This window comes from Mycobacterium sp. NGS35 (genome assembly GCF_059812855.1).
Map to the genome: position 1 here is coordinate 112030 of NZ_JCALDL010000009.1, position 55993 is coordinate 168022.

Genomic DNA, 55993 nt, shown 5'->3' on the forward strand with positions numbered 1-55993 from the left:
CTGCGGATCGATCATCTCGTGGACGCCGATGAAGTTGGGCCCCACCACATTCCAGTGGATGTGCTTGAGCGTCAGGTGCAGGTCGTTGTACCGGCTGAGCTGCTTTTGGAGCAGTTCGGCGACCTCCGCCCCCTGCTTTTCCGACATGCCCGGAACAGTGAACTGACCCATTGCCACTCCTCGTCCTGCGTTTCTTGACTCGGTCCAGCAAGGGCTACCCATGACGCCCCTGGGGAAAACGAACCATTACAGCTTCGAAAGATTCTTGATCGCCTGCCGCGGGCCGAAACGTTCGTAGCGGGCGAACCCGCTGACCTCCAGCAGCCGGACCACGCGATACCGGTGCGGCCGTAGCGGCTCCAGCAGCGTCACCATCTGCGCGTCGTCGATCGGATATCCGAGCAGCGTGCGACCGATCACCCGGGCCAGGTGGTAATCGCCCACCGACAGTGCGTCGGCGTCTCCGAAGGCGCGTTGCGCGGTCTCGGCGGCCGTCCACACTCCCACCCCAGGCAGCGAGGTCAGCGCCTCGCGGGCCGCGTGCGCGCCGCGCCGGGTCAACCGCTCCAGCGCCGGGGCGCGCTGCGCGCACCCGACGATCGTGCGGGCCCGGCCGGGATCGACGTTGGCGCGGTGGAATTCCCACGACGGGATGCGCCGCCAGACCTCAGCCGACGGCGGCACCCGCATGCGCGCGGGTGCCGGACCCGGCGCCGGTGCGCCGTACTTGGTCACCAGCACCCGCCACGACCGGAACGCGTCCGCGCCGGCGACCCGCTGCTCCACCACCGCAGGAATCAGCGCCTCGAGCACGCGGCCGGTACGGCCCAGGCGCAGATGCGGCGCCTTGCGCCAGGCCGCGGTGATGGTCGGGTGCTGCGGCGCGAATCCGGCCGCGTCGTCGTCGAGGCCCAGCATCGCCGGCAGCGCGTCGGCGAATTCGGCAGCGCCCGCACCCCACGCTTCGCAGTCCACTACGCACGGCGCCGACTTCGTGATCCGGGCCGTCACCGGGCCGCTCGGCATCAGGCTGGTCCGCCAGATCGCTCCGTCGGGCGCCACCACGAAGCACGGATCGCCCCGGCCGCGTCGCAACGGGTCCAGTGTGGCCCGCGGTCGCGCCGGAGCGGGGAACGTGACGCTGCATTCGGATTTGATGAACCAATCGTGACATCCGTTGCGCGGGCTGAGCGATCGGTGCGCCGCTCCGATGTAATGAAGCCTGGTTGTCCGCCAAGGTGACGGGGTAGAAAAGGTCGATGGGGTTCCGGGGTCCGAGCGCGCGGCGGCTCGAGCTGCTCGACGCGCCCGCCGGCGGCGGCTCGGGCGCCGTCTCCGATACCGAGTCTTTCGACGCGTGGTGGGACCGCATCCGCCGCACGGTGCGCACGCACGTCGAGGACTTCGTCGACATGCGATGCGCAGCCGACTTGGCCGGCGCCGGTGTCGACGTGGCCGTCGATGTGTTGGCGCAGTTCGTGTCGGGCGGCAAGTGCCTGCGCTCGACGTTCGCGTATCTGGGCTGGCGATGCGGCGCCGCCGAGGACAACCGCGCGCTGCGCGCTGCGGCCAGCTTCGAGCTGCTGCACGCGTTCGCGTTGCTGCAAGACGACGTGATGGACGGCTCGGCGCTGCGCCGCGGCCGACCCGCGGCCCATGTGCAATTCGGCCACTGGCACCGCGACCGCAAGCTGTCCGGCTCAGCCCGCCGGTTCGGCGAGTCGGCCGCCATCCTGCTCGGCGACTTGTGCCTGGTCTGGGCCGCGCAGATGCTGCGCGAAAGCGGCCTGCCCGGCGAGGCGCTGAACCGCGCCTGGCCGCGGTACGACGCGATGCGCACCGAATTGGCGGTCGGCCAATTCGCGGATCTGGTGAACGACGCGCGGGGACTGCCCACACTGGACGACGTGCTCGACGTGGCGCGCCGCAAGTCCGGCAACTACACCGTGCGCCGCCCCCTGGAAATCGGCGCCACGCTGGCCGGCTGCGACAACCGGACACTGCTGCTGCTCGGCGGCTACGGCGCCGCGGTGGGCGAGGCCTTCCAGTTGCGCGACGACCTGCTGGGGATCTTCGGTTCGACCGCGGTCACCGGCAAGCCCAGCGACGGCGACCTGTCCGAACACAAGGCCACCAGCGTCGTCGTCGCAGCGCACCGGATGGCCGACCCGACGATCCGCCGCCAGCTCACCGAACTGATGCACAGCGACGAGATCGACGACGACGACATCGCCCGCTGGCGGACGCTGATCGTGGCCACCGGCGCGGTGCAGTGGATCGAGGAGATGATCGACGAGCGGGTCGCCGCGGCGCGTCAGCAGATCGGCGACACCCGGATCGACGAGTCGGTGCGTGCAGCGCTGGCCAACATGGCGACCGTCTGCACCGCGCGGACCGCATGATGATCCGCACCGTCGGAGGGCACGCAGACCACGTCGTCGTGGTCGGCGCGGGCCTGGCCGGTCTCTCGGCCGCGCTGCACCTGGCTGGGCGCGGCCGCCAGGTGACCGTCGTCGAACGGGAGCCGGTTGCAGGTGGCCGGGTCGGTCGCGTCGACGCGCGCGGTTATCTGCTGGACACCGGCCCGACAGTGCTGACGATGCCCGACATCATCGACGACACATTCGCGGCGGTGGGTGAAAGTTGTTCTGCCCGATTGGATTTGGTTCCAGTTCAGCCGGCCTATCACGCCGCGTTCGCCGACGGCAGCGAGCTCGACGTGCACACAGAGGCGGGCGCTATGACCGCCGAAGTCGAAGCATTCGCCGGCCCGGACGCGGCCGCCGGCTATCTGCGGCTGCGCGAATGGCTGACTCGGCTGTACCGCACCGAATTCGACGGCTTCATCGCCGCCAACTTCGACTCACCGCTGGGCTTGCTCACGCCGCAACTCGCGCGACTGGCAGCGCTCGGCGGCTTTCGTCGGTGGGCACGGGTGGTGCAGCGGTTCATCGACGACGAGCGGCTGCGGCGGGTGTTCACGTTCCAGTCGCTGTATGCCGGCGTGCCGCCGCACCGGGCGCTGGCCGTGTATGCGGTGATCGCCTACATGGATACCGTTGCCGGCGTTTACTTCCCGCGGGGTGGAATGCGGGCGCTGCCCGACGCGCTCGCCGCGGCGGGCGCTGCCGCCGGCGTACGGTTCGAGTACTCGTCGGCCGTCACCGCGCTGGAGATGTCCGGCGACCGGGTCAGCGCCGTCCACACCGAGCGCGGTAGCCGCATCACCTGCGACGCCGTGGTGCTGACCACCGAACTGCCGCAGACGTACCGGCTCCTCGGTCGCACACCGCGCCGGCCGTTGCGGCTGCGTCCGGCGCCGTCGGCCGTGGTCGCCCACGTCGGCTGCGTCGCAGTGCAATCCGGTGCACACCACACCATCCTGTTCGGGCACGCGTGGGAACAGACCTTCGACGACATCATCCGCACCGGCCGACCGATGACCGATCCGTCACTGCTGGTGACCCGGCCCACCGCCACCGACGCATCTTTGGCGCCGCCGGGTCGGGATCTGCTGTACATCCTGGCTCCGGCGCCGAATCTTGCTCGCGGACAAGTGGATTGGGACACCATGGCTGACGGTTACGCCGCACGCCTGCTCGACACCGTGCGGGGCAGACTTCCCGGTGTCGGCGACGACGCCGAACTGCTGCATCTGGTGACTCCGGCCGATTGGGCCCGGCAGGGCATGCTGGCGGGCACGCCGTTCGCCTTGGCGCACACGTTCGCCCAAACCGGGCCGTTCCGGCCTGCCAACACCGTTCGCGGAGTGGCCAACGCGGTGCTCGCGGGTTCGTCGACGGTGCCGGGTGTCGGGGTGCCCACCGCGTTGCTGTCAGGGCGGCTCGCGGCCGACCGGATCACCGGACCGCTGCAGCAGCCCGCACGAAGGATCATCGCTACCGAAGGCAGCAACGCATGATCCGGTCCGAGCTCGACGCAGCAGGGGTGACGCAGCCGCGGCTGCGAATGGCCTATTGCCGCTGCCGCGACCTGAACGCCCGCCACGGCCGCACATTCTTCTTGGCCACCCGGCTGCTGACACCGGCGCAGCGGCCCGCCGTGCATGCGTTGTACGGGTTCGCCAGGCTGGCCGACGACATCCTCGACGACCTGAATTCGCCGCTCGACACCGAGGCGAAAGAGGCGGGGTTGCAACGCCTTTCGGATCTCTTCTTCGAAGGCGGCACCGCCGACGACGAGGAGACCGACCTGGTGCTCACGGCGGTGCGCCACACCGCGGCGTTCTACGGCATCGCCCCGGAACTGTTTCGCGACTTCTTGGCTTCGATGCGGATGGACCTGACGGTCACCGATTATCCCGACCGCGCGGCGCTCGAGCGCTACATGCACGGCTCGGCGGAAGTCATCGGCTTGCAGCTGCTGCCGGTCCTCGGCACGGTCGGCCCCGCCGACGAGGCGGCTCCCTACGCCGCGGCGCTGGGTCAAGCGTTTCAGCTCACCAACTTCCTGCGTGACGTCGACGAAGACTTGGCCAGAGAGCGGGTCTACCTGCCGGCCGACGAGCTCGCCGCGTTCGACGTCGACCGCGAGTTGTTGACGTGGTGTCACCAACACCGGCGCACTGATCCACGGGTGCGCCGGGCGCTGTCGGCACAGCACGACATCACCCGCGGCATCTACCGGTTCGCCGCCGACGGCGTGCAGATGCTGGCGCCGTGGTCGCGGCCGTGCGTGGCCACCGCACTGACCCTGTACTCGGAGATCCTCGACTGCATCGAGGCGAGTGACTTCGCGGTGTTCAGCCATCGCGCCCGGGTGGGCACCGCGCGTCGGCTGCAGGTGGCCGGTGGTGGGCTGATCCAGGCGTGGCGGGCGAGGCGCGGGCAGGCCGCGTAGCCGTGGACCGATGGCAGTACCTGCTGGTGCTGGGCGCCTGCCTGCTCGTCACCGCGCCGCTCGAGTTCTTCGGTCCCGGCGTATATCGCCAGCCGTTGCGCACCGTTCGGTCGGTGCTGCCGGTGGCGTTGCTGTTCGTCGTCTGGGATGCGCTGGCGGTCGCGGCGCACGTGTGGACGTACAACCCGCGCTACATCACCGGAGTTCACGTCGGCTTCGGCATTCCGCTGGAGGAATTACTGTTCTTCATCGTGATCCCGTTGTGCGGCTTGCTCACCTACAACGCGGTGACGGCGATGCTCGGCCGGCTCAGGCGCCGCTCGTGAGCGGGCTGGGCTACACGCTGCCCGCGGTGGTCGCGGTCGCCGCCGTCGTCGCGCTCGAGGTGGTGGTGTGGCGCACCGGGCTGTTCCGCAAGGGCGCGTACTGGCTGTCCATGTCGATCGTGCTCGGCTTCCAGATTCTCGTCGACGGTTGGCTCACCAAATTGAGCGCACCGATCGTCGTCTACGACGACGCGCACACCGTCGGCGTCCGGTTTCCGTTCGACATTCCCGTCGAGGACTTCCTGTTCGGGTTCGCGTTGGTGACGGCGGTGCTGTTGCTCTGGGAGCGGCAACGTGACAGTCGGTGACGCCGGCCTGCCGCGCGACGCGGTGCCTTCGGCGTTCGACGTCGGCGCACAGGCCTATGACCGCATGGTGGGTGCCAATCCCGGCTACCACGAGCATCTGCGAATCTCGGTGCAGCGCATGCGCATTCCGAACCGCGGGCGCGGATTGCGGCTGCTCGACGCCGGGTGCGGCACCGGCGCGTCGACGGCCGCGCTGGTCGCCGCGGCACCGGAAGCTCAGATCGTCGCGGTCGACGCGTCGGCGGGGATGCTGCGTGAGGCGCAAGCCAAGACGTGGCCATCGTCGGTGCGGTTCGTCCACGGCCGCATCGAAGACCTCGCCGACCTCGGCGTCACCGGCCCGTTCGACGGCATCCTGGCGGCCTACCTGGTGCGCAACCTGGCCGACCCCGACGCGCAGCTGAAGCGCTTTCTGACGTTGCTGCGGCCGGGCGGAACTCTTGCGGTGCACGAATATTCGGTACGCGATTCGCGTGCGGCGACGCTGACGTGGAGCGCGGTGTGCTGGGGCATCATCATCCCGTCGGGTTTCCGGCACACCCGCGACACTGCGCTGTACCGGCACTTGTGGCGCAGCGTGCTGGCGTTCGACGGCGCCACCCAGTTCCGCCGCCGGCTGGCCGACGCGGGGTTCGTGGCCGTGCACAGCGAGACGATGACGGGCTGGCAGCGCAACATCGTCCACACCTTCCTGGCCGACGCTCCTCATGACTAGCAACGGTTTTCGTGATTCGCGCCGGGTGACGCATGCCGCCGCGCCGGGCTTGCCGAACGCGGATTCACTGACGTCGAGACCGCACGCGGTGGTGGTGGGTGCGGGAATTGCGGGTTTGGCCGCAGCGACGGGACTTGCCGAGCGCGGCGTGAGCGTCGAGGTGCTGGAGCGACAACGGTATCTCGGCGGCCGGGTCGGCGGGTGGTCCGAGGCGCTGCCCGACGGCACTTCCGTCGCGATGAACCGTGGCTTCCATGCGTTCTTCCGCCAGTACTACAACTTGCGAAACCTGTTGCGGCGCACCGATCCGGCGCTGAGCCAACTGACCGCCGTCGACGACTACCCGCTCGTCGATGCCCAGGGCCGCCGCGACACTTTCCGTGGACTGCCGCGCACCCCGCCGTGGAATGCGCTGTTGTTTGCCCTTCGCAGCCCCACGTTTCGGCTACGGGACCTCGTCGCGCTCGACGCCCGCGCCGCCGCACCGCTGGCTGCGGTGTCGGTGCCGGACATCTACCACCGCCTCGACGACGTCGACGCCGAAACGTTTCTGCACCAGATCAACTTTCCCGACGCAGCGCGGCACCTGGCGTTCGAGGTGTTCTCCCGCAGCTTCTTCGCCGAGCCCGCGCAGCTGTCAGCAGCCGAGCTGGCGACGATGTTCCACATCTATTTCCTCGGCTCGAGCGAGGGCTTGGTGTTCGACGTCGCCGGCGCCAACTTCGACACCTGCCTATGGGAGCCGTTGCGGAAATATCTGTCCGACCGGGGTGTGCAGTTCCGCACCGGAGTGTCGGTGTCGTCGATCGGCACCGACGGCCCCAAAGCGTTTCGCGTGCATGCTGATTCGATCGACCCGGTCGACGCCGACGCTGTCGTCCTTGCCCCCGACGTCAGCGGGCTGCGCGCGATCGTAGGTGCGTCACCGGATCTCGGCGACGAAGTGTGGCGCGAGACGGTGGCGGCCCTGGGGACGGCGCCGCCGTTCGTCGTACAGCGGCTGTGGCTCGACCGCCCGGTGAAGCCGCAACGGCCGGCGTTCCTCGGCACCGGGGGGCTGCCGCCGCTGGACAACATCAGCGTGCTGAACCGCTATGAGCGCCAAGCAATCGACTGGTCACACCGCCACGGCGGCGCCGTCGTCGAGCTGCACTCGTATGCCGTGCGCGACCGCGACGGGCTGACGGAGCGGTTGCTCACTCGGCTGCACGAGTTGTACCCGGAGACCTGCGACGCCAGGGTGGTCGCCGAACGCACCTTGTGGCGCGACGATTGCCCCCGGTTCGCTCCGGGCGATTTCGCCCGCCGGCCGCAGGTCACCACGCCACATCCTCGGCTGATGCTCGCCGGCGACGGCATCCGCATCGACCTGCCGGTGGCGCTGATGGAACGCGCGGCCACCACCGGGTTCACCGCGGCCAACAAGCTGCTGGCCGGCTGGGGGCTGGCCGGGCACCCCCTGCACACCGTGCCGACGCAGGGCCGCATTCCGCTGCTGCGCCGCCTGGCGGGTGGTAGGCAACAAATGGTCGTGAGAGGGCAGAGCTCGCCGTGAAGTGGCCGAAAAACCTTCCTATTCAACTACTCCCGCGAACGCAGTGGGCGCAGCAGGAACCCACCTACCGCGACGCCGAACCGGCGATCATCGACGCGGCGCTGCGGCGCACACATCAGCGGCCGGCGGGCAACTGGTACGCGTTTGCCGCCAGCACCGGCGTGCACAGCCGGCGCCCGTTCGGCACGACGGTCGCCGGGGTGGAGATCGTCGCGTGGCGCGACAGCAACGGCGGGCTGCACGTCGGCCCCGCCACATGCCCGCATCTCGGCGCCGATCTGGCCACGGGAACGGTGGACTGCGGCGCGCTCGTCTGCCCGTGGCACGGGCTGCGCCTCACCGGCAACCGGGAGTTCGGATGGAAGCCGCTGCCGAGTCACGACGACGGCGTGCTGGTGTGGGTTCGACTGGACCGCATCGGCGGCGAGGAGCCCACCCCGCAGCCGGTAATTCCGTTGCGCCCCAATGGGATTCGGCTCGACGCGGTGACGCGGCTGGTCGGTATCTGCGAGCCGGACGACGTCATCGCCAACCGGCTCGACCCGTGGCACGGCGCGTGGTTCCATCCATACTCGTTCACGCGCCTCGAAGTTCTCAGCGCGCCACCGCCGGACGCCGACGACGACACCGACCGCTTCCTCGTCGCCGTAACGTTCAAGATGGGCCGGTTCGGCGTACCGGTGATTGCGGAGTTCACCAGCCCGGAGCGGCGCACGATCGTGATGCGGATCGTCGACGGCGAAGGCGCCGGCAGCGTGGTCGAGACGCACGCGACACCGCTGGGCGCAGGGCCCGACGGGCGCCCGCGCACCGCGGTGATCGAGGCAGTGATCGCCCACTCGGACCGGTCAGGTTTCGCCCGGACCCGCCACGTCGCCCCGATCATCACGCCGCTGATGCGGTACGCCGCCACGCGGCTGTGGCGCGATGACATCGCCTACGCCGAGCGCCGCTACCACGTGCGCACCCGAGCGCGCGATCTCCACCGCCGAATGTGAGCTGACGGCGAAAATCTTCGCGATTTTTCGCAACCCACGCACGCTCGGCGCACCGGTGGCTAGCCGACGGTGATCTCGGCCTTGTCGGGATAGAACGCCACGTGGCCGGCGATCGCGGCCACCGCCTCATACGGGTGCTCGTACGTCCAGATCGCATCTTCGACGGTGCCCGCAGAGGTCACCACGCTGTAGTAGCTCGCGTCGCCCTTGAAGGGGCAGTACGTCGCGGTGTCAGTGCGCCGCAGCAGGTCACGGTTGACGTCGCTGCGCGGGATGTACTGGACGGGCGGATACGTCGACTCCTGCAGCGTCAGCGCATTGTCCGTCTCGGCCACCACCTCCCCGTTGACGCGGACGGTGACGTGTCCGACGGTCGGGGTGACCGTGATCGGGTGGCGGGCGCTCGGTTGCAGACGCGGCTTGCTCATAGGACAGTCAACGCCGGACCGGGCGTAAGATTCCCGGGCAAGCCCAGCTGGAGAACGGCTAACCCGCCCTCGATTTCCTGGCCGCCGCCCGCAACTCGACCCAGAACCGCGCCGCGGCGCGAATCGAATCCTCGACCGGCTGCGGCTGCCAGCCCAGCTCCCGTACCGCCTTGCTGTGGTCGAGTGGTGCTTCGGCCCGCATCAGCCTCAGCGACCGCAGGGTCAGCATCTCGCGGCTGCCGCGGCGCGACTTGAGGCTGCCCATCGTCGCCATGCCGTAGAGCACCGGCAGCGGCACGGATCGGCGGGGCACCGGCGCACCGGACGCCTCGGCCGCAATCCGCACGATCTCCGCGTTGGTCATCATCTTCTCGGAGACGATGTAGCGCTCGCCGTTGCGGCCGCGTTCGGCAGCCAGAATCATGGCCCGCGCCGCATCGTCGACGCCGACGACCTCCAGCGCGATGCCGTTCATCACGAACGGCACCTTCCCGAATGCGGCGCCGGCGATCATCGCGCCGTGCGGCGTCATCGCCCAGTCGCCGGGGCCGTAGGTGGTGGACACGCACATCGCGACCGCGGGAAGCCCGTCGTCGGCGGCATAGCGCAGCACCAACTGCTCGGCCTGCAGCCGCGACAACACGTACGGGCCCAACGACCGCCGCCAGTGCAGCTGGTCCTCCTCGGTGGCGACGTGCCCTCGGCGGCGGCCGATCGTCACGTAGCTGCTGGTGAACACGAACCGCCGCAGCGGCATCGTGCGAGCCACCTCGAGCACGTTGCGGGTGCCCTCGACGTTCGTCCGGAACAGCGGCGCGGGATCCCGCAGCCACGCGCGGGTGTCCACCACGCAGTAGTAGACGACGTCGCAGCCGCTCATCGCCTCGCGCAGTACCTCGGTGTCGAACACGTCGCCGTAAAACCGTTGCACCGCAAGGTCGTCGATGCCTTTGGTGTTCGCGCCGCTGCGCACCATCGCGCGCACGTCGGCGCCGCTAGCCACCAGCTGGCGGGTGACGTGGCTGCCCAGGAATCCGTTCGCGCCGATCACCAGAGCCGTCGTCATCGGTATTGCTCCATCCAGCGGGCCGCCTCGTCGGGCAGCGTGCCGAGCTCTTGTGCCTTGCGGCACCACTTCATCGTCGCCTTGACGAACCGCAGCGGGTTGTAGACGTCCTCTTGGCGGCGCCACAGCCCGTCGCCGGCGTAGGTGATGATCGAAATGTTCGTGGCGCTGATGATCGTGCCGTCACCGGGATCGGCCATCGGGTTGTCGAGCTCCATGATGATCCGTCCCGTCGGCTCGTCGACCACCGACCACAGCGTCGGAAACGCAGTCATGTAGCTGCCCGGGAACGTCGTCATCGTCTTCCAGATCCACTCCCGCACTTCGTCGCGGCCGCGCATCGTGCCGGCGGCATGCTCCACGTATTCGACGTCTGCGGTGTACTGCTGCACCCACGGGTCCCAGTCGCGGGTCTCGGCGGCCCGCGCCACGGTCTGCTCGAAGTGCTCGAACGCCGCCGTCAACTCGGCGCGGCCAAAACCGGTCACAGCTCAAAACTAGAACACGTTCTACCAGCGTTGTCGAGGGGCGACCCATCGGTGTAAGGAGGAGCCATGACCTACAAGAAGGCGATACTGGCCGGCGGGTGCTTCTGGGGCATGCAGGAGCTGATCCGCAAGCAGCCCGGGGTGGTCAGCACGCGCGTCGGCTACACCGGCGGCGAGAACGCGAACGCCACCTACCGCAACCACCCCGGTCATGCCGAGGCCGTCGAGATCACCTACGACCCAGAGCAGACCGATTTCCGCACGCTGCTGGAATTCTTCTTCCAGATACACGACCCGACCACGAAAAACCGGCAGGGCAACGACGTCGGCACCAGCTACCGCTCGGCGATCTTCTACCTCGACGACGAGCAGAAGCAGATCGCCCTGGACACCATCGCCGACGTCGAGGCGTCTGGTTTGTGGCCCGGCAAGGTCGTCACCGAGGTGACCCCGGCGAGCGCCTTCTGGGAAGCCGAGCCGGAACACCAGGACTATCTGCAGCGCTATCCCAGCGGGTACACCTGCCACTACGTCCGGCCGGGCTGGAAGCTGCCCAGGCGGGCCAGCAGCACTAAGTAGTCATCAGCTGCACTGCGGCAGCGAGCGCAGCGCATCCGCCTCGAAATCCACGCGCTCACCGGAGTCGTCGAGCACCAGTTGCAGCTCGCCCGATTCGACGAACCGCCGACCGTCGTCGGCCGACAGCAGCCACTGCGCGCCGTCTCCGGGCCAACGGCCGCCGACCACGCGGATCTTGCCGTCGTCGTCCGCTTTGACGCAGCTGACCGGCAACTGGGGTGGCACCTGCCGGAAATACACCGCGAGCCGTTGCCGATTCAGGTTGGTGCCCACCGGGATTCCGATCACCGGAAGTTCGGTTCCGCTCGGCCGATCGCTGAGTGCCTTGCGTACCTCGCGTGAGCCCATCCCGGCCCCGAACCAGTTGAGCGTGAACACCGTGGAGAGGTAGTCGACGATCGCGAACGCCAGCAACCCACCCGCCCCGGCCGCACCCACCCCCGCAGCGCCGACGGCGGCCGTCACCGGCAGCGCCAGCAGCCCGACCACCGCGGCCACTCCCACCGCGGTCGCGGCGTGGCCCGCAGCGGTGAGGCTGAAGTTCGGCTGCACAACGGGTTTCGCAGTCTGGGTGGGTCGCACACCCACGGTGCGCGGTAGTTCGGCGATCCGGTCGTTGGCCCGCTTGACCTCCGCCTCGTACTCCTCTTCGCTCAATTCACCGGCGCTTCGGCGTTCGCCGGCCTGCTGCAGTGCGCGCTGCAATTCCTCCATCGTCTCGCCGGTGAAGGTTCTGGTCTCGTTGCCCACCGCGTCACGGGGGATGTCGTCGAGCACCATGTCGTAGGTGATCGTGAACGCGGCGTCGAAGTCGTAGAACTTGCTGTGCGCGGTGACTTTTCCGTCGATCACCAAGCGCCCGTCCCCGGTGCGGGGCGTGATGTCGGCGTCCAGTGATTCGAGCACACGCTCGTCGCCGCCGATCATCACGGTCTTCGGGCCGTCGAGCAGACACGGCGCGTCGGGGTCGAAGTCGGACTCGTCGAGATTGAACGTCGACTTCACGGTGTCACGCACCTCACGCAGGATGCTCCACCCGGTGACGGCCAAAGCCGTGTGCTCGCCAGGGTTTTCGGCGAGTACCGACGCGGGCAGCTCTTCGCCGGCTGGCAGTTCGCGCAGCGTCTTCAGTTGCACGACGATCGATTCGTGCGGGCGGCCGCCGACCTCGTAGCGTTGCACCACCGCGTCGAGCTCCTTGACGGTGCTGTCGTCGTCCGCGGCCGGGTCGACGTCCATGGTGGTGGGCAGCACGCCCACGATGCCGTCCTCGCCGAGTGCTGCCACCTCGGGGCCGACCGCCTCGGCGATCTGTGCGGCAATGAAGTCCAGCACCGCGGTGCGGGCGTCGTCGTCGGAGATCGCCGGGTGGCGCAGCTTCTGCAGATTCACCAGCAGCTCACCGGCGACGCAGTGGGTGATCCAGTACGCCTCGGCGTCGTCGAGGTCCCAGGTGACGCGCGGGTCCTTCCCACTGAACATGGTGTCGCCGTTGGGTTTTCGCTCGACACCGGGGCCGTAGAGACGTGCGCCGTCGTCGGCTGCAGCCGCCACGAGAACCGGCGCATCCTGCGATTTGAAATTCAGCGCAATGGTCTGCTTGCCGGGCTCGGGCTCACGGCATTCCAGTTGTTCGTGAATGGTGAGCCGGCCCATCAGCGGGATCTCGTTGTACGGGATCTGCCGCGACTCCCCGGCGCGCGGACCGTCGGGCACTGTGACTGTGCGCGGCGGTAGCGGCACCAGCGGGATGCAGGTGACGGATTCGATCGCGAGCTTGGAGTCGAAGATCGCCAGGTCGATCGCAAAGTGCCGCAGCGGATCCCGTTCTTGGCCGTCGACGTGCTCTCGCCACAGCCGCCCGCGGGCGTCTTCGACGAACCACACCCGGTCCAGGGTGAGGTCGAGCGTGGCGGTCGCGGTGAAGCCGGGGCCGTTGGCCGGCTGTGAATACTTCTCGCCGCCGAAGAACTCGAGCGTGAGGTCCTGCACCCGCTGTCGATGGATCTCGACCATGGTGTCGGGGCGATCCATGGCTGAACAGTTAGCCAGCCTGGCCGCGGCTCAAACGTCAGCGGTGACGCATGACGATCCGGCCGCCCTGCTTCGGCGTGTACGCCACGCCGCGAGAGTGCACCTTCTCGCCGGGGTCGGTGGTCGAGTCGAGCTCGAAATGACGCAAGACCGTCCGCAGCACCACATCCATCTCGGTGTTCGCGAACGCCGCGCCCAGGCAGCGCCGTGTCCCTCCCCCGAACGGCACCCAGGCGAACGTGGGCGGCCGGTTGCCGACAAACCGGTACGGGTCGAACCGCTCCGGCTCGGGGAACGCGGTCTCGTGCAGCTGCGCGATGCTGACGACGATCGAGTAGCCCTGTGGGATGCGCCAGTCACCGAGCTCGAACACGGGCGCCGCGACGTGGCGGCCGGCGAAGTCGATGACGGTCCGCGCCCGCTGCACCTCGAGGATGGTCGCTTGACGCAACTCGTTGCCGTCGCCGTCGGCCTCCTCGGTGAGTGCGGCGACGATGTCGGGGTGTCGGCGCAGCCGCTCGAACGCCCAGGCCAGCGTCGATGCCGTGGTCTCGTGGCCCGCGGCGACCAGCGTCAGCAGCTCGTCGGAGATGTCCCGGTGCGACATCGGCGAGCCGTCGTCGTAGCGGCTGCGCAGCATCAGCGCGAGGATGTCCGTGCGCTCGTCGAAGTACGGGTCGGCTTCGGCCTTCGCGATCAGGGTCTCGACGATCGTGTCGAACCGCTGGTGCGACGCCGCCAGCCGGCCCCACGGGCTGAACCGGCCGTACGTCCGTGACGGCTGGGGCAGTGTAGCCAGCCGCGAGCCGAGCTTCACCCAGCCGGGTATCAGCCGGCGCAGGTCCTCGAGCTCGGCGCCCTCCGCGCCGAACACCGCACGCAGGATCACATTCAGCGTGATCCGCATCATCGGCTCCAACGTCCGAAACTCCTGTCCCACAGGCCAATTCGTAGCCTCGCGGAGAGTCTCTTCTTCGATGATCCGTTCGTAGTTCTTGATGCTCTTGCCGTGAAACGGCGGGTGCAGCAGCTTGCGACGGTTGCGGTGCTCGGTGCGGTCGAGCGCGAAAATCGAGCCCGGCCCCAGTACTCGGCTGAGGTTGGGCTTGATGTTGAGCAGGTCGTCGGTGCTGGCCATGAACACCTGCTTGACCAATGCCGGCTCGGCGACCACGACGGTGTGGCCGAACACCGGAATGTTGAGCGTGAACACGTTGCCGTAGCGGCGGGCGGCTTGCCGAATGGTCCAGCGACGGGACACCACGAAACCCATGCCCTGAACCGGCCTGGGCAGCGGCACTTGCGGCGGGAGTTTGGCAGGGGGCGGCGCGCTGCCGCTTTCGACGAGGTTCAGGGCCGCTTCGCTCATCGCTCACTCCCAACCGCAGTCGTGGTACCACGCAGTACCACAGTGTCGTGTTGTACGGTACCGGTTAGTACCGTGCCGATCAAGACTCGACCGTGGACAGGAGGCGCGATGACGGTGGCCGACATCGCCGTCACGGCTTCCGAGCAAGACCTCGAGCACCCGTTTCGACGCCGACTGCTCGACGGTCTGGCCGAGTCGATCGCCGAGCGGGGGTACCGCGACACCACGATCGCCGACATCGTCCGGCACGCCCGCACCTCGAAGCGCACCTTCTACCAAGAGTTCGACGGCAAGGAACAGTGTTTCGTCGAGTTGCTGCGCACGGCGATCGAGGACATGGTCGTCCAGATCAAGGCGGCCGTCGACCCAGAAGCCAACTGGCAGAAGCAGATTCACCAGGCCATCGACGCCTACGTCGGCGTCATCGAGTCACGTCCGGCCGTCGCGCTGAGCTGGATCCGTGAGCTGCCTGCGCTGGGCGCCGCAGTGCGGTCGGTGCAGCGGCACAACATCGAGGTGCTGACGCAGATGCTGGCCGAGGTGACCAGCAATCCCGGGTTCCGGCGCGCAGGCCTGCGGCCGGCGTCCCCGCAGATGTCGGTGATTCTTCTCGGCGGCCTCCGTGAGTTGACCGCGTTGACAGTCGAGGACCGCAAGGATGTCCGCGCGATCGTCGACACCGCCGTGGCTGCCTCGATCGCTCTGGTGTCGGCCGAAGCTCAGGCGTCCTGACGCGCGTCGCGTCGGTACCGGCTGACGAATCTGCGTCCGTTCACCAGGAATTCGAGATTTTCGGCCACATCCCGCAGCGGCTGAGGGCTGCGCAGCGACCGGCACAGGATCACCGCGCCCTCGATCGCGGCAAGCATGGTGGTGGCCAGCGTCGCCGCGTCGTCGTCGGGAAAGCCGTCGGCCACGAACGAGCGGGTGAGCGCATCGCGCCACTGTCCGAATATGCGTGCCGCATCGGCGGCCAGCGGCGGATCCTCGTCGGTGCTGCTGATCGCCGCGGCGGCCACGGGACAGCCGGCCATGAAGTCGCTTTCACGCAGCACGGCTTCCCACATCTCGACGAATTCGTGGACCAGAGCCATCGGGCCTCTGGCGGCCGCCTCGCCGATCGCGGTCGTCATCGATTCGCCGGCGAACTGCAGCGCTTCGGCCAGCAACTGATGCCGGCCGCCCGGAAAGTGGTGATACACCGAGCCACGTGGCGCACCGCTGCGGGCAAGCACCTCGTCGATGGTGACGCCGGCCGCGCCGCGTTCCCGCAGCACTTCGGCGGCGCTGGTGAGCATCCGGCGCTTGGTGGCGCCTCGCTTAGCGCGTTGCCGCAGCATGTCCATGCTCGACGGCGCGCGTCACGCCGCGGAGTCGGCCGCCTGCACGGGACGGCCGGACCCGCGGACTTCTTTGCGGCGCCACGTCCGGCAGCTGTGGTACCAGGACTTCTTCCCGCCGTCGTCGTGTGCCGAACGCGTGAAGTGCAGTCCGGCGATGTTCAGCTCAATGGTCGTCATGGCGGTTTACCTTTCGCGGAGCGGTTGCATCTCCGCAGCCCCGACTATGCCGCTAGCCATACTAACGGTCAAGAAGGCCGTGATCTGGCCGTTATCTTTGCGGGCACTTCCCTGCGCTGATTGCCAGAACTATGCGCCAAGTCATACTTTCTACGGGGTCATCACGACCTTGATCATGCCGTCCTGCTTCTTCTGGAACGTCTCGTAGGCCGCCGGCGCCTCGTCGAGGGACAACCGGTGGGTGGCGAAGGACTCGACGCCCAGCGGGTCGTCGGACGTCAGCAGCGGCATGATGTCGGGAACCCAGCGCTTGACGTTGGCTTGCCCCATACGCAGCTGCACCTGCTTGTCGAACAGCGTCATCATGTTGATCGGGTCGGCGGCGCCGCCGTAGACGCCGGACAACGAAATCGTGCCGCCGCGGCGCACCATGCCGATCGCGGCATTCAACGCGGCGAGCCGGTCGACGCCCGCGTTGCGCATCACCACGCGACCGACCGGCGACGGCAGGAAACCAGCCGCGGTCTGGGCGGCCTCGGCGATCGGCGAGCCGTGCGCCTCCATCCCGACAGCGTCGATCACCGAATCGGCGCCACGACCGTCGGTGGCGTCGACCACCACGGGTTCGGCGTCGTGCTCGTTGAGGTCGATCACCTCGGCGCCGAAGTCGCGGGCCCGGCTGAGCCGCTCCGGCACCAGGTCCACACCGATCACGCGGCAGTTGCCACGATGCAATGCGATCCGGCACGCCATCGACCCGATCGGTCCGAGCCCGAGTACCACCAGCGTGCCGCCGTCGGGAACGGCGGCGTATTCCACCGCCTGCCATGCCGTCGGCAACACATCCGACAAATAGACGTACCGTTCGTCGGGCCCGTCGTCGGGCACCTTGATGTGCGTGTACTGGGCCTGCGGCACGCGCAGGTACTCGGCTTGGCCGCCGGCGACTTCGCCGTAGAGCTTGGAGTAGCCGAACAGCGCGGCACCGGTGCCCTGGTCCCGGTTCTGCGTGGTTTCGCACTGGCTTTGCAGCCCGTGGTCGCACATGAAGCAGTGCCCGCAGGAGATGTTGAACGGGATCACCACACGATCGCCGACCTTGAGGTCGCCGACCTCACGACCGACGTCTTCGACTACGCCCATCGCCTCGTGGCCGAGGATGTCTCCCGGTGTCATGAATGCGCCGAGCACTTCGTACAGGTGCAGGTCCGAGCCACAGAGGTTGGTCTTCGTCACCCGGATGATGGCGTCGGTGGGTTCCTTGATCAACGGGTCGGGCACGTTCTCGACCGACACCTTGCGCTTGCCCTGCCACGTCACTGCTCGCATCAGACCTCCCGGAGTTGCTTGGACAGCCATGCCCGTTCGCGGTGGTGTCAAACATTCAGTGCGCCAAGGCGACAAGTGTCGACGCGCAGGTAAGCGGGTATAGGTTGCGCCAACACTCGACGGCGGAGGTGACACGTGAGCGTGACTTCGAAGGTGGCGTACAAGGCCCTGTCGATTGCGGCGAGCGTCGCCGGCGGGCTTCTGGCGGGCGCCGTGTTCAACCAGATCTGGAAACGCGTCGGCGAGTCCGAGGAGACACCGGACCCGAAGGACCTCGGGCAGTCGTCGCGTGAGGTGCTGACGGCCGCCGCGCTGCAGGGTCTGGTATTCGGCGTCGTGCGGGCTGTCGTGGATCGGGCGGCGGCGCGCGGCTACCAGGCCGTCACCCATGAGAACCCCGTCTAGCGAACCGGCCGCAATGTCACCCGACCCGGAAGATCCGCGCAAGCCCGATTCGCCGACGGACCTCACCAAGCCCTCGCTGATCTATTCGGTGCGCATGGCGGTGCGCGAGTTCTCCCGCGACCAGTGCCTGGACCTGGCGGCGGCGTTGACGTACTACGCGGTGCTGTCCCTGTTCCCGGCACTGGTCGTGATGGTGTCGCTGCTCGGCGTGTTCGGCCAGGGCAAGCGCACCGTCGACACCGTGCTACAGGTGGTGGCCGACGTGGCGCCGGCGTCGGCGGTCGACACCCTTCGCGGTCCGGTTCAGCAGTTGGTCGACACGCCGTCGGCCGGTTTCGCGTTGGTTGTCGGTCTGCTGGGTGCGCTGTGGTCGGCGTCGGGATACGTCGGCGCGTTCAGCCGCGCGATGAACCGGATCTACGAGATCGAAGAGGGCCGACCCATCTGGAAGCTGCGCCCGCTGCAGTTGGCGTTGACGTTGGCGGGGCTGGTGCTGGCGGCGGCCGTCGCGTTCATGTTGACGGTGAGCGGGCCGCTGGCGTCGGCGATCGGGGATGCGATCGGCCTGGGTGATGTGGCGATGGGCGTCTGGCGGATCGGGCGGTGGCCGCTGATCTTGGTGTGCGTCGTGGTCGCGGTCGCGGTGCTCTATTACGCCACTCCGAATGTGCGGCAGCCGAAGTTCCGCTGGATCAGCGTCGGCGCGATGGTCGCGATCGTGGTGTGGGTGGTCGCGTCGATCGGGTTCGGCGTGTACGTCGCCAACTTCGCCAGTTACAACAAGACCTACGGCGCGCTAGGCGGGGTGATCGTCTTTTTGCTGTGGCTGTGGATCACCAATGTGGCCTTGCTGTTCGGCGCAGAGGTGGATTCGGAACTCGAGCGTGGCCGCGAACTGCAGGCCGGGCTGCCGGCTGAGGAGGAGCTGCAGTTGCCACCGCGCGACACGCGGCTTCTCGAGAAGAACCAGGCCAAGCAGGACAAGGACATCGAGCGTGGCACCGCGTTGCGGCAGTCCCGCGGGAAAGAGCAGTGATGGCCGCTAACCCGGTGCAGGGAGCCGTCGGCCGGGCCACCGACAACGACGCATTCCAGCTCGCGGCGCGCGCCGGGTTCGTGATCAGCGGCATCCTTCATCTTCTGGTCGGCTACATCGTCGCGCACATCGCGCTCGGGTCGGCCGGAACCGCCGACCAGTCCGGCGCATTGGCCGCGCTGGCAGCCGGACCCGGCGGAGCCGCGTTGCTGTGGGCAACTGCCGCCGGCTTGGCCGCCTTGGGCCTGTGGCGACTGGCCGAGACCGTCGTCGGCCAGCACCCCAGCGAGCGCAAGGTGGAGGAGCACGGCATCACGCAAGTGACCAACCGACTCAAGTCTTTTGGCATCGCCGTCGTCTACTTCGCGATTGCATTCTCGGCGGCCAAGTTCGCGACCGGCGGCAACGAGCCGAGCACGGCACGCAACGCCGGGCTGAGTGCGCGGCTCATGCAGCATGGGTGGGGAGAGTTCCTGCTCGTGGTGATCGGGTTGGCGGTTGTGGCGGTCGGCGGCTATCACGTCCACAAGGGTGTGACGAAGCGTTTTCTGGACGACGTGACCGTTGCGGGTGGGCCGCTGCTCATACCGCTGGGCATTGCCGGTTACGTTGCCAAGGGACTGGTGCTGGCCGGCGCCGGCGTTCTGCTGATCGTCGCGACGATGACGTCCGACCCCGCCAAAGCCACAGGCATCGACGGTGCCGTGAAGCTCTTGGGTGCGGCACCGTTCGGCAAAGTGCTGCTGATTGCAGCGGCGCTCGGGTTCGCCGCGTTCGGGTTGTATAGCTTTGCCCACAGCCGGTACTGCCGGTTGTAAACGGATCGTCGACAGGAAGGTGCCCACGTGACCGAGGCTCCGAGGGAAGAACGCTCGTGGGAACAGTGGCCGGGCAAGGCCTATCCGCTGGGCGCCTCCTACGACGGGTCGGGCACCAACTTCGCGATCTTCAGCGAGGTGGCCGAGCGGGTGGAGTTGTGCCTGTTCGACGCCGACGGGACCGAGTCACGCGTGACGCTCAACGAGGTCGACGGATTCGTGTGGCACGGTTTTCTGCCGCAGGTCGAGCCGGGCCAGTGCTACGGGTACCGGGTGTACGGGCCGTACGATCCCGCCGCCGGACATCGGTGCAATCCGAACAAGCTGCTGCTGGACCCGTATGCCAAGGCCATCGACGGCAACTTCGAATGGAACCAAGCGCTTTTCAGCTACAACTTCGGCGACCCCGACAGCCGCAACGACGAGGACTCGGCACCGCACATGCCGAAATCGGTGGTCATCAACCCCTACTTCGACTGGGGTGTCGACCGCCCGCCCGGCCACGAGTACGCGAACACGGTGATCTACGAGGCCCACGTCAAGGGCATGACTCAGCTGCACCCAGACATCCCCGATCGCATCCGCGGCACCTACTCAGGGATCGCGCATCCGGCGATCATCGAGCATCTGCAGAAGCTGGGCGTCACCGCGATCGAGCTGATGCCGGTGCACCACTTCGCAAACGACTCGCATCTCGTCGAGAAGGGCCTGTCAAACTACTGGGGCTACAACACAATTGGGTTCTTTGCGCCCGATTTCAAATATGGCTCCAGCACCACCCCGGGCGGGCAGGTGCAGGAGTTCAAGACCATGGTGCGCACCCTGCACGAGGCGGACATCGAGGTGATCCTCGATGTCGTCTACAACCACACCGCCGAGGGGAACCATCTAGGCCCGACGCTGTCGATGCGCGGGATCGACAATGCCGCCTACTACCGCCTCGTCGACAACGACAAGCGCTACTACATGGACTACACCGGCACCGGCAACAGCCTCAACGTCGGGCATCCGCACACGCTGCAGCTGATCATGGATTCGCTTCGGTACTGGGTGACGGAGATGCACGTCGACGGATTCCGGTTCGACCTGGCGTCGACGCTGGCCCGGGAGTTCTACGACGTCGACCGGCTGGCCGCGTTTTTCGAACTGGTGCAACAGGATCCCATCGTCAGCCAGGTGAAGCTGATCGCCGAACCGTGGGATGTCGGCCCGGGCGGATATCAGGTGGGCAACTTCCCGCCGCAGTGGACGGAATGGAACGGCAAGTTCCGCGACACCGTGCGCGACTACTGGCGCGGAGAGCCGGCGACGCTCGACGAGTTCGCGTCGCGGCTGACCGGGTCGGCGGATCTGTACGAGCACACCGGACGGCGGCCCGTGGCGTCGATCAACTTCGTCACTTGCCACGACGGTTTTACGCTGCGAGACCTGGTGTCCTACAACGAGAAACACAACGAGGCCAACGGTGAGGACAACCGCGACGGCGAAAGCCACAACCGGTCGTGGAACTGCGGCGTCGAGGGACCCACGGACGACCCGGCGGTCAACGAGCTGCGGGCGCGTCAGCAGCGCAACTTCTTGGCAACCCTGTTGCTTTCGCAAGGCGTGCCGATGATCAGCCACGGTGACGAGTTGGGCCGCAGTCAGCAGGGCAACAACAACGGCTACTGCCAGGACAACGAGATCACCTGGGTCCATTGGGACGAGGCCGACACCGCGTTGACGGCGTTCACTCAAGAGGTGTCCGCGTTGCGTACCGAGCACCCAGTGTTCCGTCGTCGCCGATTCTTCACCGGCCGGCCGGTGCGCCGGCGCGGCGCCGAAGGCCTCCCCGACATCTCGTGGTTCCGGCCGGACGGGTCGGAGATGAGCGACGACGATTGGGAGGCCGGCTTCGGCCGGTCGATCGCCGTCTATCTGAACGGACTCGGGATTCCCGACCTCGACGCGCGCGGGCAGCGGGTGACCGACGACTCGTTCGTACTGTGCTTCAACGCTCACGACGAGGCGCTCGACTTCACACTGCCGCCGGCCGAATTCGGGTCGGCGTGGTTGCCGGTGGTCAACACGGCTGTCATCGCACCGACGGACGGGCCGGAGCCCAAGCCGATCGCGGCCGCCGGGATGCTGAAGGTCGAGTCACGCGCGATGGTGGTGCTCAAGAACGTATCGGAGTGAGCCCTTGGTGCCCTAGGCTTTGTCGAGGGTTGACTCCAGGCGGAGGTGATCGATCGTGGTTCGTGCACTAGGCATTCTGACCACCGCGGGTGCGGCCGCGCTGGCCGTCGCGGTGTCGACCGCCGCACCTGCGGCCGCCGGCGAGAACGAGTACCTGCATCTGCTGGCGCCGAAGTATCCGTTCCTCAGTAACCAGCAATTGCTCGACGAAGGCCACCGAGTGTGCCGCGCCATCGACAGCGGCATGATCTCCCCCGATGCCGCCAAAATGGTGCAAGACGATCTCAAGGCGTCGCTGGCTGTAGCGGTGGACATCGTCAGCACTGCCGCTGTCACGCTCGGCTGCTGATCTCGAATATCACTGGGAGGCAGCGGCTTTGACGGCCTCAGAACGGGGCCGGGTCGTCGTCGTCGGTCATACTCCTGCGCTCGATGTCCCATATATCGGCCCGCTCTTGCGGCGGTGGCGGCGGTTTGGCTCGAGCGGCGCTCGGTTGGCGTCGATACTCCGCTAGAGCGGCCGCGTTGAGCCTGCGCTCCTGCGCGATGTGGTGGGCGCGGTCAGCCGCACGGCTGCGGCGTCGCCGCGGCATCATCAGCCCGCGACTGGCAACCGGGTCTGCCGACACCGGTCGTTTGGGAAGTGCGGCGGTCGCGGTGTTCCAGGCGGGGAAGAAGATTCGGCTGCACGGCAGTGTCTTGTAGGTTCTGCCGCTGGGCGCCGTCCAGATCACGGTGCCGTCGGGTAATTGCTCGTCGACCCACCCGCCGATGCCTGTCCAGAAAGTCTTGAGCAAGTGGTGTTTTCGGCAAAGTGACTTGAGGTTGGACGGGTGGGTCGGGCCGATCGGCCACGGAATCGTATGGTCGACATCGCACAATTCCGCGGGGTGCTCGCATCCGGGGAAACGGCATGTGAGATCTCTACAGCGCACGAATTCGGCCATCTTGGCTGACGGGACATAGCCCGGTTCGGGCATGGCGCCGGGCGTGTAGACCTGCTTGACGGTGGCGCCTCGGCGGATCAGCTCGGCCAACAGCGGGCTCGGCACGATGCCCCGGCGGCCCAACAGGCCCACTGCCGGTGCGTGCTCCTGTGGCGGCGGCGGTTCCAACTCGCCGGCGGCGGGTTCTTCCCCGGACATCCGCGAATCGGGCTGGGCGCCAAGAGCGGAGGCGTCGGTGACCACGTGGATCACGACGTTGGCCGCTCTCGCGTCGGCACCGCCAGCCGAGCAGTCCGGGTTGTTGCAACCACACGCCAACCGGTCGGCCCCTGCCGCTAGCGCCCCGAGCGCGTCGGCACGGCGCTGTGCGATGGTACGCGGGTCATCGTCGCAGACTCCGTGGGCCATCGTCATGAGCCGGCGGTCCAACACCGCGGCGTCACTGGCATAGAGCCGACCCCACACCGCGGTGGTATCGCGCGCGTCGTCTTTTTTGCCCACGTGCAAATCGCGGCTGCGCGCACGCTGACGCACCTGTCGGCGTGCATCGGGATCACGGCGATCAATCCACACGTCGATCGCCTGAGCCAATTTGTAATCCGACAACTCGCCGAAGCTGCCGGCGCGCTCTGCCAGCGCTGAATCGATGTACTCCAGCACGGCCGCGTTCTCGACGAGATGCGTGTGCCAGGCAATCGCCGAAATCACCCGGTAGCTGACCTTCCCTTTCAAGAAGAGCGCAGCCACCTTGGGCACGCGGTCACGCAATGTCAAGCTCAACGACATCTGGCTCGACGCCTTTTTCGGACTGGTGCCCAACGCGGCAGCTACTTCGCCAGCGACGCTGTCCCAACCATCGCAGGCCCAGTGCGCGCGATCGCCTTCCTTGTCGCAGCGCCGTCCGGTGAGTTCGGCAATTGCGGCCAACCGGCGCGCACAGGCCGCCGCCTCGACGCGGTTCCATTGCTCGATGGCCGCGACCACGGTCTCGTCGTCGGCTGCGCGCAACGCCTCGGGTTCGGGCGGGAGGTCATCGAACATGTGTTCGAGTATAGCTGGATCCACTGACCGACCGATCACTTCGTCGCGAGCCTGTGGATGAACCGAATCAGTTGCTCGGGTGCCGGAATGGGCAGCCTAGTATTGCGCCGACGACGTAAAGCAGTGCGGTACCGAGCGAGGCGAACTTGACCAGTGCCGCGCGGCGCGCCCGACGCGTATTGACCGCAATCGCCTCACGATCCAGAACCTTCAGCAACGACACTCCCTCCAACGCATCGGCCAAGACAGCAGGTACCACCACCGCGACCACAATCGGCGGATGCTGGATCCGGCGGCGCGCCCGGTCCACCAGCAGCGCGGTCAGGAATCCATGCGTTCGGCTCGCGGTGCGGTCCCGGCCAGTTCGAACGGAATGATCCCTGGGCCGCCAGTGGGTCGCAGCCGTCGCTCGATCATGAGCATGACTGCGGTATAACCCACGAAAGCTACTGTCGCCGAGGCTAATTCGCGTGTCTGAGTGGACTGCACGAGAAACCCCTTCAACCAAGCGTTTTATCACTACCAATCCTTCGTTGACCAGTCGGCCGAAGCAACAGCGAAGATGGACTGGAACGCAGGATGACATGCAGAACGGAGTCGGACTTTCATGAGCAACGGGCGCCCCAACGTACTCATCATCGGCGGAGGGTTCGGCGGTCTGTTCTGCGCCCGCCGACTCGGACGCGTCGATGTAGACGTCACACTTCTCGACCGCACCGCCTGCCACGTCTTTCAGCCGCTGCTGTACCAATGTGCAACAGGAACGCTGAGCATCGGCCAAATCAGCCGGTCGCTCCGCGAAGAACTGGCCCGCCACCGCAACGTCACGACGCTGCTCGGCGAAGCCATCAGACTCGATGCTGATGCACGCCGAGTCACCGCCCGTCGTCCCGATGAATCGACTTTCGACCTCGAGTACGACTACTTGGTGATCGCGGCCGGCATGCGCCAGTCCTATTTCGGCAACGAAGAGTTCGCCGCATGGGCACCCGGAATGAAGACGCTTGACGACGCATTGAGCATTCGCCGTCGAGTGTTCGCAGCGTTCGAGATCGCCGAGAGCCTGCCGCCTGGTCCACAGCGAGACCAATGGCTTACGTTCGCCGTCACCGGAGCAGGGCCTACGGGTGTCGAACTGGCCGGGCAGATCCGGGAATTGGCGACCCGTTCGCTAGCCAATGAATTCCACAGCATCAACCCGGAGGACGCGCGGGTGCTGTTGTTCGACGGCGGAGACCGGGTCCTCAAGAGCTTCGCACCGGCGCTCGGTGAGCGCGCGTCACGGACATTGGAGGCATTGGGCGTCGAACTGCACCTCGGCGTGCACGTGACCGACGTCCGACGCGACGGGGTGACCGTGAGCCGGAAAGATGGTGGCCTGCAACAGAATTACGCCACCCGCACGGTGCTGTGGACGGCCGGCGTGGAGGCCGTCCCCTTTGCGCGGCACGCAGCGGAGGTGTTGGGCGCCAAGACCGACCGATCCGGGCGCATCTCGGTGAACTCGGACCTGTCCGTGCCCGGACATCCCCAGGTTTTCGTCGTCGGTGACCTGGCCGGGCGTGACGGCCTGCCCGGCGTGGCGGAGAACGCCATGCAGGGCGGATGGCACGTGGCCGCCTGCATCCGGCGCGAACTCGGCAGAGGCGGACGCAAGGATTACCGCTACCGCGACCTCGGATCAGCGGCGTACATCAGCCGTGGCCATGCGCTTCTGCAGGCGGGACCCCTCAAGATCACGGGCGTCCTCGGTTGGCTGGCCTGGGGTTTCATCCACATCGCATTCCTCACCGGGGTACGCAACCGCTTCAGCACCGTCGCGACGTGGATGGCGAGCATTGCGCGGGCCAACCGCAGCGACCGGACATTCATCCTCGGCGGTTCGGGCCACCCCGAGGAGCCATACACATGGGAATCACCGGTACATCAGGGACACCACAGTCTTGACGCGAAGCCGAAGCAGCATTAAGCCGACCACATGGCGGTAAAAATCACCGATCTCCTCGGCTCCCGACTCGACACTCTGCGCTACCAACCCACCGCGAAACGGCTACGCGCCGCGGTGAACCACCACGTCGTCGTCGACACCTGCGACGGTCTGCTGGTCTGGGAGCCCCGGCGCGTCGTTCCCACGTATGCTGTTCCGCTGCAAGCGGTCTCAGCGCAGCTACAGCCGACCACGAACCGGCCGGGGTCCGTCGATGCGCCCATCCTGGACCCCAGCAATCCTTTCGCCCACCACAGCAGCCCCGGCCAGTCCTACGATGTCGCGGTCGCCGGTATCACGCTGCCGTCAGCCGCTTTTCGTCCGACCGACCCAGACCTAGCACGTCATGTCATGCTGGATTTCGCCGCGTTCGACTGGCGTGAAGAGGACGAGCCGATCGTCGCTCATCCACACGATCCGTTTCACCGGATCGACATTCTGCGCAGCAGCCGCCATGTCCGCATCGAGCTCGGCGGGCAGGTTCTCGCGGAGTCGACGAAGCCCGTGCTGTTGTTCGAAACGCTTCTGCGCGTGCGGTACTACCTTCCTCCCGACGACGTCGCCGTGCGCCTAGAACCCAGCGACACTGTCACCTACTGTGCGTACAAGGGCCGCGCGTCGTACTTCTCGTTGCCCGGCGGACCGCGCGACATCGCCTGGACCTACCGCAGCCCGCTACGAGAAGCCGCCCCTATCGAAGGCCTCGTCTGCTTCTTCGACGAGCAACTCGACGTCACGGTCGACGGCGCTACCGTGGGGTCATGAAGGCGCTGATCATCACCGATGTCCAGAACGATTTCTGTGAAGGCGGCACCCTCGAAGTCACCGGCGGCAGCCGCGTCGCGCGGGCAATCAACCACCACCTTGCAACCACCCACTACGACCATGTGGTGGCCACCAAGGACTTTCACGTCGACCCGGGCAGCCACTTCTCCGAGAACCCGGACTATCTGCACTCGTGGCCGCGGCACTGCGTCGCCGGCACGCCCGGTGCTGAGTTTCACCCCGACCTATCCACCGAGCCGATCGAGGCGGTGTTCATCAAGGGCCGGTACTCAGCGGCGTACAGCGGCTTCGAAGGCACTGACGAGAACGGCACACTTCTCGCCGACTGGCTCAAGCAGCGGGGCGTCGACGAGGTCGTGGTGGTCGGCATCGCGACCGACTACTGCGTCCATGCGACCGCCCGCGACGCTGTCCGCCACGGGTTCAGGACGACGGTGCTGAGCGACCTGACGGCAGGCGTCGCGCCGGATACGTCGCACACCGCGCTCGACGATCTCCGCTCACGCGGCGTCGCAGTCGCCTGATTCAGTCGGCGACGGGGAAGAAAGAGTCGCCGTCTTCCGGCGTGCCGTCCACCTGGCCGCGCGTGACGCGGGAATCCTCGACGATCACCCCGTCCACCACGTCAGCTTCCTTCAGTCCGAACTCCGGCGAAGAAACGCCGTCCTCCAAGGTGTCCGGGTCGGGCGCGGGGCCGTCGGCGGCGGGCTCGGGCTCTTCGGCGGCCAGCCGCTCGTCGAGCGAATCGTCGTCACGCGGCTCGATCCAGGTGTCAGGCGGCTCCACCACCTCGTCACCGTCGTCGTTGCGTACGTCGTCGGAGTCCAGCGACTCCGCGGGGCTCAGGGTGTCGCCCGGCCCACCTGCGTCGGGATCATCAGCCCTGTCTGTTGGCATAGCGCTCGATTATCCGCCGCCTCCGTCCACTAAACACAGTCGCCGATCCAGCCTGACCACGGACGCCGACATCTGGGCCGCCCCAAGACGTCGACACCGACACGAGGACTTTCATAGCCGGGTCGCGTTCTTGCGCCGGAGCATTCTCTTGGAGATAGAGCGCGCATCGTGGCGCAGCGGTCGAAGACACCTCGGTCGTATAACGCGAAGAGGACTGAATACGACAGAGGCATGTCGACAGGCACCCTCGATAGCGCTGATCGGTATGAACTCAGATGGAAGCGCGGTTCTGAGCTCGGTGTTGACCCGTTGTTTCGCATCGGTCAACGGGATGTCCCGCGTCACCGTTTTGTCGTCGCTCGAACAGCCCGCAGCGAACAATAGTGCCGTTACCGTCAGCAGCTTGACCGGAAAAACGTTGGTACGAACGATCGCTATTCGCTATTCGCTATTCGCTATTGACAGCGGTGGCCTTCGACTCAATGTTCATTCGGACCTACAAGTGTTATGACAAAGTTAATAACGCGGCTCCCGCTCGCGTCAGGGTTCAGTTCCCGGTAAACATTTCCGGTTGTCGCTCCGCCGGTTTTCCATTCTGTATTCCAGATGGTCCATTGCTCGACAGTGGCACATTGGCCAAACACACCTGATCGATACCACATGTCAAGGAAGGCACGAGGTGGTTCCGCCACCATGCTCTGTTCAGTTGGGGCGGGGCACATCCGGCCACGGGTCGGAGCAAAGTCGCGTCTCTTTGAGCGTGCATCTGGCGCAAATACGCATCCACGTCTTGCTTCGGGGCTTCGAAGGCGGCTCCTATGCTCCGCTCTGAGCCGAGGTTTGGATGTGCCTCGAACGCCTGAATGGGGACGAACGAGTCTGGCAGTGGCACCGACTTGGCGGCGGCGTCAATCTTCTGCGCGGCTTCGTGGGCTGGGATGTTGTCCACAGATTCCGAACCGATGTCCGCGCACCCTGTAATTAGCAGAAGCGCTGCTAACACTGTGATCGCGCTGACCACGTTTCTTTGCGATATCAACGCACGTTTCCCTTGATAGTCTGCGGGGTGCTTGACCCCGTTATGAGGAAGTCCTGTGCTTTACCCGCGGCTTGAAGGTCGTGCGCATAGTTCGACATCGTGTCAGCTGACCGTCGGCCGGCGCGCCCACGGCCGCACCGATTCGATCTGCGCACTCAACGACAGCAGAGTGGCCTCGTCGTGCGGCCGGCCGACCAGCTGGATCGACAGCGGAAGCCCGTCGGCGTCAAAGCCGAACGGCACCACCGCGGCCGGCTGGCCGGTGACGTTGAACATCTCCTGAAACGGCACCCGCTGGCCGACGAGCAGCAGCGTCGTGACAGCGCCTCGGCGCTGGTAGGCACCGATCCGCGGTGGCCCGGTCGTCGCGCCGGGGGTGACGACGACGTCGACGTCGTCGAAGATCGACAGCACTCGCGCGCGGACGCGGTCCTCGGCCGCGAGGACGGCGGCCATCCGGCGGTTCGAGAACAGACCGCCCAGCCGTCCTATCCGCCGAGTGCGCGCTTCCAGTCGCTGCGGGTAGGGCATCGTCGCGATGTCGTCGTGCACGCCGCGCAGGTACCGGGGCAGCAGGTTGGTCAGCGTGGCGGTCGGTGGATAGTCCGGATCGCGGGCGACGACGTCGTGGCCGAGTTCGCGCAACAGCACGCCGGCGTCGTGAATCGCGCGACGCTGCGCCCGGCCGACGGGTGCAATCAGAGGCGGAGGAACTTTGCAGCTCAATGCAATTCGTAGCCGATCCGGTGGGCGCGCCGCGGCACCGACGAACCCGCCCGGTGGCGCTTGTATCGAGGTAGTGACGTCGAGGAAAAGCGCTGCGTCGGCGACGCTGCGGGCGATCGGACCGTTGACACTGAGCCCGTACCAAGCGTTGTCATGCGGAGCCAGCGGCACCCGGTCCCGCTGCGGCTTGATCCCGAACACGCCGCACCAGGTGGACGGAATCCGTATCGATCCGGCGCCGTCGGACCCCAGCGCCATCCCTGCGAGCCCCGCGGCCACCGCCGCCGCCGATCCGCCGCTGCTCCCGCCGGGAGTGCGGCCGAGATCCCATGGGTTTCGAGTGGCGCCGTACGTCAGCGACTCGGTAAACGGCCAGATGCACAGCTCGGGCACGTGCGTCTTACCGAGAATCACCGCGCCGGCCTTGCGCAACCTGCTTACCACTTCGGCATCCCGGGTCTTGGCCGGCCCGTGCGCCCCCGTGCCCATCGCGGTGACCTCTCCTGCGACGTCGACGTCGTCTTTGATCGCGATCGGAACACCCAGCAGCGGCAGCCTTTCTCCGGCGTCGATGCGCCGCTGCGCAGCCGCGGCTTCGTCACGCGCCGATTCCGCGAGCACCACGCGGTAGCTGCGCAACAGCGGGTCCAGCCGAGCGATCCGGTCCAGATAGGCCTCGACGAGTGCCGGCGCGCTGACAGTGCCGGCGGCAAGCATGCGGGCCAGCTCGGCGGCGCCGGCGAACGCGATGTCGGTGGTCACGATGCCGCCATTGTCACCGCCCGGTTTCCGACGGTCGCCACGCGGGTACCTGACGGCTCATGAGCACGCCGAAGGACGACGACAAGAGCGAAGGCGACGTCGGGTCGGATCCCAACGTCGCGAGCTCACGCGCCGGCAAAGAAGACGACGAAGACGGCACGTACGTCGGCCGTTCGGGTTCCGACGACGCCATCGACGTCGGTGAGAGCGGCGCAGAGGCCCGCAGCGACGACGGCTAGCTGACTCTGAGCTGTCGCGCTGACACGCCGGCGCCATCCCAATTGCATTACGACATGGGCACATTCGCCCTCCCGTGAAGAGTGGTGAGCAGCTGCGCCAGCCACTCGCGCTCGACTTGATGTGGGTGCACAGGTCGCGAGAACACGATCTACCCGCTAGCTGTGGCACTCAAATTCATTGTCTTGCAACGTATTTCGGAATGTAGCCGGTGCCAGCGGTGGCGCCCCTGAGTCCTTCCCGACGTGAAATCGTTAGCCAACCGCGACATCAAGATCGGGTGTAGATCGGCGGGACTGCGGACAAACGATGGTTCACTACCCCAGAAGCGACGACGTCGATCGCATGTGGTGCGGCATACGAAAGATGGGATGGATACCGAACATGAAGTTCTTTGAACGATTGCGTGGTGCGTGGGGGCGCCGGCTGACGGTCGCTGCGGTGGCCGCGGCGTTGCTGCCGGGGCTCGTCGGCATTGTCGGCAGCATGCCGGCGGCAAACGCGTTCTCGCGGCCCGGTCTGCCGGTGGAGTACCTGCAGGTGCCGTCGCCGTCGATGGGACGCCAGATCAAGGTGCAGTTCCAGTACGGCGGTCCGCACGCGGTGTATCTGCTCGACGGTCTGCGGGCCCGCGACGACTACAACGGCTGGGACCTCGAGCTGCCCACGTTCGAGTGGTACAACGGTTCGGGGTTGTCGGTGGTGATGCCCGTCGGCGGCATGTCGAGCTTTTACACCGACTGGTATCAGCCTGCGACGGGCAACGGCGGCACCTGGACGTACAAGTGGGAGACGTTCCTCACCCAGGAGCTGCCCGCCTACCTGGCCGCCAACAAGAACGTCTCGCCCACGGGCAATGCCGTTGTGGGCCTGTCGATGTCGGGTGGCTCCGCGCTGATCTTGTCGGCGTACTACCCGGACAAGTTCATCTACGCGTCGTCGCTCTCGGGCTTCCTCAACCCGTCTGAGGGTTGGTGGCCGATGCTGATCGGCATGGCCATGAACGACTCCGGCGGCTTCAACGCGACCGCGATGTGGGGCCCGTCCAGCGATCCGGCCTGGCAGCGCAACGACCCGATGCTGCAGATTCCGCGCTTGGTGGCCAACAACACTCGCATCTGGGTGTATTGCGGCAACGGCACGCCGAGCGAGCTGGGCGGCTCTGACCTGCCGGCGAAGTTCCTGGAAGGGTTCACGCTGCGGACCAACGTCACTTTCCGCGACAACTACCTCGCGGCGGGTGGTCGCAACGGCGTGTTCAACTTCCCGGAGAACGGCACCCACTCCTGGCCTTATTGGGGCGCCCAGTTGCAGGCCATGAAGCCGGACATCCAGCAGGTGTTGGGAGCAACTCCCACCGCCTGACCATCGAAACCACTTCGGCCCCGGCACCCCAACCGCCGGGGCCGAAGTGTTTCATCCCCCTCGCCAGCGCAGCGCTTCTAACGCGACCGCGACATGCACGCTGGTGTTCTCCAACGGCCGTGGCAGCATTTCCTCAGCGCGGGCGAGTCTGCGTAGCAACGTGTTTCGGTGGGTGTACAACTTCGCCGCGGCCCTCGACGCGTTGCACTGCTCGCTGACGAACGTCAGCACGGTTCGGTGCAACTCCGGGCCGGCGTGCTCGAAGTCTCCGAGAGTGTCGGAAATGAATCGGTCCGCGCGTTCGGGATCCGACGTGATCAGCGCGACGAGCTCCACGTCGGTGAAGCTGACCACTTTCTGCGCCGAACCCAGCCGGGCCATCATCCGCTGCGTGGTCACCGCGTCGAGGTGGCTGCGCCGGAACCCCTCGATGCCGGTGGCGCTCGGTCCGACCGCGACCCGCACCCCACGCAGGTCTGCCAGCGCGTCAGCGATGCGGGCCGGGTCCACGCCGTCGCGACCCGGAATCCACACCCACCTGGTAGCGGCGCCGGCCATCACGGACAGGGGCCGCCGACCGTCGCCGACGTGCAGCACCGCGTCGGTGGCACGGTCCAGATCGGATAGATCGGCAGTGGGCTGGTCACTCCAGATGACGGCCGCGGTGTGGGTTTGGTCGAGGCGGTAACCGAGCCGGCTTTCCGCGCGCTGGCGGGTGATCGGGGCTCCGTCGAGAATCAGCGCGACCACCTCGCGACGTTCGGCGTGCGTTCCGCGGGTGAGTTGTTCGCGTTCGATCTCCACTTGCCGATAGATGCCCGCGATCGTCGCGTCGACGAACGAGCTGATCGAGCGTGCTGACACGTCGAGCAGTTCGCGCAGCTCCTCCGGGTCCGACGTCAGCCCGAACGCCACCTGCATCCAGAACCGCCATGCGACGTTCTGGCCGATCCGGTATGCATCCACGGCGGACTCGTCGAGGCCACGGCGGATGAAGTCACGTGCCACATCGAGCGTCTCCGGGCTGAGATTCGCAGGCACGGGTGCGCACGGATGGCTGATGTTGGCGGCGGCCCAGTGCAGCAGGTTCGCCCGGTTGCTACGCCGGATCGACTCCGCGAGCACGGGATCGCCGGCGATGACACGCATGTACTCCGACGACAGCGTGGCGGTGTCCAACTCGTCGAGCCATTCCTGCGGCACGTTGAGCAGGAACTCTGCGCCTTGGCGCATCAGCTCGCAGATTCGTGGCGACGGGCGCGGCCACTCCATGTGCAGATGGTAGGTCCGTCGGTGCACATTGCACCAGTAACCCAGCGGAAACGGTGCAACTTGGCATTGTTCGACTGACCCCTCACGCCTGACGATGGGACGCACCGTCAAAGGAGCCAGTGTGATGCCACAAGTCCCCACCGACCACGTCGACGTCCTGATCATCGGCGCCGGTATCTCCGGAATCGGCGCGGCCTACTACCTGCAGACCGAGCGGCCCGGCAAGTCGTACGCGATCCTCGAGGCACGCGGCGACATCGGTGGCACCTGGGACCTGTTCCGCTATCCCGGCATCCGGTCGGACTCGGATCTGCACACTTTCGGCTACGAGTTCAAGCCGTGGGATGACGAGGACGCGATCGCGAGCGCCGACAAGATCCTGGCCTATCTGCGCGAGACCGTCGCCGAGAACGGCATCGGCCGACGCATTCGCTTCGACCACAAGGTTCTCGGTGCGGCCTGGTCGAGTTGCGACGCGCGCTGGTACGTCGACGTCGAGCATGCCGGTGAGCGGGTCACGGTGTCCGCGAACTGGCTGTTCTCCGCGGGCGGTTACTACCGCTACGACGCAGGCTTCACCCCGCACTTCGAGGGCCGCGACCGGTTCAGCGGGCAGATCGTGCACCCGCAGCACTGGCCGGAGAACCTCGACTACCGCGGCAAGCGCGTCGTGGTGATCGGCAGCGGCGCGACAGCGGTCACGTTGGTGCCGGCGATGGCCGGCGACGCGGCGCACGTCACGATGCTGCAGCGCTCGCCCACCTACATCATGCCGGTGCCGTCGAAGGACACGATTGCCAACGCGTTGAAGAAGGTCCTGGGCAGTCGGCGTGGCTACGCGATCACGCGTCGCAAGAACATGCTCAAGCAGCGAGCGGTTTACCGTGTGTGCCAACGCTTTCCGCGTGCGGCCCGGCAGATCATTCGCTACGTCAATGCCCGTCAGCTACCCGACGGCTATCCCGTCGACGAGCATTTCAACCCCAGCTACGACCCATGGGATCAGCGGTTGTGCGCGGTGCCCGACGCAGACCTGTTCAACGCCATCCGCGACGGCAACGCCTCGGTGGTCACCGACCGCATCGTCACGTTCACCGAACGAGGCATCCTGCTCGAGTCGGGTACCGAGCTGGAGGCCGACATCATCGTCACCGCAACAGGTTTGAACTTGCAGGCGTTCGGCGGCATTCAACTCAGCGTCGACGGCGAACCGGTGCATCTGCCCGACACGGTGGCCTACAAGAGCATGATGCTGTCGGGCGTGCCGAACTTCGCGTTCGTGTTCGGCTACACGAACTCGTCGTGGACGCTGAAAGTCGGCCCGCTGTGCGAGCATTTCTGCCGTCTGCTCGACTATATGGACGACCACGGCTACCACATCTGCGTCCCTGAGGTAGGCGATCCGGACATGGCGACCGGTCCACTGCTGGACTTCGACGCCGGCTATGTGAAGCGCGCCGTGCACCAGTTGCCCCGGCAGGGCGACCGCGGCCCGTGGCGCATGGTCATGGACTACCGCCGCGATGTCGAGTTGCTGCGCAACGGCCCAGTCACCGACGAGAATCTGACGTTCCGGACTGCGGCCGACGAGTTGGTGGCGGTCTAATCGCGCACGCGCAGAACGACTTTCCCCTTGGCGGTCCGGTTCTCCAGTGAAGCCACAGCGGCGGCAGCCTGCTCCAGCGGATACACCGCGGGTTCCGGTGCGCGCAGTCGCCCGGAGGAAAGCAGCTTCTCCAGTCCGGCCCACTGCTCGGCCAGCGCGCCCGGATGCGTCATCGTCCACGCGCCCCAGCCGACACCGACGACGTCGATGTTGTTGAGCAGCAACCGATTCACCTTCACCGTCGGAATCTCGCCGCCGGTGAAGCCCACTACCAGCAGCCGCCCCGCCGGTGCCAGCGAACGCAGCGAGTCGGTAAAGCGATCTCCGCCAACGGGATCCATCACGATGTCGACGCCACGACCGTCGGTGAGCTCCTTGACGGCGTCTTTGAACCCGTCGGCCAGCACCACGTCGGTGGCGCCCGCGGCCGTTGCGACAGACCGCTTCTCGTCGGTGCTCACCACCGCGATCGTGCGCGACGCCCCCAGTACCGGCGCCAGCCTCAATGTCGAGGTGCCGATGCCACCAGCGGCACCGTGCACCAGCACGGTCTCACCCTCGGTGAGACGGCCCCGGACCGTGAGCGCGAAGTACACCGTGAGGTCGTTGAACAGAAGGCCGGCGCCGGCTTCGAAGCTGACGTTGTCAGGCAGCTTGAACGTCCGCTGCGGGTCCAGCACCGCGACTTCGGCCATGCCGCCGCTGATCATCGTCAGCCCGGCGACCCGGTCCCCGGGTCGTACGTGGCTGCCGTCCGGGACGCTGCGCACCACGCCGGCGATCTCGCCGCCGGGAACGAACGGTGGCTGCAGCTTGTACTGGTACAGGCCGCGAGACAGCAGCGCATCGGGAAACGCGACACCCGCGGCGTGTACGTCGACCACCACACCGTCGCCGCTGGGCTCCGGGATCTCGGAGATCTCGATTGCGTCTGGACCGTCGAGCCGGGTCACCTGTGCTGCGCGCATGCCACCTCCGATTTGGGTCCGCGGCGACAAAGCCTACTGTTCACACCAACGGCAAGAAATGGAGGCATCCCATGCAGCTTGCGCTGACAGACGACGAGGCGAAGTTCCGCGACGAGCTTCGCGAGTTCTACACCACCGAGATCCCGGCGGAGGTACGCCAGCGGGTACGTGAAGGGGTGTTCGAGCGCGACGACATCGTCAACACACAGAAAACCCTGAACGCCAACGGCTTGGCGGTGCCGAACTGGCCGCTGGAGTGGGGCGGCAAGGACTGGACTCCCACCCAGCACCAGATCTGGCTCGACGAGATGCAGCTGGCCAGTGTGCCGGAGCCGCTGAACTTCAACACCAAGATGGTGGGCCCGGTGATCGCGGAGTTCGGTTCGCAGCAGATCAAGGAGCGCTTCCTTCCCCCGACGGCCAACCTCGACATCTGGTGGTGTCAGGGCTTCTCCGAACCGGAGGCCGGCTCGGACTTGGCGTCGCTGCGCACCACCGCGGTGCGTGACGGCGACAGCTACGTGGTCAACGGGCAGAAGACGTGGACCACGCTGGGGCAGTACGCCGACTGGATCTTCTGTCTGGTTCGCACCGACCCCGGTGCGCCGAAGAAGCAGGCCGGCATCTCGTTCTTGCTGATCGACCTCGACACTCCTGGCATCACGATGCGGCCGATCAAGCTGATCGACGGCAGCGTCGAAGTCAACGAGGTGTTCTTCGAAGACGTCCGAGTGCCTGCCGATCAGCTGGTCGGCGAGGAGAACCAGGGCTGGACCTACGCCAAGTTCCTGCTGGGCAACGAGCGCACCGGCATCGCGGGCGTCGGCCGAACCAAGGTGAAGCTGGCGTCGGTCAAGCAGCACGCCGCGCAGAAGGGAATGCTCGCCGATCCGTTGTTCGCCGCGCGCTTGGCTGAGGTCGAAAACGACCTGCTGTCACTGGAATTGACGCAGATGCGGGTGGTGGCGGGATCGGCGGACGGCAAACCGAACCCGGCCTCGTCGGTGCTGAAACTCAGGGGAAGCCAGCTGCAGCAAGCGGCCACCGAACTGCTGGTCGAGGTCGCCGGCTTCGACGCGCTGGGCGGTGGTGACGACTGGACCGGACGCGCTGCTCCGACCTATCTCAACTATCGGAAGACCTCGATCTACGGCGGCAGCAACGAAATCCAGCGCAACATCATCGCGTCGACGATTCTCGGATTGTGAGGTAGGCCATGGACTTTCAATTCTCAGAAGAGCAGATCCTGCTGCGCGACACCACCCGCAGCCTGTTGTCGCGCAGCTACGACCAGGAGAGCCGCAACAAGGTCGCCGACACCGAGCTCGGCTGGAGTCGCGAGGTGTGGAATCAGTTGGCGGAGATCGGGATTCTGGGTCTCGGGTTCGACGAGGACGCCGGCGGGCAGATCGAGATCCTAGTGGTGATGACGGAAGTCGGCCGCCATCTGGCGCCGGAACCGGTCGTCTTCGGTGCGCTGGCACCGGGCGGGCTGATCGCCGAACTGGGCACCGACGCACAGCGCGGGCTGCTCGACGAGGTCGCCGGCGGCCAGCGGATGCTGGCTTTCGCTCACGAGGGCACCACTTCGGCTGCGCGACAAGGTGATTCATGGACGCTGAGCGGCCGCAAGAACCCCGTGCTTGCCGGTGACAGCGCCGACACGTTGGTGGTGAGTGCCGCATTACCCGACGGCGGCACCGGGCTGTTCGTCGTCGACGCGGCTGCGACGACCAGGCGCCCATACCGCACCTTCGACAGCCGCCGCGCAGCGCAGATCGACTTCGAAGAAACGCCGGCGGAGCCGCTGGGTGATGCGGTCGACGCGTCGGAGCACATTGCGGCCGCGCTGATCCGGGCGCAGTCGGCGTTGTGCGCCGAAGCCGTCGGCGCGATGGAGGAGGCGCTGCGGTTGACCACCGAATACCTCACCACCCGAAAGCAATTCGGCGTGACGCTGAACAAGTTCCAGACGCTCACTCAGCGGGCGGCCGACATGTACGTGTCCCTGGAGATGGCCCGCAGCATGAGCCTGTACGCCGCGATGTCGATCGCGGACGGCCGGCTGGATCCGGTGGTTGCGTCGCGCGCCAAGCTGCAGATCGGCCGGGCGGGCCGACACATCGGGCAGGAGGCGATCCAGCTGCACGGCGGCATCGGCGTGACTGCGGAGTATCCGGTCGGCCACTACACCGCCCGGCTGACCGCGATCGAGCAGACGCTGGGCTCGTCCACGGACCACCTGCGCAGGCTCGTCGAGCACGTCGGCGACTACGACATCGTGACGTTGTGACCGTCGCGCCGAGCGTGAGCTGGTGGCGATATTTCGGCGGCGGTTTCAAGGGTTCTATGCAACAGCTGTTGGTTTGAACGGGTTGCAGAGTAGTTCATCGAGGGCCTCGGCCGGGGTTTTCCAGCCCAGGGTCTCGCGGGGTCGGGTGTTGAGCTTGGCCGCGACGTAGTCGAGGTAGTCAGCCGGAAACACCGACAGGTCAGTGCCTTTGGCAAAGTACTGGCGCAGCAGGCCGTTGGTGTTCTCGTTGGTGCCGCGTTGCCATGGGGAGTGCGGATCGCAGAAGTAGATGTCCAGATCGCTGGCCTTGGCGATCTGGGCGTGGTTAGCCATCTCCTTGCCCTGGTCCCAGGTCAGTGTCTTTCGCAGGGTCGCGGGCAGGGCGGCCATCTTCGCCACGATTGCCTCCTGCACAGCCTCGGCGCCATGTCCGTCGGGCAGATGCAGCAGCATGACAAACCGGGTGGCCCGCTCCACCAGGGTGCCGATGGCTGAGCCCGAAGCAGTGCTACCCAGGATTAGATCGCCCTCCCAATGCCCGGGCACGGCACGATCAGCGACGGTGGCCGGGCGATCGCTGATGTTGACCATGTCCTTGATCCGGCCGCGACGTTCATCGGGACGGCGATGTGGTTTGCGTACCGCCCGGCCGGTGCGCAGGCAGCGATGTACTTCGCGGCGCAGATTCCCTTTGCCCTGAACATAAATCGCCAGATAGATGGTCTCGTGAGACACCCGCATCTCCGCATCATCGGGGAAATCGATGGGCAGCCGCCGGGCGATCTGCTGGGGGCTGTGCTGTTCATTTTCCAACCGGGCCTGCACCTCGTCATGCAGACGACTGTTGGTGGCCAGCTTGCCCGGCCGGCTGCGGCGCGCATTGCGCCACGCCTGGGCATGGGCCCGGCTGGCCCGATACCTCGGGGTCGGATCCCAGCCGCCACGCCAACGGGCACCGAAGCGATACCGCGACCGATAGCGTCCCGGTCCCCGAAATGAGCCATTGCGGTTGATCTCGCGCATCACCGTCGACGGGGCCCGGTCTAGCCGGCGCGCCATCGAGCGGATCGATTCACCCCGCGCGATCCCATCTTGAATCTCTTCACGTTCCTCCAGGCTCAGCCGAGGTCGCGAACGCGGGGCAATTTCATCTGGGAAAGTCGGTTTCACCCCGCCAGCATCAGCAAACCAACCCCATCCGGTCCGCCGCGACACACCCACGGCCACCCCGGCGTCCTCAACAGACCTGCCCGCACCGATCAGATCCCAGAACTGCCGACCCACAAACGGATACCGCGACACCCTCATCAACAACCCCTCACCTAGAGGCTGTTGCAATCACCCCTTGAAACCGCCGGCCGATTTTTCGCAACCAGCTCACGCTCGGCGCGGGAGTTGCACAGACCAGCGAGCGTTCAGTTGACCAGCCGCGCGATCGACCGCAGCGGAATCGACAGCCACGTCGGGCGGTGCCGCGCCTCGTAGGCGGCCTCGTACACGGCTTTGTCCAACTCGTACGCCGACAGCACGGTCGCCGAGTCGCGGGGATCGGCGCCGGCCACCGCGGCGTATCCGTCGCAGAACGCGGCCTGGTTGCGTTCCACCCACTCCCGCGCCCGGGCGGCCAACTGCTTGGCCGTGTCGCCGTCGTGGTCCACCAGCCGCTGATAGGCGGCGTACTCGTAGGACCGCAGCATGCCTGCCACGTCGCGCAACGGCGAGTCCGGCTTGCGCCGCTCGTCCAGCGGCTGCCCCGGCTCCCCTTCGAAGTCGATCAGCAGCCAGGTCTCCGGTGTCCGCAGCACCTGGCCGAGGTGCAGATCGCCGTGGATGCGCTGCACCGTCGTCGTCTCGCCGACGAGCTTGTGGAACCGCTCCTCGATGGCCGGCGCGAACTGCTGCAACTCCGGCACCGAAGCCGCCGCTGACGTCAACCGCCCCAGCATCACGTCGACCGGGAAATCGGCCGTCGAGGTGCCCAGCTCGGCGGCCAGCGTCGCGTGCACCGACGCCACCGCCTCACCCAGCCGGTACGACTCCCCGGCGAAGTCACCACCGACCTCGTACGCGTAAAGGTCGCCCTCCGCGAACAGATCACGCGTGCTGGCCGTCGCCATGTCCCAGCCTTCGGCGGAGTTCGCCGCGAATTCGGTGACCATGCCCAACGGCCAGTCTTGCCCGTCCAGCCGCATTTCGATCGAGCCGAGCAACGCGGCGACGTGCGGATTGCCCGCCCGCGCGAGCACCCGGTTCAGCTCGATGTCGGGGTTGATCCCGGGCGCGATGCGGCGGAACACCTTGAGGATGGCTTCCTGCTCGAAGATCACGCTGGTGTTGCTCTGTTCGGACTCGAACACCCGAGGGGCAGCGTCGACTGGCAGCCTCGCGCCGGGCTCCTTCGCGAACCGGACGTCACCGCGGGTGGCGTCGGCGTCGATCAGCGACACCAAGAAGTGTGCAGCGGCGGGGTCGTACAGCGCGTCGTACCCGGTGTGCTCCCCCTCCGGTCCGGACGACGTGCCGATGGTCGCGACGTGGCTGTACTCGTCGGGCGGCGGGCAGTCCCACAGCACAATCACCTGGTAACGCTCGGATGAGCCGTCGGTGTAGGACACGTCGACGAGAACCAACTCGAGGTCCTCGCGCAGCGGCACCACCCGGGCAGGTTGCGCCGCTGCCAGCTCCCGACTGCGCCCCGCGTACCAGCGCTGCCGGGGAAGCCATTCGGCAAAAGGCAGGTTCATGTGTTCCTCGCGCAAGCTCATCACCGATTCTCCTCGAACATGCGCAGCTGGAACCAGTAGAAACCGTGGCCCGGCAGTGTCAGCAAGTACGGCAGGTGCCCGATCCGCGGGAATTCGACGTGCCCGGTCAGCTCGACCGGCGTGTAGCCGTTCCAGTGCTGCAGATACAGCTCGATCGGCTGCGGAAAGCGCGACAGGTTGTTGACACACAACACCAGGTCGTCTCCGTCTTCGCGCAGGTACGCCAGCACCGACGGGTTCGACCCGCCCAACTCCTTGAACGTGCCGGTGGCGAACGCGGGGTGGCGGCGCCGCACCGCCAGCATCGTGCGGGTCCAGTTCAGCAGCGAGGTGGAGCTGTCCAGCTGCGCCTCGACGTTCACCGACTGATAGCCGTAGATCGGGTCCTGGTTCGGTGGCAAGTAGAGCCGGCCCGGGTTGGCCTTCGAGAAGCCCGCGTTGCGGTCGGGCGTCCACTGCATCGGAGTGCGCACGCCGTCGCGGTCACCGAGCCAGATGATGTCGCCCATCCCGATCTCGTCGCCGTAGTAGATGACCGGCGACCCTGGCAGAGACAACAGCAACGCGGTGAACAGTTCGATCTGGTTGCGGTCGTTCTCCAGCAGCGGAGCCAGCCGACGACGGATGCCGACGTTGGCCTTCATCCGTGGGTCTTTGGCGTATTCGGCGTACATGTAGTCGCGCTCTTCGTCGGTGACCATCTCGAGCGTCAACTCGTCGTGGTTGCGCAGGAAGATGCCCCACTGCGCCATTTCGGGAATCGGCGGCGTCTGGGAAAGGATCTCCGAGATCGGGATCCGCGACTCGCGCCGCACGGCCATGAAGATGCGCGGCATCAGCGGAAAGTGAAATGCCATGTGGCATTCGTCGCCGCCGGTGGCCGGGTCGCCGAAGTACTCGACGACGTCGGCCGGCCACTGGTTGGCCTCGGCCAGCAGCACCCGGCCGGGGTATTCGTCGTCGAGCACCTTGCGGCAGCGCTTCAAGAACGCGTGCGTCTCCGGCAGGTTCTCGCAGTTGGTGCCCTCCCGCTCGAACAGGTACGGCACGGCGTCGAGTCGGAAGCCGTCGATTCCGAGGTCCAGCCAGAACCGCAGTACGTCGATCATCGCCTCTTGCACCGCGGGGTTGTCGTAGTTCAGGTCGGGTTGGTGCGAGAAGAACCGGTGCCAGTAGAACTGCCGACGGACCGGGTCGAATGTCCAGTTGGACTCCTCGGTGTCGACGAAGATGATCCGCGCCTCGGAGTACTTGTCGCTGGTGTCGCTCCACACGTAGAAGTCGCCGTACGGCCCGTCCGGGTCGCGGCGGGATTCCTGGAACCACGGGTGGGAATCGGAGGTGTGGTTCATCACCAAGTCGGTGATCACCCGGATGCCACGCCGGTGTGCTGCGTCCAACAGTGCGACGAAATCCTCGACAGTGCCGAAGTCGGGCAGCACCTTGTAGAAGTCACGGATGTCGTAGCCGCCGTCGCGCAGCGGCGAGTCGTAGAACGGCGGCAACCACAGGCAGTCAACGCCCAGCCACTGCAGGTAGTCGAGTTTCTCGGTCAGGCCGCGCAGGTCGCCGGAGCCGTCGGCGGTCGCGTCGTAGAACGCTCGCACCAGCACCTCGTAGAACACCGCGCGCTTGTACCAAGTCCGGTCCGGCGGCAGGATCCGCGCGTGCCCGAAGTCCTCGGCGGTGGGATGCTCTACGAGTCCGTCTTCGACGTGGCTGCCCTGCGAGCGATGAGTGCCATGATCCGGATCGCCGACGTCGTGTGTCATCTGCATCAGAATCTCACCTACCCGGACACGCGCAAACCCAACCCCGGCCGGCGAAAGCCATTGCGCCGCCTACTGCTCGAATTCCAGGTGGTGCCGGATCTCCTCGGCGGCGGCTTGTAACGTCCGCGAGACGATGCCGCGCCCGACGAGCTCGCCGAACCACGCAGTGCCCCATCCGGTCAGCGCGAACGTCAAAGACAGGGTGATACGGCATCCGAGCTCGTCGTCGTCGACATGTGCGTCAAGCGAATGCCGCGTTCCCGACAGTGATCGCCACCTCAGCTGCCGGTTCCCCGCTTGCGTCACCAGCACTCGACCGCCGAGATAGATTGTGCCGCTTCGCATGAACACGTCCCATAGTTGGCCTTCGTCGCTGTCGCCGACGAACATGCAGCGCTTGAACGTCGACACTGCCGGAACCAGCTTGTGCATGTCGGTGAGGAACGCGGCGGCTTCGTCGGCCGGGCATTTCACCGTCTTGGTGACGGAGACCGTTTGCGCCATCGCCTCACCTGATCATGGGAACGACGGTTTTGCTTGCCAGCTTTGACAATCCGACTTGCATCACGCTGGTGACGTAGTCGTAGGCGAGGTCCCAGTCGGGGTGCTGGCCGAACCGGTCCTGCATGTCGATCGGTTCGAGCACCTGCATCCGGATTTTCGCGGGAAACGGAAAGTGCGGCAGCGGCAGCGGTGACAAGCCCCACGGCATGCTGAATGTCAGCGGCAGGCTTTTGACCCGCAGCAGCTTGTCGAGCCGCAGAGCCTTCGCGGTGCGCCGGCCGTCGTTGAGCACGAACAGCGTGTCGTGTCCGCCGGTGGCGACCACCGGCACGATCTTGACGCCGTTCTGGTGAGCCAGCCGCAAAAAGCCCTTACGGCCGGAGAACACGATCTTGTGCCGATCACGCCACGGCCGCAGCGCCTCGACGTCACCGCCCGGGTAGACCAGCGCGCACCCGCCACTGGAGAAGATCTTCTCCGCACACGAGTTGTCGGCCGGGACGACGCCGAGCTTGCGTGTCAGCGGGCCGATCCCGGGCGCCTTGGTGATGGTGTCGTGTGCGAGCGCGTACAGCGGCCGGCCTTCGACCGTGAAGTAGGTGTTGTAGGCGAGCAGGAAGACGAAGGTGTCGGGGGTGGCACCGCCGCCGCTGTGGTTGCCGACGAACAACACCGGCTCGTCGGGCACATTCTCGAAGCCGTCCACTTCGGCGCGGAACCACACCGTCGCCGCAAGCCAGAGCGTGGGCAGCACGTTGCGGATGAACTCGGGGTCGCGGCCCCGTAACTCCTCGGGAACGTCCACGACAGCGTGCCGTGGTTCAGCGATTGGCCGTCGACGCCTGCAACCGCGACAGGTTCTCCACCGACTTGCGCACGTCGCTCTTCAGTACGCGCGCCACCAGCGAGCCCACCGGACCGGACAGCACGCCGCCGCACAGGTCAGCGCAGAGGTGGAATTCCGAGCCGCGGCGGTGCTCGGCGATGGTCAACGTCAGCGCGATCCGCACCCCGCCGAAACCGTGGCCTTTCATCTCGATACACGACGGCGGGTTGAACTGGGTGACCTTCCAGTGGATGGTGTTACGAAAGCCCTTGACTTTGATGCACGACGACACCTCGGTGCCTTCTTCGATGGTGTCCGGCACCTCGCTTCGCCAGCCGCCGAAGATGGTCAGCCACTCGTCGAAGCGGTTGAGGTCCGACGCCAACTCCCACGCCTGTTCGGGGGTCATGTCGGCGGCCACCGACACGTCAACTTTCGCCATCGCAAGCTCCCTTCGCTGCTGTCCCCGTACCCAGCGAATCGCCGCTCTTAACCGCCGAGCTCACGGACCGCCACGTCCAGGTTTTCCGCCTGCTCGGCGAGTTCCCGCTCCGACAGGTCCCGGCCACCGGTGCGTCTGAGCAGCTCGTCGCGTGTGATGACCTCCAGCGCGCCCCGGTATTGCTCGGAGTCGCGCTGCTCCCGACCCAGCACTTCGGTGCGGCCCTCGATGAGCACCAGCGCCGCGTCGGGCTGCTCGGCGTCGAGCAGCTTGCGCACGTCGTCGACCGAAATCGTCATGACTTGCCCCGTCCTGTTCGCTGCTGCAGCTGGTCGATGAGGTCCGACGCCTGCGCCTTGGTGAGGTCGTCGGGCACTTGCTCTCCGGCTTCCTGCGCCAGCGTGTTGAGGTAGCTGCGCTGGGCTCCGGTCATCGGTTCGTCGCCGGTCACCCAGTCCGCCGGGTCCTTCTCCGGATTCTCCGCGGGCGCCCTGTCGGCATTCTCGGTCATTACCCACACCCTTCTGTCAGTGTCCGGGGTAGGGATGCCCGCCAGTTCTGTTTGGTATGCGTCAGCTGGTCAGTACTTGTGGTGAGAGTTCTTTGAGCATGGCGTTGGCCCAGCGCATCTGCCGAAGGGTCTGCGGGTGGCATTGCGCGGTGAGCGCCAGTAGGTCTTTGTCCTTGGTGGCCTGCGCGGCTTGGCCCAGCAGTTCCCAGTCCAGCGACACCCCGGCCGCTGACCGGTGTGCGCGGCGCAGGTCCGCCAGCAGCATCAGCGCCGGTTCCGGCCGTCGGCGCAGCGCCTCGCTGATCCTGGTCTGCAGCGCCGAGGTGAGCGACGTGGTGCGCGGATGCGCCGACAGACGCACTCCGTGGCGCTTGCCGTGCTCGGCGAGTTCTTGGATGTGCTGCTGCGACCACCCCGCCAGGTCCAGCGCCAGGTGGACGATGTCGCTGTCGGCGTGGTGACGCGCGGCAATGCCGTGCAGTGTCTGCGCAAGTTTACGTTCTGAGCGGTGCAGCTCGTGAATTGCCAAGCCGATCTTCATGATTGGGCCTTTCGCACACCAGCCGCCGCAGTCTTGAAGATCGGCTGCTTGGACACCGGGTCCCAGTCGGTGAGGGTCATCTCGTTGGCGGCGCGGTGGTGGACGTCCTCGTCACCGGACTCGTCGACGTCCCAATAGCCGTAGTGGAACGGCAGGAACACCACGCCGGGCCGGATCTCGGTCAGGCGCACGGGCGCGACGACGCTGCCGCGCGCGGTCTTCACCTCGACGACGTCGCCGTCGGCGATGCCGGTGCGTTCCCCGTCAGTGCGCGACATTTCCACCCACACATCGGGTGCGGCTTGCTGAAGTTGTTGTGCTCGTGCGGTTTTGGTGCGGGTATGGAAATGGTAGACGGTCCGGCCGGTGATCAGCGCGTACGGGTACTCGCTGCTCGGCCGCTCATGCGGCGGCATGTACTCCGCGGCCTTGATGATCGCCTTGCCGAACGGGTTCATCGCCCGGTATTCGGTCGGCTCCAGCGGCGCACCTGTGATGAGGTCCTTGCCGTAGGCCTCGCAGTAGTCGGGCTTTGCCCAGAACGCGCCGTCGGCGTAGAGGCGTTCGGTGCCATCGGGATGCTCTGCGTTGCAGGGCCATTGGATGCCGCTGCGGCCGCGTAGCTTGTCGTAGGACAGGCCCGTGTAATCACAGGGCCGGCCTTCGGTGCACTTCTTCCACGCCTCGAACGCCGACTCCGGATCGTGCCACGGCAGTAGCGGAGCGCCGTCCTTGTCGCGAAAGTCCATCCGGCGCGCATAGTCCAGGAAGATGTCGAGGTCCGGTCGCGCGTCACCCGGCGGGTCGACGGCCTTCTCCGAAAGGTGAACGGTGCGATCGGCATTCGTGAATGTGCCGGTCTTCTCGCCCCACGCCGCCGCCGGCAGCACCACGTCGGCCAACTCGGCGGTCTCGGTCAGGAAGATGTCCTGAACCACCACGAACAGCCGTTCCTGCGCAAGGATGTCGCGGATGCGGCTGAGTTGCGGCAGCGACACCGCCGGGTTGGTTGCCGTGATCCACAGCATCCGCACGCTGCCTTCCTCGGCGTAGCGGAAGATCTGCATCGCGTGTGTCGGCGGCGCGTAATGCGGAATCTGGATCGGGTCGATGTTCCAGAGCCGGGCGAGCTCTTCGATGTGAGCGTCGTTGGCCCAGTTGCGGAATCCGGCGAGATCTCCGTCGGCGCCGCATTCGCGGGTGTTCTCTGCGGTGGGTTGTCCGTTCATCTGCAGCACTCCGCAACCCGGTTTGCCGAGCATGCCGCGAACCAGGTGGATGTTGTTCACTTGCACCGATGCCGCGGTCGCCTGATGCGACTGGTAAAAGCCCTGCAGCACAGTCGACATCAGCCGCTGGGCGGTGCCGATCAGCCGGGCGGCCTCTCGGATCTTCTCGGCGTCCACCCCGCAGATCGATGCGGCCTTCTGCGGCGGGAACTCCTCGACCCGCTTGCGCAGTTCCTCGAAACCGACGGTGTGTGCGTCGATGTAGTCGCGGTCGATCCAGCCGTTGGCGACGATCTCGTGCAGCAGCCCGTTCATCAACGCGACGTTGGTGCCCGGCAGCGGTGCCAGGTGCACGGTGGCGTGCTGTGCGACAGGAGTGGGCCGCGGGTCGACGCAGATGATCGCCGGCGGCGACGGGCCGGCCAGCCGGTCCAGCATCCGCATCCACAGCACGGTCTGCGTCTCGGCGACGTTGTGCCCGTACAGCGCAATCACATCGGCGTGGTCCACGTCGGTGTAGGAGCCGGGCTGGCCGTCGCAGCCGAACGACTCCTTGAGCGCCTCGGCGGCTGTCGCCGTGCACAGTCGGGTGTTGCCGTCGACGTGGTTGGTGCCGAGCGCGCCGTGCGCAATGACTCCCTGGGTGTAGTACTCCTCGGCGAACAGCTGCCCGGAGGTGTAGAACGCAACCGAGCTCGGACCACGCTCTTGCAGCAACGACTTACTGCGCCTGACGATCTCGCTCATCGCGGTGTCCCAGTCAGTCTCCACGAGCCGACCGCCGCGCCGGATCAGCGGCGTGGTGAGCCGATCCGGCGACGCGTTGGCCTGCCAACCGAACAAGTCTTTGGGATCCACCCGGCCGTGGTTGACGCGGTCGATGGCGCGGCCGCGCACACCGACGATGCGTCCGTCGCGCACCGCGATGTCGATGCCGTCGCCGTTGGAATGCAGCACCGCCGCCGACTGCACCCAGCGCTCGACCGTGTCCGGCGTCATCCCCTCGGCAAGGTAGGTGTCGACGCGTTCCGGCCACCGCTGCCCCGGTCCATACGGTGTCCTGCCGCCCCACGGGTTCGCGATGCGCTCCGCTGTCGCCACCGCAGAGACTTACCCGGCCGACATGCTGGATAACCGTCGAAAACTGGGGAAGTACTTCGCGGTGACAGCCCAACGACTGGAAACCATGCTGCGCGAACGCGTCGACGGCGAGGTGCGCTTCGACGACGCGAGCCGGGCCGCCTATTCCACCGATGCGTCGAATTTTCGGCAAGTGCCCATCGGTGTCGTGATCCCGCACACGCCCGAGGCGGCGGCCACCGCTGTTGCCGTTGCTCGCGAGTGCGGCGCTCCTATCCTCTCCCGCGGCGGCGGCACCAGCCTGGCCGGCCAGTGCACCAACACCGCCGTGGTGGTCGACTGGTCCAAATACTGCAACAAGCTCGAGTCCGTCGACGCCGACGCCCGTCGCTGCGTGGTGCAACCGGGCATCGTCCTCGACGATCTCAACCGCCAATTAGCAAGTACTGGTTTGCGATTCGGGCCCGAGCCGGCCACACACATGAACTGCACGCTGGGCGGGATGATCGGCAACAATTCGTGCGGCGCCACCGCGCAACGCACCGGCAAGGTCGTCGACAACATCGCACGCCTGGAAGTTCTGTGCTACGACGGCACCCGGTTCTGGTGCGGACCGACCACCGACGACGAGTACGCCCGCATCGAGGCGCGGGGTGATCTGCGTGCGGCGATCTACCGCCAACTGCGCCGACTACGCGACGAGTACGCCGACGACATCCGCGACGGCTTTCCGCACATCCCGCGGCGGGTGTCCGGCTACAACCTGGACTCGCTGCTGCCCGAGCACAGCTTCGACGTGGCCGGGCTGTTGGTGGGCAGTGAGTCGACGTTGGTCACCGTGTTGCGAGCGGAGCTGAAGTTGGTCGACGTGCTGCCGGAGCGCACGCTGGTGGTGCTGGGTTATCCGAGCATCGACAAAGCCGGCGACGCCGTACCGGCTGTGCTGCCGCACCAGCCGATCGCATTAGAGGGTTTGGACTCCAAGCTGATTCGCGACGAACAGCTCAAGCACCTCAACCCAGAGGCGTTGAGGAAGCTGCCCAAGGGGCCGGCGTTTTTGATGGTGCAATTCGGCGGTCACGACAAAGAGCACGTCGACCAGCGGGCTCACCGGCTGCTCGAGGCACTGGAAGGCGGCGACCACGACCCGACGGTCGCATTCCTCGACGACCCCGATCGTGAAGAGGAACTGTGGCACGTGCGCGAGGCCGGACTGGCCGCGACCGCGCATGTCCCCGGCCGTCCGGAAACATTTGAGGGATGGGAAGATTCGGCGGTCGCACCCGAGAAGCTGGGCGAATACCTGCGGCGGTTGACTGGGCTGTTCGCCGACTTCGGTTACGAGAGCGACACCGGTCCCAGTCTCTACGGACACTTCGGCCAGGGCTGCGTGCATACCCGGATTCCGTTCGACCTGTTCACCGCCGACGGGGTGGCCACCTATCGCCGGTTCCTGCAATGCGCCGCCGACCTGGTAAGCGAGTTCGGCGGCTCACTGTCCGGCGAGCACGGTGACGGGCAGACTCGGGGCGAGCTGTTGCCCAGGATGTTCGGCCCGCGGCTGATGGACGCGTTTGAAATGCTCAAGGGCATCTTCGACCCGTTCAACAAGATGAACCCGGGGAAGGTGGTCTTCCCCAGGCGCCTCGACCAGAACCTGCGACTCGGATCGGATTGGGCCCCAAAGGCTCCCACCGACCTGCACTTCCGATATCCGCACGACGAAGGCTCGTTCGTGCATGCTGTCAACCGCTGCGTCGGTGTCGGCAAGTGCCGCCAGCATTCCACCGATGGCGGTCAGGTGATGTGCCCGTCCTACCAGGTGACCCGCGAAGAGCACTACACCACGCGAGGCCGGGCCCGGCTGCTGTTCGAGATGCTCGACGGTCACGGCGATAGCCCGATCCGCGGCGACGGGTGGCGATCGGCAGCGGTCAAGGATGCGCTCGACTTGTGCTTGGCCTGCAAGGGATGCAAGACCGATTGCCCCGCCAACGTCGACATGGCCACCTACAAGGCCGAATTCCTGGCGCACCACTATGCCGGTCGGCAGTGGCGCCGGCCGCGCTCCGACCTGACGATGGGCTGGCTACCCGTCGCCGCCCGCATGGTGACTGCCGCGCGACTGGGGCCGCTGCTCAACGCGGCCGCTGCCTCGCCGAAACTGCGCCGGGCGGTCATAGCCGCTGCCGGGATCGAGGACCGTGACATCCCGCGGTTCGCGAATCAGACACTGCGGCAATGGTTTCGATCGCACACGCCGCGGGGCTCGGGTGAGCGCGGCACCGTCATGCTGTGGCCGGACACTTTCACCGACTGCTTTCATCCGCACATCGGCCAGGCCGCCATTGCCGTGCTCGAAGACGCCGGCTGGTCGGTCACCCTGCCGCCGAAGGCGTTGTGCTGCGGACTGACCTGGGTGTCCACCGGACAGCTCACCACCGCGAAGAAGGTTCTGTCGCGTACGGTGCGAGTACTCGCGCCGCACGTGCGGGCCGGCGGGCTGGTGGTGGGGCTGGAACCCAGCTGCACCACCGTCTTTCGCGCGGACGCGGCCGAGCTGTTTCCCGACGACCACGACGTGTTGCGGCTGCGCGACCAGACCGTCACGCTGGCCGAATTGCTCACCCGCCATTCGCCCGGCTACTGCCCGCCCGCCCGCCACGTCGACGCGCTGGCGCAGGTGCACTGCCACCAGCACGCGGTGCTCGGCTGGCAGGCCGACGAGGAACTGTTGCGTGCCGCCGGCGTGGACGTGCATCGCCTGGACTCCGGATGCTGCGGATTGGCAGGCAATTTCGGTTTCGAACGCGGCCATCTCGAGGTGAGCAAGGCATGCGCTGAACGGGTGCTGCTTCCCGAGATCCGCCGCGCCTCTCAGGACACCGTGGTACTGGCCGACGGCTTCAGTTGCCGCACCCAGATTGCCGAGCTGGCCAGTGGCCGTGAGGGACTGCACCTGGCCGAACTACTCGCCGACGGAAAGGGACAAGCATGCGAGCGATCACTGTCGAGCCGGGCCACCGTGGAACGCTGAAGGTCGCCGACGTGCCCGACCCGGAGCCGGGTGGGGGCGAGCTGCTGGTCGAGGGCATCGCGGTCGGCGTGTGCGGCACCGACAAGGAGATCGTCGCCGGCGAATACGGCTGGGCGCCGGCGGACACCCCGTGGTTGGTGCTCGGCCACGAATCGCTGGGCCGGGTTCGCCAAGCGCCTCCGGACAGCAACTTCAGGGAAGGTGACCTGGTGGTCGGCGTGGTCCGCCGCCCGGATCCGGTGCCGTGCGGTGCATGCGCGCACGGGGAATTCGACATGTGCCGCAACGGCCGATACCGCGAACGCGGCATCAAGGAACTGCACGGCTACGGCAGCCAGCAGTGGACCGTCGAACAGGATTACGCCGTGCGGCTCGACCCGGCGCTGCATGACGTCGGCGTGCTGATGGAGCCCACCTCGGTGGTGGCCAAGGCGTGGGAGCAGGTCGACGCGACAGGGCAGCGCAGTTGGTTCGAGCCGCACCGGGTGCTGGTCACCGGCGCCGGCCCGATCGGTTTGCTGGCCGCACTGATCGGCACGCAGCGCGGTCTGGACACCCACGTGCTGGACCAGGTCACCAGCGGGCCCAAACCCGAACTGGTGAAGTCGCTGGGCGCGACCTACCACCACGACGACGTCGACTCCGTCGCCAAGCAACTGCAGCCCGACGTCGTCATCGAGGCAACCGGCGTCGCGAGCCTGGTCTTCAGCGCCCTGCAGCACACCGACACCTACGGCATCACCTGCCTGACCGGGGTGTCGCCGACCGGCCGGAAGCTCAGCGTGGACGCCGGTGCGGTGAACCGGGAGATCGTGCTGGAAAACGACGTCGTGGTCGGTTCGGTCAACGCGAACCTGCGTCACTACCAGCAGGCCGCCGACGTGCTGGCGCGCGCGGACACCGGGTGGCTGGCGCGGCTGATCACCCGCAGGGTGCCGCTGGAGCGCGCCACCGAGGCGTTCGAGAAGCGAGACGGCGACGTCAAAGTGGTGATCGACCTCGACGGGCGCAACTGATGGCACCCAGCCGTATCGAGGACTACGCGCTGATCGGTGACCTGCACACGGCCGCGATGGTCGGCCGCGACGGCAGCATCGACTGGCTGTGTCTGCCGCGGTTCGACTCCGGGGCATGCTTCGCGGCCCTGCTGCACGACGAGTCGGCCGGACACTGGCGGCTCGCGCCGGCCGGCTGCGCAGCAGCGACCCGGCGGGGCTACCGCGACGACACGCTGATCTTGGACACCGAGTGGGACACCGACGGCGGGTCGGTGCGGGTCACCGACTTCATGCCGCCGCGTGGCGACGCCGCGGACGTGGTGCGGATCGTCGAAGGGCTGACGGGCACGGTGCGCATGAGCATGCGGCTGGTTATCCGCTTCGACTATGGGCACATCGTGCCGTGGGTGCGCCACGACGACGCCGGACTGACCGCCGTCGCCGGACCGGATGCGGTGTGTCTGCGGACGCCGGTGCCGGTGCACGGCCGCGACATGGCCAGCGTCGCCGAGTTCGACGTGAGCGCCGGGCAGCGGATTCCGTTTGTGCTCACCCATGTGCCGTCCTATCAACCCTGGAAAACGCGGGCCGAGGGCGAGCAGTCGCTGACCGACACCGAAAAGTATTGGCACGACTGGATCAGCCACTGCACCTATCGCGGCCCGTGGGAATCGGCGGTGCGCCGCGCGCTGATCACGTTGAAGGCGTTGACCTACCATCCCACCGGTGGCATCACCGCCGCGGCTACCACGTCGCTGCCGGAAGACCTTGGCGGCGTGCGCAATTGGGACTACCGCTATTGCTGGCTACGCGACGCGTCGTTCACGCTGCAGGCGCTGCTGGGCACCGGTTACATCGACGAGGCCAAAGCCTGGCGCGACTGGCTGGTGCGAGCCGTGGCCGGCGACCCGTCCAAGCTGCAGATCATGTACGGCCTCGACGGCGCGCGCCGGCTACCTGAGCTCACGCTCGACTGGCTGTCCGGCTACGAAGGCTCTCGGCCGGTGCGCGTGGGCAATGCTGCGGCAGCGCAATTCCAGCTAGACGTGTGGGGCGAGGTCTTGGACGGCCTTCACTTCGCCCGCGACACCGGACTGTCGGCCGAGGAGACCGCGTGGGACGTTCAGCGCGCGCTCCTGGATTTCCTCGAAAGTCATTGGCAGGAGCCAGATTCCAGTCTTTGGGAGGTCCGCGGTCCGCGGCGGCATTTCGTGCACTCCAAGGTGATGGCATGGGCGGGCGTCGACCGGGCAGTGCACACCGTGGAGTGTCAGGGGCTCGACGGCCCGGTGGACAAGTGGCGCGCGCTACGCGACGAAATCCACGCGGACGTCTGCGCCAAAGGCTACGACTCCGACCGCGAGACGTTCACCCAGTTCTACGGCTCGCGCGGGCTGGATGCCGCGTTGTTGCTGCTGCCCCGCGTGGGCTTTCTGCCGTGGACCGATCCGAGAATGCTCGGCACCGTGAAGGCGGTGCAGCGCCAATTGTCAAGCGACGGCTTTCTTTTGCGGTACCGGCCCGATGCCGACGGCGGGGTCGACGGGCTACCGGGACATGAGGGCGCGTTTCTGGCGTGCACGTTCTGGCTCGCCGACGCGCTGCACGGCATCGGCCGCCGCGACGAAGCTCGCGAGCTTTTCGAGCGGCTGCTGTCGCTGCGCAACGACGTCGGACTGCTCAGCGAGGAATACGACACGGGCAGCGGACGCCAGGTGGGCAACACCCCGCAGGCGTTCTCCATGGTCGGATTGGTCAACACCGCACGCCAGCTCACCGGGACGTCCGCGGAGACCGATTCTGATTGATTCTCGGCGATCCTGAAAGCAGCGTCGGCGACACTGGTGATGACGAGATGACGCCAAACTGCGCGGGGGGAGGTGGTGACGAGTGGCAGCGGTGCCCGATGCAGCCACGCTGGAGAGTGCCTTGGACATGGCTGCGCGAGCGCCTTCGGTTCAGAATTCTCAGCCGTGGCATTGGCGGGTCAGCCGGGAAGGTGTGCACCTGTACGCCGACCGCAGTCGCCAACTCGGCGATGCCGACTTCGACCGGCGGGACGTCCTGCTGAGCTGCGGCGCTGTGCTGGACCACTGCGTCGTGGCGTTCGCGGCACACGGCTGGCACACCCACGTTCGGCGCTTCCCCGACGTCTCCGACCGCGATCATCTGGCCCTGATCGAGATCATCGAGACGCCGAGCCCCGAACCCACCAGAGAGTTGGCCGACGTCATCGCACGCCGCCGCGCCGACCGACGGCGGTATGGCGAGGGCCCGCTTCCGCCCGGCACGCTGGAACTGCTCTATGTCCGCGCGGCGCGCCGTCGGGTCACCCTGGGCGTGGTTCCGCGCGTGAGATGGTTCCGCCGGGACAGCGTGGCGCTGCGCTACGGCGGGACAGCCGCCAGCGCAGACCCGGCGCATGAGGACGACGGTGTGCTGCTCGTGATGGGAACCGAGACGGACGACGATCTGGCGCGGCTGCAGGCAGGTGAGGCGCTGAGTCGGCTCCTGTTGTCCGCCACGGCATTGGGACTGTCCAGTTGCCCGCTCACCGACCCACTCAGGCAAACACGAGACCGTCTGGCGCTCGCATGTGAGGTGTTCGACGGTGAGCGTTATCCGCAAGCATTGATCCGGTTGGGTCAGGGGTCGCCCGACAGCGATCCGCTGCCCGAAATCGAGCGACTGTCGGTCGCGGAGACGACGAGCTGGGACAGCGGCATCCGTTAAGTGCAATCAGCCCGCGGTCGCCGGAGCGGCCATCTCCGCCCACAGCCTGCGGCGCAGCCGATCGAGTGTGCTTGCCAGCAGCCGCGATACATGCACCTGTGACTTGCCCAGCCGTTGAGCAATCTGGGTCTGGGTCATGCAGTCGCAGAACCGCATTCGCAGGATCTCGCGCTCCTGCTCTGACACTTGGGTGAGCAGGCCCGCGACCGCGACGCAGTCTTCGACGATGCTGTAGTGCGGGTCCTCGACACCGTGCAGCGACATCGTCGTGGCATCTCCGGTGTGGCTGCCGGGCAGCGCGGCGTCGAGGGACAACGGCCGGTACGCGTATGCGGCGTCCAGCGACTGCGACACCTCGTCGGAGTCGATGCCGAGTTCGCCGGCCAGTTCGGCGGCTGTCGGCGCGCGACCGAGCCGCTGCGACATCGGGTCGATAGCCGCACGCACGCGCAGATGGGTGTCTTTGAGCTTGCGTGGTACCCGCATACCCCACGTGTTGTCGCGGAAGTACCTGCGCACCTCGCCGAAGATCGTCGGCACCGCGTAGGCCAGGAACCGTCCGCGGTCAGGATCGAAGCGGTCCACCGCCTTGACCAGCCCAAGCCGGGCCACCTGCAGTAGGTCGTCGCCCGGTTCGCCGCGGCCGACGAATCGGTAGGCGATGTGGTCGGCCAGCGGCAGACACCTGGTGATCACGTCGTTGCGCCGGCGTTCGAACTGGGCGCTCTCGCGGGGGATGTCGGCCAACTCCTCGAGCATCGCCTCCACGTGGGAGTAGTCCTCGTCGGTTGATTGGGGTTGCGGCGACGGCGGCCGGCACGTGCGGTCGTGGTCAGCGGAAACATCCATCGAGAAGTAGCCCCCTTCCCAACACTACAGACCTGTCTGTAGCGTAGACTACCCGTACCGATCCGGTACAAACCTGAGAGAGGATTCGCTGATGAGCGTCACCCAATCAGCCGACGCACGTGAGCGGATCATCGCGACCGCGTACGAGCTGTTCACCCGGCGCGGCATCCGCGATGTCGGAGTCGACGAAGTGGTGGAGAAGGCCAACGTCGCCAAGACCACGCTGTACCGGCATTTTCCGTCCAAGGACGAGCTGGTGCTGGCGTTCCTGGAAGAACGCGAACAGCAGTGGACCGTCGACATCGTCGACCGGCAGTCGGCGCAACGCGCCGACGATCCCGAGGGCCAGCTGCTGGCGATCTTCGACGTGTTCCACGACTGGTTCCACCAGCGCACGGACTACGAGGCGTGCTCGTTCGTCAAAGTCTTGATGGAGATGGGCGCCGAGGGCCCGATCGGTCAAGCCTGCATCGCGCACCTCGACAACATCCGCACGATCGTGCGGCAGCGTGCGCAACGCGCAGGCCTGCGCGACCCGGACGAGTTCTCGTGGTCCTTCAACGTCTTGATGAAAGGCAGCATCGTCGCGGCCGCCGAAGGCGACTTGGAGGCCGCCCGGCGGGCCAAGACCATGGCGGTCTGGCTGATCGACGCGTACCGGCGCTAGGCCCGCCGGTACCGCTCCAGGTCGGCCTGGCGCACGCTGAGGCCGTGGCCGATGTCCGCCTGCTTCGGCTCGACCGTTCCGCCGGTCGGATCCAGCGTCCC

At 66.7% G+C, this 55993-nt stretch carries 56 protein-coding genes (2 of these 56 running past the window's edge); 28 read left to right on the top strand and 28 right to left on the bottom strand.

Annotated elements, in window-relative coordinates:
- Both AC5Y4C_RS15620 and AC5Y4C_RS15625 read right to left on the bottom strand, forming a co-directional pair.
- Positions 1-171 carry the beginning of a Dps family protein gene (locus AC5Y4C_RS15620; protein WP_499904740.1) on the bottom strand. Its footprint begins 387 nt before the window's first position, so the window shows 171 of its 558 coding nt (coding positions 1-171); the start codon lies at positions 169-171; the stop codon falls past the left edge of the window.
- Between the two features lie 75 nt (positions 172-246).
- The gene (locus tag AC5Y4C_RS15625; RefSeq protein WP_499906268.1) at positions 247-1158 is read right to left on the bottom strand and encodes a DNA-3-methyladenine glycosylase family protein; all 912 of its coding nucleotides are present in this window, start codon (positions 1156-1158) and stop codon (positions 247-249) included.
- A gap of 101 nt (positions 1159-1259) precedes the next feature.
- Between AC5Y4C_RS15625 and AC5Y4C_RS15630 the strand changes: the two genes are divergently transcribed.
- From AC5Y4C_RS15630 to AC5Y4C_RS15665, 8 genes are read left to right on the top strand one after another with little or no spacing between them, the layout of a single operon-like run.
- Positions 1260-2402, top strand: coding sequence for a polyprenyl synthetase family protein (locus AC5Y4C_RS15630; protein ID WP_499961780.1), 1143 nt, complete (start codon positions 1260-1262; stop codon positions 2400-2402).
- A 2-nt stretch (positions 2403-2404) separates the two neighbouring features.
- A complete protein-coding gene (crtI, locus tag AC5Y4C_RS15635) occupies positions 2405-3922 on the top strand; it encodes a phytoene desaturase family protein (protein WP_499962045.1) in 1518 nt (505 codons plus the stop codon).
- The gene (locus tag AC5Y4C_RS15640; protein ID WP_499904735.1) at positions 3919-4860 is read left to right on the top strand and encodes a phytoene/squalene synthase family protein; all 942 of its coding nucleotides are present in this window, start codon (positions 3919-3921) and stop codon (positions 4858-4860) included. Before crtI ends, AC5Y4C_RS15640 begins: the two co-directional genes overlap by 4 nt.
- Before the next feature lie 2 nt (positions 4861-4862).
- Entirely contained in the window at positions 4863-5186 is a 324-nt protein-coding gene (locus tag AC5Y4C_RS15645; protein ID WP_499904731.1) for a lycopene cyclase domain-containing protein, read from the top strand.
- The gene (locus AC5Y4C_RS15650) at positions 5183-5494 is read left to right on the top strand and encodes a lycopene cyclase domain-containing protein (protein WP_499904728.1); all 312 of its coding nucleotides are present in this window, start codon (positions 5183-5185) and stop codon (positions 5492-5494) included. Before AC5Y4C_RS15645 ends, AC5Y4C_RS15650 begins: the two co-directional genes overlap by 4 nt.
- Entirely contained in the window at positions 5481-6209 is a 729-nt protein-coding gene (locus tag AC5Y4C_RS15655) for a class I SAM-dependent methyltransferase (protein ID WP_499904726.1), read from the top strand. Before AC5Y4C_RS15650 ends, AC5Y4C_RS15655 begins: the two co-directional genes overlap by 14 nt.
- Positions 6202-7764 (top strand): FAD-dependent oxidoreductase, encoded by a 1563-nt coding sequence (locus AC5Y4C_RS15660; RefSeq protein ID WP_499904724.1) that lies wholly within the window; start codon positions 6202-6204, stop codon positions 7762-7764. The genes AC5Y4C_RS15655 and AC5Y4C_RS15660 overlap by 8 nt, the downstream gene beginning before the upstream one ends.
- Positions 7761-8762 (top strand): Rieske (2Fe-2S) protein, encoded by a 1002-nt coding sequence (locus AC5Y4C_RS15665; protein ID WP_499904720.1) that lies wholly within the window; start codon positions 7761-7763, stop codon positions 8760-8762. Before AC5Y4C_RS15660 ends, AC5Y4C_RS15665 begins: the two co-directional genes overlap by 4 nt.
- A 59-nt stretch (positions 8763-8821) precedes the next feature.
- On the opposite strand, the gene AC5Y4C_RS15670 is transcribed toward AC5Y4C_RS15665, so the two are convergent.
- The 3 genes from AC5Y4C_RS15670 to AC5Y4C_RS15680 are packed head-to-tail and all read right to left on the bottom strand — an operon-like array spanning position 8822 to position 10744.
- Positions 8822-9190 (bottom strand): DUF427 domain-containing protein, encoded by a 369-nt coding sequence (locus AC5Y4C_RS15670; RefSeq protein ID WP_499904717.1) that lies wholly within the window; start codon positions 9188-9190, stop codon positions 8822-8824.
- A gap of 58 nt (positions 9191-9248) precedes the next feature.
- A complete protein-coding gene (locus AC5Y4C_RS15675) occupies positions 9249-10256 on the bottom strand; it encodes an NAD-dependent epimerase/dehydratase family protein (RefSeq protein WP_499904714.1) in 1008 nt (335 codons plus the stop codon).
- Positions 10253-10744 (bottom strand): nuclear transport factor 2 family protein, encoded by a 492-nt coding sequence (locus tag AC5Y4C_RS15680; RefSeq protein ID WP_499904712.1) that lies wholly within the window; start codon positions 10742-10744, stop codon positions 10253-10255. Before AC5Y4C_RS15680 ends, AC5Y4C_RS15675 begins: the two co-directional genes overlap by 4 nt.
- 66 nt (positions 10745-10810) lie before the next feature.
- Between AC5Y4C_RS15680 and msrA the strand changes: the two genes are divergently transcribed.
- Entirely contained in the window at positions 10811-11323 is a 513-nt protein-coding gene (gene msrA / locus AC5Y4C_RS15685) for a peptide-methionine (S)-S-oxide reductase MsrA (RefSeq protein ID WP_499904709.1), read from the top strand.
- 3 nt (positions 11324-11326) lie between these two features.
- Here the strand turns inward: msrA and AC5Y4C_RS15690 are convergent, their stop codons facing one another.
- Both AC5Y4C_RS15690 and AC5Y4C_RS15695 read right to left on the bottom strand, forming a co-directional pair.
- Complete coding sequence (locus AC5Y4C_RS15690) at positions 11327-13357, bottom strand: hypothetical protein (protein WP_499904704.1); 2031 nt, start codon at positions 13355-13357, stop codon at positions 11327-11329.
- Between the two features lie 37 nt (positions 13358-13394).
- Positions 13395-14726 carry a cytochrome P450 gene (locus AC5Y4C_RS15695; RefSeq protein ID WP_499904701.1) on the bottom strand — a complete coding sequence of 444 codons (1332 nt, stop codon included), beginning with the start codon at positions 14724-14726 and terminating at the stop codon, positions 13395-13397.
- A 123-nt stretch (positions 14727-14849) separates the two neighbouring features.
- Here AC5Y4C_RS15695 and AC5Y4C_RS15700 point away from each other — a divergent pair, with 123 nt between their 5' ends.
- The gene (locus AC5Y4C_RS15700; RefSeq protein WP_499906264.1) at positions 14850-15458 is read left to right on the top strand and encodes a TetR/AcrR family transcriptional regulator; all 609 of its coding nucleotides are present in this window, start codon (positions 14850-14852) and stop codon (positions 15456-15458) included.
- Here the strand turns inward: AC5Y4C_RS15700 and AC5Y4C_RS15705 are convergent.
- The 3 genes from AC5Y4C_RS15705 to AC5Y4C_RS15715 all read right to left on the bottom strand — a co-directional run bounded on the left by AC5Y4C_RS15705 (position 15446) and on the right by AC5Y4C_RS15715 (position 17575).
- A complete protein-coding gene (locus AC5Y4C_RS15705) occupies positions 15446-16066 on the bottom strand; it encodes a TetR/AcrR family transcriptional regulator (RefSeq protein ID WP_499904698.1) in 621 nt (206 codons plus the stop codon). The genes AC5Y4C_RS15700 and AC5Y4C_RS15705 overlap by 13 nt on opposite strands.
- 21 nt (positions 16067-16087) lie before the next feature.
- The gene (locus AC5Y4C_RS15710) at positions 16088-16246 is read right to left on the bottom strand and encodes a hypothetical protein (RefSeq protein WP_499904695.1); all 159 of its coding nucleotides are present in this window, start codon (positions 16244-16246) and stop codon (positions 16088-16090) included.
- Positions 16247-16396: 150 nt separating this feature from the next.
- Complete coding sequence (locus AC5Y4C_RS15715; protein ID WP_499904692.1) at positions 16397-17575, bottom strand: zinc-dependent alcohol dehydrogenase; 1179 nt, start codon at positions 17573-17575, stop codon at positions 16397-16399.
- A gap of 135 nt (positions 17576-17710) precedes the next feature.
- Between AC5Y4C_RS15715 and AC5Y4C_RS15720 the strand changes: the two genes are divergently transcribed.
- Genes AC5Y4C_RS15720 through AC5Y4C_RS15740 form a run of 5 tightly spaced genes read left to right on the top strand, consistent with a single transcriptional unit; the run spans position 17711 to position 22361 of the window.
- Positions 17711-17980: a DUF4235 domain-containing protein gene (locus tag AC5Y4C_RS15720; RefSeq protein ID WP_499904690.1), complete on the top strand. Its 270-nt coding sequence runs from the start codon at positions 17711-17713 to the stop codon at positions 17978-17980.
- Positions 17964-19016: a YihY/virulence factor BrkB family protein gene (locus AC5Y4C_RS15725; RefSeq protein WP_499904686.1), complete on the top strand. Its 1053-nt coding sequence runs from the start codon at positions 17964-17966 to the stop codon at positions 19014-19016. Before AC5Y4C_RS15720 ends, AC5Y4C_RS15725 begins: the two co-directional genes overlap by 17 nt.
- Positions 19016-19834 carry a DUF1206 domain-containing protein gene (locus AC5Y4C_RS15730; protein ID WP_499904682.1) on the top strand — a complete coding sequence of 273 codons (819 nt, stop codon included), beginning with the start codon at positions 19016-19018 and terminating at the stop codon, positions 19832-19834. The genes AC5Y4C_RS15725 and AC5Y4C_RS15730 overlap by 1 nt, the downstream gene beginning before the upstream one ends.
- A gap of 27 nt (positions 19835-19861) precedes the next feature.
- Complete coding sequence (glgX, locus tag AC5Y4C_RS15735) at positions 19862-22012, top strand: glycogen debranching protein GlgX (RefSeq protein ID WP_499904679.1); 2151 nt, start codon at positions 19862-19864, stop codon at positions 22010-22012.
- Between the two features lie 55 nt (positions 22013-22067).
- Entirely contained in the window at positions 22068-22361 is a 294-nt protein-coding gene (locus AC5Y4C_RS15740; RefSeq protein WP_499904676.1) for a DUF732 domain-containing protein, read from the top strand.
- Positions 22362-22398: 37 nt separating this feature from the next.
- Here AC5Y4C_RS15740 and AC5Y4C_RS15745 read toward each other — a convergent pair whose 3' ends face one another.
- Positions 22399-24000 carry an HNH endonuclease signature motif containing protein gene (locus AC5Y4C_RS15745; RefSeq protein WP_499904672.1) on the bottom strand — a complete coding sequence of 534 codons (1602 nt, stop codon included), beginning with the start codon at positions 23998-24000 and terminating at the stop codon, positions 22399-22401.
- Positions 24001-24067: 67 nt separating this feature from the next.
- Positions 24068-24310 (bottom strand): hypothetical protein, encoded by a 243-nt coding sequence (locus AC5Y4C_RS15750; RefSeq protein WP_499904669.1) that lies wholly within the window; start codon positions 24308-24310, stop codon positions 24068-24070.
- A 297-nt stretch (positions 24311-24607) separates the two neighbouring features.
- Here AC5Y4C_RS15750 and AC5Y4C_RS15755 point away from each other — a divergent pair, with 297 nt between their 5' ends.
- From AC5Y4C_RS15755 to AC5Y4C_RS15765, 3 genes are read left to right on the top strand one after another with little or no spacing between them, the layout of a single operon-like run.
- A complete protein-coding gene (locus tag AC5Y4C_RS15755) occupies positions 24608-25969 on the top strand; it encodes an NAD(P)/FAD-dependent oxidoreductase (RefSeq protein ID WP_499904666.1) in 1362 nt (453 codons plus the stop codon).
- A gap of 9 nt (positions 25970-25978) precedes the next feature.
- A complete protein-coding gene (locus AC5Y4C_RS15760; RefSeq protein WP_499904664.1) occupies positions 25979-26752 on the top strand; it encodes a DUF427 domain-containing protein in 774 nt (257 codons plus the stop codon).
- Entirely contained in the window at positions 26749-27297 is a 549-nt protein-coding gene (locus AC5Y4C_RS15765; RefSeq protein WP_499904662.1) for a nicotinamidase, read from the top strand. The genes AC5Y4C_RS15760 and AC5Y4C_RS15765 overlap by 4 nt, the downstream gene beginning before the upstream one ends.
- 1 nt (position 27298) lies before the next feature.
- On the opposite strand, the gene AC5Y4C_RS15770 is transcribed toward AC5Y4C_RS15765, so the two are convergent.
- Positions 27299-27670 carry a hypothetical protein gene (locus AC5Y4C_RS15770; protein ID WP_499904660.1) on the bottom strand — a complete coding sequence of 124 codons (372 nt, stop codon included), beginning with the start codon at positions 27668-27670 and terminating at the stop codon, positions 27299-27301.
- 1141 nt (positions 27671-28811) lie between these two features.
- Positions 28812-30200 (bottom strand): amidase, encoded by a 1389-nt coding sequence (locus AC5Y4C_RS15775; protein WP_499906262.1) that lies wholly within the window; start codon positions 30198-30200, stop codon positions 28812-28814.
- A 56-nt stretch (positions 30201-30256) separates the two neighbouring features.
- On the opposite strand from AC5Y4C_RS15775, the gene AC5Y4C_RS15780 reads away from it, so the two are divergent.
- Together AC5Y4C_RS15780 and AC5Y4C_RS15785 are read left to right on the top strand one after the other, a co-directional pair.
- On the top strand, positions 30257-30436 hold the full coding sequence (locus AC5Y4C_RS15780; protein WP_499904658.1) for a hypothetical protein: 180 nt from the start codon (positions 30257-30259) through the stop codon (positions 30434-30436).
- Positions 30437-30818: 382 nt separating this feature from the next.
- Complete coding sequence (locus AC5Y4C_RS15785; protein ID WP_499904656.1) at positions 30819-31799, top strand: esterase family protein; 981 nt, start codon at positions 30819-30821, stop codon at positions 31797-31799.
- Between the two features lie 51 nt (positions 31800-31850).
- Here AC5Y4C_RS15785 and AC5Y4C_RS15790 read toward each other — a convergent pair whose 3' ends face one another.
- Entirely contained in the window at positions 31851-33071 is a 1221-nt protein-coding gene (locus tag AC5Y4C_RS15790; RefSeq protein ID WP_499904654.1) for an Rv1453 family transcriptional regulator, read from the bottom strand.
- Positions 33072-33195: 124 nt separating this feature from the next.
- Here AC5Y4C_RS15790 and AC5Y4C_RS15795 point away from each other — a divergent pair, with 124 nt between their 5' ends.
- A complete protein-coding gene (locus AC5Y4C_RS15795) occupies positions 33196-34677 on the top strand; it encodes a flavin-containing monooxygenase (protein WP_499904652.1) in 1482 nt (493 codons plus the stop codon).
- Here AC5Y4C_RS15795 and AC5Y4C_RS15800 read toward each other — a convergent pair.
- Complete coding sequence (locus tag AC5Y4C_RS15800; RefSeq protein WP_499904650.1) at positions 34674-35645, bottom strand: NADPH:quinone oxidoreductase family protein; 972 nt, start codon at positions 35643-35645, stop codon at positions 34674-34676. The genes AC5Y4C_RS15795 and AC5Y4C_RS15800 overlap by 4 nt on opposite strands.
- Before the next feature lie 71 nt (positions 35646-35716).
- Between AC5Y4C_RS15800 and AC5Y4C_RS15805 the strand changes: the two genes are divergently transcribed.
- Entirely contained in the window at positions 35717-36853 is a 1137-nt protein-coding gene (locus AC5Y4C_RS15805) for an acyl-CoA dehydrogenase family protein (RefSeq protein WP_499904648.1), read from the top strand.
- Positions 36854-36861: 8 nt separating this feature from the next.
- Positions 36862-37938, top strand: a complete 1077-nt coding sequence (locus tag AC5Y4C_RS15810) for an acyl-CoA dehydrogenase family protein (protein ID WP_499913398.1) — start codon at positions 36862-36864, stop codon at positions 37936-37938.
- Positions 37939-37992: 54 nt separating this feature from the next.
- Here the strand turns inward: AC5Y4C_RS15810 and AC5Y4C_RS15815 are convergent, their stop codons facing one another.
- The 10 genes from AC5Y4C_RS15815 to AC5Y4C_RS15860 all read right to left on the bottom strand — a co-directional run bounded on the left by AC5Y4C_RS15815 (position 37993) and on the right by AC5Y4C_RS15860 (position 47629).
- The gene (locus AC5Y4C_RS15815) at positions 37993-39246 is read right to left on the bottom strand and encodes an IS30 family transposase (protein ID WP_499961778.1); all 1254 of its coding nucleotides are present in this window, start codon (positions 39244-39246) and stop codon (positions 37993-37995) included.
- 107 nt (positions 39247-39353) lie between these two features.
- Positions 39354-40682, bottom strand: coding sequence for a maltokinase N-terminal cap-like domain-containing protein (locus tag AC5Y4C_RS15820; protein ID WP_499906260.1), 1329 nt, complete (start codon positions 40680-40682; stop codon positions 39354-39356).
- A gap of 20 nt (positions 40683-40702) precedes the next feature.
- Positions 40703-42475 (bottom strand): maltose alpha-D-glucosyltransferase, encoded by a 1773-nt coding sequence (gene treS, locus AC5Y4C_RS15825; protein WP_499904644.1) that lies wholly within the window; start codon positions 42473-42475, stop codon positions 40703-40705.
- 69 nt (positions 42476-42544) lie between these two features.
- Entirely contained in the window at positions 42545-42979 is a 435-nt protein-coding gene (locus tag AC5Y4C_RS15830; RefSeq protein ID WP_499904642.1) for an SRPBCC family protein, read from the bottom strand.
- A gap of 4 nt (positions 42980-42983) precedes the next feature.
- Entirely contained in the window at positions 42984-43784 is an 801-nt protein-coding gene (locus AC5Y4C_RS15835) for a lysophospholipid acyltransferase family protein (protein ID WP_499913396.1), read from the bottom strand.
- Positions 43785-43800: 16 nt separating this feature from the next.
- Positions 43801-44247 carry a type II toxin-antitoxin system Rv0910 family toxin gene (locus AC5Y4C_RS15840; protein ID WP_499904638.1) on the bottom strand — a complete coding sequence of 149 codons (447 nt, stop codon included), beginning with the start codon at positions 44245-44247 and terminating at the stop codon, positions 43801-43803.
- A gap of 47 nt (positions 44248-44294) precedes the next feature.
- A complete protein-coding gene (locus AC5Y4C_RS15845; RefSeq protein WP_499913394.1) occupies positions 44295-44546 on the bottom strand; it encodes a hypothetical protein in 252 nt (83 codons plus the stop codon).
- Positions 44543-44758 carry a DUF3072 domain-containing protein gene (locus tag AC5Y4C_RS15850; RefSeq protein WP_499961776.1) on the bottom strand — a complete coding sequence of 72 codons (216 nt, stop codon included), beginning with the start codon at positions 44756-44758 and terminating at the stop codon, positions 44543-44545. Before AC5Y4C_RS15850 ends, AC5Y4C_RS15845 begins: the two co-directional genes overlap by 4 nt.
- Positions 44759-44819: 61 nt before the next feature.
- On the bottom strand, positions 44820-45299 hold the full coding sequence (locus AC5Y4C_RS15855) for a hypothetical protein (protein ID WP_499904628.1): 480 nt from the start codon (positions 45297-45299) through the stop codon (positions 44820-44822).
- On the bottom strand, positions 45296-47629 hold the full coding sequence (locus tag AC5Y4C_RS15860; RefSeq protein WP_499904626.1) for a molybdopterin oxidoreductase family protein: 2334 nt from the start codon (positions 47627-47629) through the stop codon (positions 45296-45298). The genes AC5Y4C_RS15855 and AC5Y4C_RS15860 overlap by 4 nt, the downstream gene beginning before the upstream one ends.
- Positions 47630-47651: 22 nt before the next feature.
- Here AC5Y4C_RS15860 and AC5Y4C_RS15865 point away from each other — a divergent pair, with 22 nt between their 5' ends.
- From AC5Y4C_RS15865 to AC5Y4C_RS15880, 4 genes are all read left to right on the top strand, one after another.
- Complete coding sequence (locus AC5Y4C_RS15865; protein ID WP_499904624.1) at positions 47652-50645, top strand: FAD-binding and (Fe-S)-binding domain-containing protein; 2994 nt, start codon at positions 47652-47654, stop codon at positions 50643-50645.
- Positions 50603-51661, top strand: coding sequence for a glucose 1-dehydrogenase (locus tag AC5Y4C_RS15870; RefSeq protein ID WP_499904620.1), 1059 nt, complete (start codon positions 50603-50605; stop codon positions 51659-51661). The genes AC5Y4C_RS15865 and AC5Y4C_RS15870 overlap by 43 nt, the downstream gene beginning before the upstream one ends.
- On the top strand, positions 51661-53451 hold the full coding sequence (locus AC5Y4C_RS15875) for a glycoside hydrolase family 15 protein (protein WP_499961775.1): 1791 nt from the start codon (positions 51661-51663) through the stop codon (positions 53449-53451). The genes AC5Y4C_RS15870 and AC5Y4C_RS15875 overlap by 1 nt, the downstream gene beginning before the upstream one ends.
- Before the next feature lie 82 nt (positions 53452-53533).
- Positions 53534-54376, top strand: coding sequence for a nitroreductase family protein (locus AC5Y4C_RS15880; RefSeq protein WP_499949781.1), 843 nt, complete (start codon positions 53534-53536; stop codon positions 54374-54376).
- 6 nt (positions 54377-54382) lie between these two features.
- Here AC5Y4C_RS15880 and AC5Y4C_RS15885 read toward each other — a convergent pair whose 3' ends face one another.
- On the bottom strand, positions 54383-55225 hold the full coding sequence (locus tag AC5Y4C_RS15885) for a SigB/SigF/SigG family RNA polymerase sigma factor (protein WP_499961773.1): 843 nt from the start codon (positions 55223-55225) through the stop codon (positions 54383-54385).
- 91 nt (positions 55226-55316) lie between these two features.
- Between AC5Y4C_RS15885 and AC5Y4C_RS15890 the strand changes: the two genes are divergently transcribed.
- Entirely contained in the window at positions 55317-55892 is a 576-nt protein-coding gene (locus AC5Y4C_RS15890; protein ID WP_499904611.1) for a TetR/AcrR family transcriptional regulator, read from the top strand.
- On the opposite strand, the gene AC5Y4C_RS15895 is transcribed toward AC5Y4C_RS15890, so the two are convergent.
- Positions 55889-55993, bottom strand: partial view of an enolase C-terminal domain-like protein gene (locus tag AC5Y4C_RS15895; RefSeq protein WP_499904609.1) — the end only. 1008 nt of this gene lie beyond the right edge of the window; 105 of the gene's 1113 nt are visible here — the last part of the coding sequence; its start codon lies beyond the right edge, outside the window; it ends in the stop codon at positions 55889-55891. The two genes, AC5Y4C_RS15890 and AC5Y4C_RS15895, sit on opposite strands and share 4 nt — an antisense overlap.

What these genes read in the sequence shown, in the direction of transcription:
- AC5Y4C_RS15630 (WP_499961780.1), top strand. Translation starts at nt 1,260, where the DNA reads ATGGGGTTCCGGGGTCCGAGCGCGCGGCGGCTCGAGCTGCTCGACGCG.
- AC5Y4C_RS15640 (WP_499904735.1), top strand. Translation starts at nt 3,919, where the DNA reads ATGATCCGGTCCGAGCTCGACGCAGCAGGGGTGACGCAGCCGCGGCTG.
- AC5Y4C_RS15660 (WP_499904724.1), top strand. Translation starts at nt 6,202, where the DNA reads ATGACTAGCAACGGTTTTCGTGATTCGCGCCGGGTGACGCATGCCGCC.
- AC5Y4C_RS15670 (WP_499904717.1), bottom strand. Translation starts at nt 9,190, where the DNA reads ATGAGCAAGCCGCGTCTGCAACCGAGCGCCCGCCACCCGATCACGGTC.
- AC5Y4C_RS15675 (WP_499904714.1), bottom strand. Translation starts at nt 10,256, where the DNA reads ATGACGACGGCTCTGGTGATCGGCGCGAACGGATTCCTGGGCAGCCAC.
- msrA (WP_499904709.1), top strand. Translation starts at nt 10,811, where the DNA reads ATGACCTACAAGAAGGCGATACTGGCCGGCGGGTGCTTCTGGGGCATG.
- AC5Y4C_RS15690 (WP_499904704.1), bottom strand. Translation starts at nt 13,357, where the DNA reads ATGGATCGCCCCGACACCATGGTCGAGATCCATCGACAGCGGGTGCAG.
- AC5Y4C_RS15695 (WP_499904701.1), bottom strand. Translation starts at nt 14,726, where the DNA reads ATGAGCGAAGCGGCCCTGAACCTCGTCGAAAGCGGCAGCGCGCCGCCC.
- AC5Y4C_RS15705 (WP_499904698.1), bottom strand. Translation starts at nt 16,066, where the DNA reads ATGCTGCGGCAACGCGCTAAGCGAGGCGCCACCAAGCGCCGGATGCTC.
- AC5Y4C_RS15710 (WP_499904695.1), bottom strand. Translation starts at nt 16,246, where the DNA reads ATGACGACCATTGAGCTGAACATCGCCGGACTGCACTTCACGCGTTCG.
- AC5Y4C_RS15715 (WP_499904692.1), bottom strand. Translation starts at nt 17,575, where the DNA reads ATGCGAGCAGTGACGTGGCAGGGCAAGCGCAAGGTGTCGGTCGAGAAC.
- AC5Y4C_RS15725 (WP_499904686.1), top strand. Translation starts at nt 17,964, where the DNA reads ATGAGAACCCCGTCTAGCGAACCGGCCGCAATGTCACCCGACCCGGAA.
- AC5Y4C_RS15730 (WP_499904682.1), top strand. Translation starts at nt 19,016, where the DNA reads ATGGCCGCTAACCCGGTGCAGGGAGCCGTCGGCCGGGCCACCGACAAC.
- AC5Y4C_RS15745 (WP_499904672.1), bottom strand. Translation starts at nt 24,000, where the DNA reads ATGTTCGATGACCTCCCGCCCGAACCCGAGGCGTTGCGCGCAGCCGAC.
- AC5Y4C_RS15755 (WP_499904666.1), top strand. Translation starts at nt 24,608, where the DNA reads ATGAGCAACGGGCGCCCCAACGTACTCATCATCGGCGGAGGGTTCGGC.
- AC5Y4C_RS15760 (WP_499904664.1), top strand. Translation starts at nt 25,979, where the DNA reads ATGGCGGTAAAAATCACCGATCTCCTCGGCTCCCGACTCGACACTCTG.
- AC5Y4C_RS15765 (WP_499904662.1), top strand. Translation starts at nt 26,749, where the DNA reads ATGAAGGCGCTGATCATCACCGATGTCCAGAACGATTTCTGTGAAGGC.
- AC5Y4C_RS15770 (WP_499904660.1), bottom strand. Translation starts at nt 27,670, where the DNA reads ATGCCAACAGACAGGGCTGATGATCCCGACGCAGGTGGGCCGGGCGAC.
- AC5Y4C_RS15780 (WP_499904658.1), top strand. Translation starts at nt 30,257, where the DNA reads ATGAGCACGCCGAAGGACGACGACAAGAGCGAAGGCGACGTCGGGTCG.
- AC5Y4C_RS15785 (WP_499904656.1), top strand. Translation starts at nt 30,819, where the DNA reads ATGAAGTTCTTTGAACGATTGCGTGGTGCGTGGGGGCGCCGGCTGACG.
- AC5Y4C_RS15790 (WP_499904654.1), bottom strand. Translation starts at nt 33,071, where the DNA reads ATGGAGTGGCCGCGCCCGTCGCCACGAATCTGCGAGCTGATGCGCCAA.
- AC5Y4C_RS15795 (WP_499904652.1), top strand. Translation starts at nt 33,196, where the DNA reads ATGCCACAAGTCCCCACCGACCACGTCGACGTCCTGATCATCGGCGCC.
- AC5Y4C_RS15800 (WP_499904650.1), bottom strand. Translation starts at nt 35,645, where the DNA reads ATGCGCGCAGCACAGGTGACCCGGCTCGACGGTCCAGACGCAATCGAG.
- AC5Y4C_RS15805 (WP_499904648.1), top strand. Translation starts at nt 35,717, where the DNA reads ATGCAGCTTGCGCTGACAGACGACGAGGCGAAGTTCCGCGACGAGCTT.
- AC5Y4C_RS15810 (WP_499913398.1), top strand. Translation starts at nt 36,862, where the DNA reads ATGGACTTTCAATTCTCAGAAGAGCAGATCCTGCTGCGCGACACCACC.
- AC5Y4C_RS15815 (WP_499961778.1), bottom strand. Translation starts at nt 39,246, where the DNA reads ATGAGGGTGTCGCGGTATCCGTTTGTGGGTCGGCAGTTCTGGGATCTG.
- AC5Y4C_RS15820 (WP_499906260.1), bottom strand. Translation starts at nt 40,682, where the DNA reads ATGAACCTGCCTTTTGCCGAATGGCTTCCCCGGCAGCGCTGGTACGCG.
- treS (WP_499904644.1), bottom strand. Translation starts at nt 42,475, where the DNA reads ATGACACACGACGTCGGCGATCCGGATCATGGCACTCATCGCTCGCAG.
- AC5Y4C_RS15830 (WP_499904642.1), bottom strand. Translation starts at nt 42,979, where the DNA reads ATGGCGCAAACGGTCTCCGTCACCAAGACGGTGAAATGCCCGGCCGAC.
- AC5Y4C_RS15840 (WP_499904638.1), bottom strand. Translation starts at nt 44,247, where the DNA reads ATGGCGAAAGTTGACGTGTCGGTGGCCGCCGACATGACCCCCGAACAG.
- AC5Y4C_RS15845 (WP_499913394.1), bottom strand. Translation starts at nt 44,546, where the DNA reads ATGACGATTTCGGTCGACGACGTGCGCAAGCTGCTCGACGCCGAGCAG.
- AC5Y4C_RS15850 (WP_499961776.1), bottom strand. Translation starts at nt 44,758, where the DNA reads ATGACCGAGAATGCCGACAGGGCGCCCGCGGAGAATCCGGAGAAGGAC.
- AC5Y4C_RS15855 (WP_499904628.1), bottom strand. Translation starts at nt 45,299, where the DNA reads ATGAAGATCGGCTTGGCAATTCACGAGCTGCACCGCTCAGAACGTAAA.
- AC5Y4C_RS15865 (WP_499904624.1), top strand. Translation starts at nt 47,652, where the DNA reads ATGCTGGATAACCGTCGAAAACTGGGGAAGTACTTCGCGGTGACAGCC.
- AC5Y4C_RS15870 (WP_499904620.1), top strand. Translation starts at nt 50,603, where the DNA reads ATGCGAGCGATCACTGTCGAGCCGGGCCACCGTGGAACGCTGAAGGTC.
- AC5Y4C_RS15875 (WP_499961775.1), top strand. Translation starts at nt 51,661, where the DNA reads ATGGCACCCAGCCGTATCGAGGACTACGCGCTGATCGGTGACCTGCAC.
- AC5Y4C_RS15885 (WP_499961773.1), bottom strand. Translation starts at nt 55,225, where the DNA reads ATGGATGTTTCCGCTGACCACGACCGCACGTGCCGGCCGCCGTCGCCG.
- AC5Y4C_RS15890 (WP_499904611.1), top strand. Translation starts at nt 55,317, where the DNA reads ATGAGCGTCACCCAATCAGCCGACGCACGTGAGCGGATCATCGCGACC.